This window comes from Xenorhabdus anantnagensis, assembly GCF_028598555.1.
In the GTDB taxonomy this organism is placed as follows: Bacteria; Pseudomonadota; Gammaproteobacteria; order Enterobacterales; family Enterobacteriaceae; genus Xenorhabdus; species Xenorhabdus anantnagensis.
On sequence record NZ_JAQRFN010000003.1, the window covers coordinates 1 to 57,671 of the forward strand.

The 57,671-nt window shown below is 42.3% G+C and carries 53 protein-coding genes, 1 tRNA gene, 1 other RNA gene and 2 pseudogenes (1 of these 57 running past the window's edge); 33 read left to right on the forward strand and 24 right to left on the reverse strand.

Annotated features, from left to right (window positions below; translation table 11 throughout):
• The 5 genes from PSI14_RS03095 to PSI14_RS03115 form a co-directional block, all read left to right on the forward strand.
• A partial coding sequence (locus tag PSI14_RS03095; RefSeq protein WP_503016450.1) for a phiTE_072 family protein occupies positions 1–384 on the forward strand: 384 nt, incomplete at its 5' end.
• The gene (locus tag PSI14_RS03100; protein WP_273574366.1) at positions 338–763 is read left to right on the forward strand and encodes a zinc-finger-containing protein; all 426 of its coding nucleotides are present in this window, start codon (positions 338–340) and stop codon (positions 761–763) included. The genes PSI14_RS03095 and PSI14_RS03100, both read left to right, overlap by 47 nt.
• The gene (locus PSI14_RS03105) at positions 760–1,029 is read left to right on the forward strand and encodes a hypothetical protein (protein WP_273574367.1); all 270 of its coding nucleotides are present in this window, start codon (positions 760–762) and stop codon (positions 1,027–1,029) included. The genes PSI14_RS03100 and PSI14_RS03105 overlap by 4 nt, the downstream gene beginning before the upstream one ends.
• The gene (locus PSI14_RS20120; protein ID WP_273574368.1) at positions 1,026–1,517 is read left to right on the forward strand and encodes a helix-turn-helix domain-containing protein; all 492 of its coding nucleotides are present in this window, start codon (positions 1,026–1,028) and stop codon (positions 1,515–1,517) included. The genes PSI14_RS03105 and PSI14_RS20120 overlap by 4 nt, the downstream gene beginning before the upstream one ends.
• A complete protein-coding gene (locus PSI14_RS03115) occupies positions 1,418–2,557 on the forward strand; it encodes a tyrosine-type recombinase/integrase (protein WP_273574580.1) in 1,140 nt (379 codons plus the stop codon). Before PSI14_RS20120 ends, PSI14_RS03115 begins: the two co-directional genes overlap by 100 nt.
• Positions 2,558–2,572: 15 nt before the next feature.
• Here PSI14_RS03115 and PSI14_RS03120 read toward each other — a convergent pair.
• Positions 2,573–2,649 (reverse strand) — tRNA-Arg (locus PSI14_RS03120).
• Positions 2,650–2,839: 190 nt separating this feature from the next.
• Here PSI14_RS03120 and folD point away from each other — a divergent pair.
• The 3 genes from folD (at position 2,840) to sra (ending at position 4,454) form a co-directional block, all read left to right on the forward strand.
• Positions 2,840–3,715, forward strand: a complete 876-nt coding sequence (gene folD / locus PSI14_RS03125) for a bifunctional methylenetetrahydrofolate dehydrogenase/methenyltetrahydrofolate cyclohydrolase FolD (RefSeq protein WP_273574369.1) — start codon at positions 2,840–2,842, stop codon at positions 3,713–3,715.
• On the forward strand, positions 3,715–3,927 hold the full coding sequence (gene ybcJ / locus PSI14_RS03130; protein WP_273574370.1) for a ribosome-associated protein YbcJ: 213 nt from the start codon (positions 3,715–3,717) through the stop codon (positions 3,925–3,927). The genes folD and ybcJ overlap by 1 nt, the downstream gene beginning before the upstream one ends.
• Before the next feature lie 290 nt (positions 3,928–4,217).
• Positions 4,218–4,454, forward strand: coding sequence for a stationary-phase-induced ribosome-associated protein (gene sra / locus PSI14_RS03135; RefSeq protein WP_273574371.1), 237 nt, complete (start codon positions 4,218–4,220; stop codon positions 4,452–4,454).
• A gap of 148 nt (positions 4,455–4,602) precedes the next feature.
• Here sra and cysS read toward each other — a convergent pair whose 3' ends face one another.
• Entirely contained in the window at positions 4,603–5,985 is a 1,383-nt protein-coding gene (gene cysS, locus PSI14_RS03140; RefSeq protein WP_273574372.1) for a cysteine--tRNA ligase, read from the reverse strand.
• Positions 5,986–6,257: 272 nt separating this feature from the next.
• Here cysS and ppiB point away from each other — a divergent pair, with 272 nt between their 5' ends.
• The 4 genes from ppiB to purK all read left to right on the forward strand — a co-directional run bounded on the left by ppiB (position 6,258) and on the right by purK (position 9,359).
• Positions 6,258–6,752 carry a peptidylprolyl isomerase B gene (ppiB, locus tag PSI14_RS03145; protein WP_273574373.1) on the forward strand — a complete coding sequence of 165 codons (495 nt, stop codon included), beginning with the start codon at positions 6,258–6,260 and terminating at the stop codon, positions 6,750–6,752.
• Between the two features lie 44 nt (positions 6,753–6,796).
• Positions 6,797–7,519 (forward strand): UDP-2,3-diacylglucosamine diphosphatase, encoded by a 723-nt coding sequence (locus tag PSI14_RS03150; protein ID WP_273574374.1) that lies wholly within the window; start codon positions 6,797–6,799, stop codon positions 7,517–7,519.
• 224 nt (positions 7,520–7,743) lie between these two features.
• Positions 7,744–8,268, forward strand: a complete 525-nt coding sequence (gene purE / locus PSI14_RS03155; RefSeq protein ID WP_273553289.1) for a 5-(carboxyamino)imidazole ribonucleotide mutase — start codon at positions 7,744–7,746, stop codon at positions 8,266–8,268.
• Positions 8,265–9,359 carry a 5-(carboxyamino)imidazole ribonucleotide synthase gene (gene purK, locus PSI14_RS03160; protein ID WP_273574375.1) on the forward strand — a complete coding sequence of 365 codons (1,095 nt, stop codon included), beginning with the start codon at positions 8,265–8,267 and terminating at the stop codon, positions 9,357–9,359. Before purE ends, purK begins: the two co-directional genes overlap by 4 nt.
• Positions 9,360–9,424: 65 nt before the next feature.
• Here purK and PSI14_RS03165 read toward each other — a convergent pair whose 3' ends face one another.
• Positions 9,425–10,039 carry a riboflavin synthase subunit alpha gene (locus PSI14_RS03165; RefSeq protein WP_273574376.1) on the reverse strand — a complete coding sequence of 205 codons (615 nt, stop codon included), beginning with the start codon at positions 10,037–10,039 and terminating at the stop codon, positions 9,425–9,427.
• Between the two features lie 506 nt (positions 10,040–10,545).
• On the opposite strand from PSI14_RS03165, the gene PSI14_RS03170 reads away from it, so the two are divergent.
• The 3 genes from PSI14_RS03170 to PSI14_RS03180 are packed head-to-tail and all read left to right on the forward strand — an operon-like array spanning position 10,546 to position 13,788.
• Positions 10,546–11,358: an outer membrane protein OmpK gene (locus PSI14_RS03170; protein WP_273574377.1), complete on the forward strand. Its 813-nt coding sequence runs from the start codon at positions 10,546–10,548 to the stop codon at positions 11,356–11,358.
• 54 nt (positions 11,359–11,412) lie between these two features.
• Positions 11,413–12,690, forward strand: a complete 1,278-nt coding sequence (locus PSI14_RS03175; protein WP_273574378.1) for an MFS transporter — start codon at positions 11,413–11,415, stop codon at positions 12,688–12,690.
• Positions 12,691–12,732: 42 nt separating this feature from the next.
• Positions 12,733–13,788, forward strand: coding sequence for an LLM class flavin-dependent oxidoreductase (locus PSI14_RS03180; RefSeq protein WP_273574379.1), 1,056 nt, complete (start codon positions 12,733–12,735; stop codon positions 13,786–13,788).
• Positions 13,789–13,884: 96 nt separating this feature from the next.
• Here PSI14_RS03180 and ybbP read toward each other — a convergent pair whose 3' ends face one another.
• Together ybbP and ybbA are read right to left on the reverse strand one after the other, a co-directional pair.
• Entirely contained in the window at positions 13,885–16,317 is a 2,433-nt protein-coding gene (ybbP, locus tag PSI14_RS03185) for a putative ABC transporter permease subunit YbbP (RefSeq protein ID WP_273574380.1), read from the reverse strand.
• Positions 16,314–17,000, reverse strand: coding sequence for a putative ABC transporter ATP-binding protein YbbA (gene ybbA / locus PSI14_RS03190; protein WP_273574381.1), 687 nt, complete (start codon positions 16,998–17,000; stop codon positions 16,314–16,316). The genes ybbP and ybbA overlap by 4 nt, the downstream gene beginning before the upstream one ends.
• Between ybbA and tesA the strand changes: the two genes are divergently transcribed.
• The 5 genes from tesA (at position 16,971) to PSI14_RS03215 (ending at position 20,860) form a co-directional block, all read left to right on the forward strand.
• A complete protein-coding gene (gene tesA / locus PSI14_RS03195; protein WP_273574581.1) occupies positions 16,971–17,603 on the forward strand; it encodes a multifunctional acyl-CoA thioesterase I/protease I/lysophospholipase L1 in 633 nt (210 codons plus the stop codon). The genes ybbA and tesA overlap by 30 nt on opposite strands.
• Positions 17,604–17,688: 85 nt before the next feature.
• On the forward strand, positions 17,689–18,465 hold the full coding sequence (locus PSI14_RS03200; protein WP_273574382.1) for an SDR family oxidoreductase: 777 nt from the start codon (positions 17,689–17,691) through the stop codon (positions 18,463–18,465).
• Positions 18,466–18,540: 75 nt separating this feature from the next.
• Positions 18,541–19,419, forward strand: a complete 879-nt coding sequence (locus tag PSI14_RS03205) for a co-chaperone YbbN (RefSeq protein ID WP_273574383.1) — start codon at positions 18,541–18,543, stop codon at positions 19,417–19,419.
• Between the two features lie 47 nt (positions 19,420–19,466).
• Positions 19,467–20,396, forward strand: coding sequence for an SPFH domain-containing protein (locus PSI14_RS03210; protein WP_273574384.1), 930 nt, complete (start codon positions 19,467–19,469; stop codon positions 20,394–20,396).
• Between the two features lie 2 nt (positions 20,397–20,398).
• On the forward strand, positions 20,399–20,860 hold the full coding sequence (locus PSI14_RS03215; RefSeq protein ID WP_273574385.1) for an NfeD family protein: 462 nt from the start codon (positions 20,399–20,401) through the stop codon (positions 20,858–20,860).
• Here the strand turns inward: PSI14_RS03215 and cueR are convergent.
• Complete coding sequence (gene cueR / locus PSI14_RS03220; protein ID WP_273574386.1) at positions 20,851–21,255, reverse strand: Cu(I)-responsive transcriptional regulator; 405 nt, start codon at positions 21,253–21,255, stop codon at positions 20,851–20,853. The two genes, PSI14_RS03215 and cueR, sit on opposite strands and share 10 nt — an antisense overlap.
• A gap of 79 nt (positions 21,256–21,334) precedes the next feature.
• Here cueR and copA point away from each other — a divergent pair, with 79 nt between their 5' ends.
• From copA to ybaK, 3 genes are all read left to right on the forward strand, one after another.
• A complete protein-coding gene (gene copA / locus PSI14_RS03225; RefSeq protein ID WP_273574387.1) occupies positions 21,335–24,094 on the forward strand; it encodes a copper-exporting P-type ATPase CopA in 2,760 nt (919 codons plus the stop codon).
• A gap of 141 nt (positions 24,095–24,235) precedes the next feature.
• Positions 24,236–25,048, forward strand: coding sequence for a TraB/GumN family protein (locus PSI14_RS03230; protein ID WP_273574582.1), 813 nt, complete (start codon positions 24,236–24,238; stop codon positions 25,046–25,048).
• A gap of 70 nt (positions 25,049–25,118) precedes the next feature.
• Entirely contained in the window at positions 25,119–25,595 is a 477-nt protein-coding gene (ybaK, locus tag PSI14_RS03235; RefSeq protein ID WP_273574388.1) for a Cys-tRNA(Pro)/Cys-tRNA(Cys) deacylase YbaK, read from the forward strand.
• A 293-nt stretch (positions 25,596–25,888) separates the two neighbouring features.
• On the opposite strand, the gene ushA is transcribed toward ybaK, so the two are convergent.
• Positions 25,889–27,550 carry a bifunctional UDP-sugar hydrolase/5'-nucleotidase UshA gene (gene ushA / locus PSI14_RS03240; RefSeq protein WP_273574389.1) on the reverse strand — a complete coding sequence of 554 codons (1,662 nt, stop codon included), beginning with the start codon at positions 27,548–27,550 and terminating at the stop codon, positions 25,889–25,891.
• Between the two features lie 274 nt (positions 27,551–27,824).
• On the opposite strand from ushA, the gene PSI14_RS03245 reads away from it, so the two are divergent.
• Both PSI14_RS03245 and ybaL read left to right on the forward strand, forming a co-directional pair.
• Complete coding sequence (locus PSI14_RS03245) at positions 27,825–29,051, forward strand: MFS transporter (protein WP_273574390.1); 1,227 nt, start codon at positions 27,825–27,827, stop codon at positions 29,049–29,051.
• Between the two features lie 231 nt (positions 29,052–29,282).
• Positions 29,283–30,989, forward strand: coding sequence for a YbaL family putative K(+) efflux transporter (gene ybaL, locus PSI14_RS03250; protein ID WP_273574391.1), 1,707 nt, complete (start codon positions 29,283–29,285; stop codon positions 30,987–30,989).
• 99 nt (positions 30,990–31,088) lie between these two features.
• Here ybaL and PSI14_RS03255 read toward each other — a convergent pair whose 3' ends face one another.
• The 9 genes from PSI14_RS03255 to apt all read right to left on the reverse strand — a co-directional run bounded on the left by PSI14_RS03255 (position 31,089) and on the right by apt (position 41,653).
• Complete coding sequence (locus PSI14_RS03255; protein WP_273574392.1) at positions 31,089–32,399, reverse strand: inosine/guanosine kinase; 1,311 nt, start codon at positions 32,397–32,399, stop codon at positions 31,089–31,091.
• A 218-nt stretch (positions 32,400–32,617) separates the two neighbouring features.
• Complete coding sequence (gene wzz(fepE), locus PSI14_RS03260; RefSeq protein WP_273574393.1) at positions 32,618–33,727, reverse strand: LPS O-antigen length regulator Wzz(fepE); 1,110 nt, start codon at positions 33,725–33,727, stop codon at positions 32,618–32,620.
• Positions 33,728–33,907: 180 nt separating this feature from the next.
• Complete coding sequence (gene hemH / locus PSI14_RS03265) at positions 33,908–34,888, reverse strand: ferrochelatase (RefSeq protein ID WP_273574394.1); 981 nt, start codon at positions 34,886–34,888, stop codon at positions 33,908–33,910.
• Between the two features lie 220 nt (positions 34,889–35,108).
• Entirely contained in the window at positions 35,109–35,756 is a 648-nt protein-coding gene (gene adk / locus PSI14_RS03270; protein ID WP_273574395.1) for an adenylate kinase, read from the reverse strand.
• Between the two features lie 171 nt (positions 35,757–35,927).
• Positions 35,928–37,817, reverse strand: a complete 1,890-nt coding sequence (htpG, locus tag PSI14_RS03275) for a molecular chaperone HtpG (RefSeq protein WP_273574583.1) — start codon at positions 37,815–37,817, stop codon at positions 35,928–35,930.
• 202 nt (positions 37,818–38,019) lie between these two features.
• The gene (gene recR, locus PSI14_RS03280; RefSeq protein ID WP_273574396.1) at positions 38,020–38,628 is read right to left on the reverse strand and encodes a recombination mediator RecR; all 609 of its coding nucleotides are present in this window, start codon (positions 38,626–38,628) and stop codon (positions 38,020–38,022) included.
• A complete protein-coding gene (locus PSI14_RS03285) occupies positions 38,628–38,957 on the reverse strand; it encodes a YbaB/EbfC family nucleoid-associated protein (RefSeq protein ID WP_273553244.1) in 330 nt (109 codons plus the stop codon). Before PSI14_RS03285 ends, recR begins: the two co-directional genes overlap by 1 nt.
• A gap of 48 nt (positions 38,958–39,005) precedes the next feature.
• Positions 39,006–41,003 (reverse strand): DNA polymerase III subunit gamma/tau, encoded by a 1,998-nt coding sequence (gene dnaX / locus PSI14_RS03290; protein WP_273574397.1) that lies wholly within the window; start codon positions 41,001–41,003, stop codon positions 39,006–39,008.
• Between the two features lie 98 nt (positions 41,004–41,101).
• Complete coding sequence (gene apt, locus PSI14_RS03295; RefSeq protein WP_273574398.1) at positions 41,102–41,653, reverse strand: adenine phosphoribosyltransferase; 552 nt, start codon at positions 41,651–41,653, stop codon at positions 41,102–41,104.
• A 207-nt stretch (positions 41,654–41,860) separates the two neighbouring features.
• Between apt and priC the strand changes: the two genes are divergently transcribed.
• Complete coding sequence (gene priC, locus PSI14_RS03300) at positions 41,861–42,403, forward strand: primosomal replication protein PriC (RefSeq protein ID WP_273574399.1); 543 nt, start codon at positions 41,861–41,863, stop codon at positions 42,401–42,403.
• A 21-nt stretch (positions 42,404–42,424) separates the two neighbouring features.
• Positions 42,425–42,589 carry a pleiotropic regulatory protein RsmS gene (gene rsmS / locus PSI14_RS03305; protein WP_273574400.1) on the forward strand — a complete coding sequence of 55 codons (165 nt, stop codon included), beginning with the start codon at positions 42,425–42,427 and terminating at the stop codon, positions 42,587–42,589.
• 160 nt (positions 42,590–42,749) lie between these two features.
• On the opposite strand, the pseudogene PSI14_RS03310 reads toward rsmS, so the two are convergent.
• Both PSI14_RS03310 and acrR read right to left on the reverse strand, forming a co-directional pair.
• A pseudogene (locus tag PSI14_RS03310) lies at positions 42,750–43,012 on the reverse strand (DsrE family protein); the annotation flags it as partial.
• A gap of 17 nt (positions 43,013–43,029) precedes the next feature.
• On the reverse strand, positions 43,030–43,680 hold the full coding sequence (gene acrR / locus PSI14_RS03315) for a multidrug efflux transporter transcriptional repressor AcrR (protein ID WP_273574401.1): 651 nt from the start codon (positions 43,678–43,680) through the stop codon (positions 43,030–43,032).
• 141 nt (positions 43,681–43,821) lie between these two features.
• Between acrR and PSI14_RS03320 the strand changes: the two genes are divergently transcribed.
• From PSI14_RS03320 to hha, 4 genes and pseudogenes are all read left to right on the forward strand, one after another.
• Positions 43,822–45,021: an efflux RND transporter periplasmic adaptor subunit gene (locus tag PSI14_RS03320; RefSeq protein WP_273574402.1), complete on the forward strand. Its 1,200-nt coding sequence runs from the start codon at positions 43,822–43,824 to the stop codon at positions 45,019–45,021.
• 14 nt (positions 45,022–45,035) lie between these two features.
• Positions 45,036–48,185: an efflux RND transporter permease subunit gene (locus PSI14_RS03325; RefSeq protein ID WP_273574403.1), complete on the forward strand. Its 3,150-nt coding sequence runs from the start codon at positions 45,036–45,038 to the stop codon at positions 48,183–48,185.
• 562 nt (positions 48,186–48,747) lie between these two features.
• Positions 48,748–49,074, forward strand: a pseudogene (gene tomB / locus PSI14_RS20125) (Hha toxicity modulator TomB).
• Between the two features lie 94 nt (positions 49,075–49,168).
• Positions 49,169–49,372 carry a hemolysin expression-modulating protein Hha gene (gene hha, locus PSI14_RS03335; RefSeq protein WP_010845060.1) on the forward strand — a complete coding sequence of 68 codons (204 nt, stop codon included), beginning with the start codon at positions 49,169–49,171 and terminating at the stop codon, positions 49,370–49,372.
• A gap of 88 nt (positions 49,373–49,460) precedes the next feature.
• On the opposite strand, the gene ffs is transcribed toward hha, so the two are convergent.
• Positions 49,461–49,557: signal recognition particle sRNA small type (ffs, locus tag PSI14_RS03340), an RNA gene on the reverse strand.
• A gap of 646 nt (positions 49,558–50,203) precedes the next feature.
• Here ffs and tesB point away from each other — a divergent pair.
• Positions 50,204–51,058, forward strand: coding sequence for an acyl-CoA thioesterase II (gene tesB, locus PSI14_RS03345; protein ID WP_273574404.1), 855 nt, complete (start codon positions 50,204–50,206; stop codon positions 51,056–51,058).
• Between the two features lie 177 nt (positions 51,059–51,235).
• Here the strand turns inward: tesB and amtB are convergent, their stop codons facing one another.
• From amtB to PSI14_RS03370, 5 genes are all read right to left on the reverse strand, one after another.
• Positions 51,236–52,516: an ammonium transporter AmtB gene (gene amtB / locus PSI14_RS03350; protein ID WP_273574405.1), complete on the reverse strand. Its 1,281-nt coding sequence runs from the start codon at positions 52,514–52,516 to the stop codon at positions 51,236–51,238.
• Between the two features lie 15 nt (positions 52,517–52,531).
• Positions 52,532–52,870 (reverse strand): P-II family nitrogen regulator, encoded by a 339-nt coding sequence (gene glnK, locus PSI14_RS03355; protein ID WP_273574406.1) that lies wholly within the window; start codon positions 52,868–52,870, stop codon positions 52,532–52,534.
• A gap of 167 nt (positions 52,871–53,037) precedes the next feature.
• A complete protein-coding gene (locus PSI14_RS03360; RefSeq protein WP_273574407.1) occupies positions 53,038–54,807 on the reverse strand; it encodes a SmdB family multidrug efflux ABC transporter permease/ATP-binding protein in 1,770 nt (589 codons plus the stop codon).
• The gene (locus PSI14_RS03365) at positions 54,800–56,548 is read right to left on the reverse strand and encodes a SmdA family multidrug ABC transporter permease/ATP-binding protein (RefSeq protein ID WP_273574408.1); all 1,749 of its coding nucleotides are present in this window, start codon (positions 56,546–56,548) and stop codon (positions 54,800–54,802) included. The genes PSI14_RS03360 and PSI14_RS03365 overlap by 8 nt, the downstream gene beginning before the upstream one ends.
• A gap of 57 nt (positions 56,549–56,605) precedes the next feature.
• Positions 56,606–57,076 carry an Lrp/AsnC family transcriptional regulator gene (locus tag PSI14_RS03370; RefSeq protein ID WP_273574409.1) on the reverse strand — a complete coding sequence of 157 codons (471 nt, stop codon included), beginning with the start codon at positions 57,074–57,076 and terminating at the stop codon, positions 56,606–56,608.
• Positions 57,077–57,198: 122 nt separating this feature from the next.
• On the opposite strand from PSI14_RS03370, the gene PSI14_RS03375 reads away from it, so the two are divergent.
• On the forward strand, positions 57,199–57,671 hold the start of the coding sequence (locus PSI14_RS03375) for a PLP-dependent cysteine synthase family protein (RefSeq protein WP_273574410.1). The gene runs 580 nt beyond the window's last position; only the first 473 of its 1,053 coding nucleotides appear in the window; its start codon is at positions 57,199–57,201; its stop codon lies off the right edge, out of view.

Consider the following 57,671-nt stretch of genomic DNA (forward strand, 5'->3'; position numbering starts at 1 on the left):
CCTATCACTACGCTGCTGTGCGGCGGGAGGCATTTTATGCATATCGAAACATCAAATGTTGTGAAACTGCAAATTACGGATGTACCGAGACATGACCCTATTCATGTTTATTTGGAAGACTACGCCGACGGTCAGGGGAGAATAACTATCTCTGAATATGGTGAATCATGGACAGCGTATTGGGGAGCGATGGGCGGTTCGCTATCCGATTTTATTCTCAAAGCTGATAACGGATACATCATCGGATATCTGGATGGCGTACTAAAAATGCGTAGTCAAAAATACAAATTTATGGACTCTCGTCTAAATGCCGTGAAAGAAGCATTAAGGAGATTGCATGTACACACCGTGGAACCCCAATCCAAAAGCAATCCTCAGAGTTAACGACCCCTACCCCATTCCGACACACTGTCGATATTGCGGCAGGCACGTGATGATTGAGCATCACCTGAACGTATTTAAACGCATTCATGATAACCGCTGGCCGTGGTTATACCACTGCTGGACATGTGGTGCGCGTGTCAGCATTCACCCTGAAACGGATATTCCGATGGGGACATTGGCAGATAAACCGACACGCAGCGCCAGAGCATTAGCTCATCGGTATTTCGATGATGTAGTTAGGAGTCGTAATTTGGAGCGCACGGAGGCGTACCGATGGTTAGCAAAACAACTGGAAATCAGTTTCAACGAATGTCATTTCGGCTGGTTTGATACTGAGATGTGTAATAAAGCAGCGAATATATGCAGGGGGTTTAGGTGAGAAATAACATAGAATACGCAATAACAGGCGTTCATGATTTAACAGATCCGACAGATCGATATGAATTAGAAAATCCAGTATGGGATGATTCGTATCCCGATTATTTGGCTGAGGAATGTGCGGAATATTATTATTATAACGAGGATTGGGATAGTAAGAATTGGCCTATTGAGATAACTGTATTTAATAATGGTGAATCATTAGGAGTGTTTAGTATTGAGTTGTATCTGGAGCCTGTATTTTCAGCAACGAGGAAAAAACAATGACTAATTTTACATCACTGGCAGACGGTGGCGAATTATCCCGTGAGGCGTGGGATGATTTTGTTAAACGATTGGAATATCAACACACGGTGCATTCTGTAGCAAGGAGTGCGGGGAGGATTATGAGCGGATTATTCGGAAGGAGATTAAGAATGGAAATCGAAGATGACATATGGGACACAAAAGAAGCCGCAAAAAAGCTGAAAACAACACCAAGGACAGTTGCCTACCTAATATCTACTGGAGCTATCGAAGGAAAACGGGTAGGTAAGGGGTACAAAACAACAAAATCAGCAGTTCTTGCTTATATTAATAGCCCGATGCAAACTCATATAGCGAGCGAGGGTGGTCGTAATGGAGTGAAATCATGTCAATCACCCAAAGAGAAGGAATATGGCACTGTCATTTCTTTACACCGTCAGGAAAGAGAATTAGGAAATCTCTTGGCACGAGGGACAAAAAGCAAGCACAGGAGTTGCATGACACGTTAAAGGCAGAGGCATGGAGAGTTGACCAGCTTAATGATCTGCCTACTCGCACCTTTGAGGAATGTTGTATTCGTTGGCTTAGGGAAAAAGAGCATAAGAGATCATTGAATGATGACAAAACGAAAATTGAATTTTTCCTACAACATTTCTCTGGTCGAGATATCTCAACAATAACAGCGGATGAGGTTTATGATGCTGTTTCAAAAATGAAAAATCGCAAGCACTACCAGATTTGGGAAAGCAAACGTGATGCCGCATTAAGGAAAGGAAGAAAAACTCCTGTGTATGAGGCGATCCCTGTTAGCCAGGCGACGAAAAGCCAGCATTTATCATTCTTTAGATCGCTGTTACGAGCAGCGGCTAATGAATGGAACTGGATAAAATCAGCGCCGGTTATTAAAACAAAAAAACCAATTAGTAAGCGTATCAGATGGCTAACCAAAGATGAAGCAGCAAGGCTAATAGAGTGTATGCCTGAAAGCATGAAGCCAATTGTTATCTTTGCGTTAGCAACCGGACTTAGACGCTCCAACATTATCGACCTAGAATGGCAACAGGTCGATATGCAAAGAAAGGTGGCATGGATAAACCCAGAGAACGCCAAGGCTGGCAAAGCAATAGGTATAGCTCTCAATGATACTGCATGCCGAGTACTAAGGGATCAGATAGGCAAGCATTCCAGATGGGTATTTGTTCATACAAAAGCAAAGCATAGGCCAGATGGAACTCTAACACCTACGGTTAGAAAAATGCGAGTTGATGATAACAATGCTTGGAACTCAGGATTGAAGCGAGCAGGAATAGAAGATTTCCGCTTCCATGATCTGAGGCATACGTGGGCTAGCTGGCTGGTTCAGTCAGACGTTCCATTGTCAATTTTGCAAGAGATGGGCGGATGGGAATCAATCGAAATGGTGAGGCGATATGCTCATTTAGCGCCTAATCACTTAAGCGAGCACGCACGTAAAATTGACTTACTTTTTGGAGATAACGACACAAATACGACACAAGGAGAAAATCAGGTAGGATTAAAACTAGCTTAACTTATTGATTTTAAATGGTACGCCCTACAGGATTCGAACCTGTGACCTACGGCTTAGAAGGCCGTTGCTCTATCCAGCTGAGCTAAGGGCGCATTATGGTATGCAGAATAAGAAACATCACTAATGCGTTAATGCAGCACCGGATTATACGGGCATAATGGAATGAGTCAATGGGCTTTTCGTTCATATGCTCATTTTATGATTACCAATAAAACTGACAGGCGGTTCATGTTCTGACAAAATAGCACTTATTCCTATACTTGATGATGGAATCTTAAATACATGTCAGCAAAAATTATTGATGGGAAAACGATTGCGCAGACAATCAGAAGCGAAGTTGCAGAAAAAGTCAGGCAACGTGTTGCAGCCGGAAAACGAGCACCGGGTCTTGCCGTCGTTTTAGTGGGCGAAAATCCCGCTTCTCAAATTTATGTCGCAAGCAAACGCCGCGCCTGTGAAGAAGTCGGTTTTATGTCACGCTCTTATGATCTGCCTGATACCACCAGCGAAGCCGAATTACTCTCCTTAATAGATAATCTAAACGCCGATACTGAAATCGACGGTATTTTAGTTCAACTCCCTCTGCCTGCCGGCATTGATAATGTCAAAGTATTGGAACGTATTCACCCCGATAAGGATGTGGATGGTTTCCACCCTTATAATATCGGCCGTCTATGCCAACGTGCCCCAAAACTGCGCCCTTGTACTCCCCGTGGGATTGTAACTTTGCTTGAGCGCTGCAATATCAATACTTATGGGTTAAATGCGGTTATTATTGGTGCTTCTAATATCGTTGGACGCCCGATGAGCCTTGAATTGTTGCTGGCAGGCTGTACGACTACGGTAACGCATCGCTTTACCAAAAATTTACGCCAGCATGTTGAACAAGCTGACTTACTGATCGTCGCGGTCGGTAAACCAAATTTTATTCCCGGTGAGTGGATTAAACCTGGCGCGATTGTGATTGATGTCGGCATTAATCGACTGGAAAATGGCAAAGTCATTGGTGATGTAGATTTCGATAACGCGTCCGAACGCGCAAGTTGGATCTCCCCGGTGCCCGGTGGTGTTGGCCCGATGACCGTTGCAACATTAATTCAAAATACCTTGCAGGCTTGCGAGGAATATCATGATGTAGATACAACTGAAGGTTACTAATGGAAATTTTTTGTTTAGATGGTCACCCTTATGTCGAATTATGTGATTTGCTGAAACTTCAAGGGTGGTGTGAAAGTGGGGCTGCGGCAAAAACAGTGATTGCAGAAGGTTTGGTGGAAGTCGATTCTCAAGTTGAAACCCGTAAACGCTGCAAAATTGTTGCCGGTAAAATGGTCACTTTTAATGACGAATCCGTTCGCGTTGAAGAGTAACTTAGTGGGATTGCATCCCCGCTAACGTCCTTCAGAAAAACGGTATGTTATACCCAAATATATCTCAAGTTGCAGCCAACAAAGCTGCAACTTGAAACTCCAAGAATCAATCCAAGAAAAATATTAAACGTCTAATGATATCGATATTTCTGACAGTAAATTTATCCGGTTTTACCCGCAGGATATGTGACATTGACGATGTCTTGATAAACAATTATGTCAGCAATGTTTTGGTTTTCTAATAAGTTGCTATACTGAGAGGCTTACGTACAACTGAAACGGAGTTAATTATGTTAAGTAATAGAGCTGCAAGAAGGTTGTTGGGTTTGCCTTATAAATTAAGTAATTCTAAACGTCGAGTAAAAATTTCTCTTCTCAATTCTGCTTCCGGTGATAATACACATCAAGTACCAGAGCATCTGAGTAATTCCTCTTTTGTTTCCATGAAACGGGACTCAGCTTCTGGAAAAGTCACCTATTACGCTGTAAATGCTTTTTATCCTGAGTATCTAAACGCTCATCGATAAATCTGCCGATTTTTATTCTGCTCATATATACAACACAGCTAGGTATTTATACAACACAGCTAAGTATTGCAGCTAAAAATATCGTTATGAAAGTGTAAATTCGATAAAAAAACTGAACCGCCCATCTAAGGGGCGGTTCTGGAATAAATTACTTACGGCGCCATATTGTTCCTTGTGGCCCATCTTCCAACTCAATTCCCATTTCACTTAACTGGCCGCGTGCCGCATCAGCCAAAGCCCACTCTTTATTTTTACGAGCATCGTTACGTTGTTTGATTAGCGCTTCGATTTGGGCTACGTCATCGTCTGCCTGTGCTCCACCTTGCAGAAAATGTTCTGGATCTTGTTCCAAAAGACCGAGAATACCCGCTAAATTACGCAGTTCAGCAGCCAGACCATTAGCTGCTGCCATGTCTTCTGCCTTCAGGCGGTTCAGTTCACGCGCTATGTCAAACAGGACTGAATACGCTTCCGGTGTGTTGAAATCATCGTTCATTGCTTCAGTAAAACGGGCTTCAAACGCTTCTCCACCAGCAGGTTGAGCAGATTTATCTGTACCACGCAGGGATGTATACAAGCGCTCAAGGGAAGTACGCGCTTGTTTCAGGTTCTCTTCCGTATAATTCAACTGGCTGCGATAGTGGCCGGACAGCAGGAAATAACGCACGGTTTCAGCATCGTAATATTCCAGCACATCACGGATGGTAAAGAAGTTGTTCAATGATTTGGACATCTTCTCTTTATCTATCATAACCATACCGGAATGCATCCAATAATTGACGTAAGGACCATCATGAGCGCAAGTTGATTGTGCAATCTCATTTTCATGGTGCGGGAACATCAAATCAGAACCACCACCATGAATATCAAAATGGTGACCCAGCGCCTTGCCGTTCATTGCGGAACATTCAATATGCCAGCCCGGACGGCCTGCACCCCACGGAGACTCCCAGCTCGGCTCACCCGGCTTGGACATTTTCCACAACACGAAATCCATTGGGTTACGTTTTACATCTGCCACTTCAACACGGGCACCAGCCTGCAATTGTTCCAAATCCTGACGGGAAAGCAGTCCATAATTAGGATTGGTGTCAATGGAGAACATGACATCACCATTCGCGGCAACATAAGCATGACCACGCTTAATCAGCTCTTCCGTAATTTCAATGATTTCTGGGATATGTTGTGTTGCACGAGGCTCTAAATCCGGACGCAAGAGATTCAATGTATCAAAGTCACTGTGCATTTCTGCCAACATGCGTGTGGTCAAATCGTCACAGCTTTCCTTATTTTCGGTTGCACGTTTGATAATTTTGTCATCAACATCAGTAACGTTACGGACATACGTCAGATCATATCCCAGATAACGCAGGTAACGGGCAATAACATCAAATGCAACGAATGTTCTGCCATGACCGATATGACACAAGTCATAAATGGTAATGCCACACACGTACATGCCCACTTTCCCTTCGTGAATCGGCTTAAATTCTTCTTTTTGACGGCTGAGAGTATTGAAAATTTTTAGCATCAGTGGGTTTTCCGTAAAAATTGATGTACGTGTAATAAAATCAAATGAGTTGATTGATTATAGGCTTCTTTATCAGCGTCATAAATAAACGAGGCATAGAGAAGTCAGGTGAGGTATTTCACCTTGATATGCAATGCTTTGCAAGTACCACAAGCCACCTTATTCTGATGCAGCCCAGAGTACTGACTCAAAATCTGAGATGTGATATAACAACGGTTGTTCCGAATCCCCTAAATACGGGGTTAATCAAAACTATTATTAGGATTTTTATTATGGTGACTTTCCACACCAACTTTGGCGATATCGTAATCAAAACATTCGCTGATAAAGCACCTGTAACTGTTGAAAACTTCCTGAGTTACTGTTCTGAAGGTTTTTATGACAACACAATTTTTCACCGTGTTATCAATGGCTTCATGATTCAAGGCGGTGGCTTTGAGCCAGGCATGAAGCAGAAAATGACTAAGGATACGATTAAGAACGAAGCCAACAATGGCCTGAAAAACAACCGTGGCACTCTCGCAATGGCGCGTACCAATGATCCACACTCTGCAACTGCCCAATTCTTCATTAACGTTGTGGATAACGATTTCCTGAACTTCCGTTCAGAGCGTCCAGATGGATGGGGTTATTGTGTATTTGCTGAAGTCGTTGATGGCATGGATGTGGTTGATAAAATCAAAGGTGTTTCCACTGGCCGCAGCGGTATGCACCAAGATGTACCACGTGAAGATGTGATCATTGAACGTGTGACTGTCAGCGAATAATTACTGTCAGAGAATAGTTACTTCAGAGAATAATTAATCGTTACATGAGTACACTGTTTATTGCAGATTTACATCTTAGTGAACAAGAACCGGCAATCACTGCCGGTTTTCTGCGTTTTTTACGTGAAGATGCAATTCATGCTGAAAGTCTTTATATCCTCGGTGATTTTTTTGATTACTGGATTGGTGATGATGATCCCAACCCACTACACACTAAAATCGCCCAAGCACTTAATGAACTGAAACAAAAAGGTATTCCTTGTTATTTCATTCATGGCAATCGTGATTTTTTGCTTAGTTCCCGTTTTGCCGGAGAGAGCGGCTTGATCCTGCTACCACAGGAAAAGGTGCTGGAATTGTACGGTAAACGTATTCTGATTTTGCATGGCGATACCCTATGCACTGATGATATCGGCTATCAGCAGTATCGTAAGCGAGTACATACTCCGTGGATACAGCGGTTATTCCTGTTTCTCCCTTTATTTATCCGCTTGAAAATTGCGGCCAAAATGCGGGCGGGCAGCCAATACGCCAACAGCCAAAAATCCAAATCTATTATGGATGTCAATCAAGAAGCTGTTATCGAGCATTTCAAAAAGCATCAGGCAGATTGGATAATTCACGGGCATACGCATCGCCCTGCAATACACGATATTCAACTTGGCGATAAAGTTGTACATCGTGGTGTATTAGGAGCATGGCATGACCAAGGTTCAATGTTTAAAGTCACAGAAACGTCCATTGAATTGATATCCTTCCCTTTGTGACTACTCCCCGCCCTATCGGGCGAGGCTTCTCACTTCACAGGCCGCTGCTTGTGCCTAAGCTATTTTGCTTATTTTGGAAAAATCCACAAACCAATCGACGCAAACGTTTTCCTTGTGCAATTAGCGTGATATGATCCGTCATCTGAAATTTCATCTTTGTTCTGGTAGACACCCCATACAGGAGCATCTGATTTATGACGTCCAGTCCTGATCCCACAACAGCTATGACTTCTACAACAGAAATAGAGCACCAGCACCACGCCAAAATTGCCATCGTCATGGGTTCGAAAAGCGACTGGGCAACGATGCAACATGCAGCCGATATTTTGACCTCTCTTGCTATTCCTTTCCATGTTGAAATTGTTTCAGCACACAGAACACCGGATAAACTTTTTCATTTCGCAGAACAGGCGAAAGAAAACGGTTTTGATGTGATTATCGCTGGTGCAGGTGGTGCGGCACATTTACCGGGAATGTTGGCAGCCAAAACTTTAGTGCCTGTGTTTGGCGTTCCGGTACAAAGCGCTGCGCTTAGCGGTGTCGATAGCCTGTACTCTATTGTGCAAATGCCAAAAGGCATTCCTGTTGGCACATTGGCCATTGGTAAAGCAGGAGCAGCAAATGCCGCATTGTTGGCAGCCCAAGTGCTGGCTTTGCATGACAGCGCTCTGTTTCAACGTTTGTCAGATTGGCGCAATGAACAGACACAAACTGTCTTGGATAATCCAGATCCACGGGAGGATGCATGAAGCCCGTTTGTGTACTGGGAAATGGTCAGTTAGGCAGAATGTTGCGTCAAGCAGGTGAACCGCTGGGGATCACTGTTTATCCTGTTGGGTTGGATGCCGAGCCGGAAGCTGTGCCTTATCAAAGCAGCGTAATCACCGCAGAAATTGAGCGCTGGCCAGAAACCGCATTAACCCGGGAGCTGGCGCATCATAAGGCTTTTATCAATCGCGATATTTTTCCACGACTGGCTGATCGTTTGCCACAAAAACAGCTCATGGACACATTGGGCCTGGCAACCGCACCGTGGAAACTGCTTTCCACCCCCGACCAATGGTCCCAGCTATTTACGGAGTTAGGGGATTTCATCATTGTGAAACGCCGGACAGGCGGTTATGACGGACGTGGGCAATGGCGTATCCGGCCGGGTGATGAAACAATTCTTCCGCCAGAAGTTTACGGTGAATGTATTGTAGAACAAGGCATTCCGTTTTCGGGAGAAGTATCTCTGGTTGGTGCCCGTAATGCCAAAGGTGAATCAGTCTTCTATACACTGACTCACAATTTGCATCAAGAAGGTATTTTGCGTACCAGTGTTGCTTTGCCTGATTCTGCCGATCAGCAATTTCAACAACAGTTTCAACAAAAATTTCAACAACAAGCAGAGAAGATGCTGTCCGCCATTATGAATCACCTGGGCTATGTGGGTGTTATGGCGATGGAATGCTTCATTGTTGGCGAGAATTTATTGATCAATGAACTGGCTCCACGGGTTCACAATAGTGGTCACTGGACACAAAACGGGGCTTCTATCAGCCAGTTTGAACTTCACCTACGAGCGATCTTGAATTTACCTATGCCGCAACCAGAAATATTTGCGCCATCCGTCATGATCAACCTGATCGGTACAGGAATAAACCCTGCATGGCTTAGTTTGCCGCTGGTTCGTTTACATTGGTATGAAAAAGAAGTTCGCCCTGTGCGTAAAGTCGGTCACTTAAATGTGACTCATGCGGATAAGGGGATATTGCAATCTACGTTACAAGAATTAGCGCTATTATTGCCCGCTGAATATCAAAGTGGTCTTGAATGGGCACAATCTAAATTAAACTGACCCCATCATGATCAGCGCAAGGAAGTGGTAATGATTGACCACTTCCCTCCCTGTTTCATTGATGATCATGCTGTTCTTGACAGGGTTCTGGACAGTGTATCCACAATTGTTCTTGTCGTTTGATCTATTTCATAATTGAGGAAATTCCCCACCTTAATCTTGCTGAGGTTGGTCATTCTTAACGTTTCCGGGATCAGGTTTAAAGCAATCGTCTTATTTTCTTCATCAATATCATTGATTGTTAAACTACAACCATGCAACCCAATAAAACCTTTAAGGAAAAAATATTTAATATTATCTTGAGGGATTTGGATAACTAATCGGTAAGTCTCACCTATGGCGTTAAACTCTATGACTTCAGCTATTCCTTCTACATGCCCATAAAGACTGTGCCCGCCATTTTCTTTATGCATCTGGTGTGATCGCTCGACATTAACTTCATCGTCAATCGAGAGAAATTTTAACGTTGTGGTCTCTGCTGTAAAATCAGAAATATCAAAATAAACGCTATCCTCACTAAATTGGGTAACGGTCAAGCATGTGCCATCTATTGCGACACTCGCTCCGACTGTAACATCATCTAAAAAACGGTGGTTATTACTGATTTCCAGAGTGCTAAATCCATTATTTTTATTAAGTGATAATACACGCTCTTTACCTTGTACTATGCCTGTATACATGATATTTCCCTTGTTCCAAACAGTATGCTACAAAATTAATTTTGTTACATATTACCTTTTACATTTAAATTTTCCATAATAAATCCAAAAGATATACAAAATTCTTTTTACTTCGTAATTTATATAAAATAAACATCACAAGTATAATTAAATAAACTTTTATAAATAAAAATATTGATAGCCTACGTGATTCATAAAATCACCCAATACATAAACTATAATTTTTACAAATCACTTTTCTTTATATAAATCTTAAGGAAAACATACCCAATACTTCGCAGATAAAAAATAACATGCAATTTAAAATGCATTGAATACAAATAAAAACATCAATAAATAATAACGTTCTCTATATTATCTAAAGAATATTACATCACTAACCTTAAGGTAAGCTAAACCGCCTTCAGGAACTGCCTATTTTCTTTTAAGTAATAGACAATTCGTTCAATTTTTTATATACCCTTCATCTTAAAATCAATGTCGATAAGATAACAAGGAGACACCAAGTGCTATTGCGAAGGAAACAGGAAATCAATAACATCTTGAGGTCGATTACAGCCACAACTGTGGGTTTATCTGCTATTTCACTCTATTTTCTTCTCTCAACACCTGTGCAAGCAGAAGGTTTTGTCAATTTTCAATCCATCGATACCAGCCTTTACTTCCAATTCGAAAATAAGATTGATCCTCAAAAAACCATTTCCCCCATTGTAGAAGCCTTTGGTGATTACAAGATTGGTGATATGTATGTCTACAGCATTTGGCAAAATTCTCTGCAACATGACTACAAAGGCGATAAAAGTACCTATTACTATAAATTTGTACCAAGACTCAGTGCCAGTAAAATCACAGGCTATGATCTTTCCTATGGCCCATTAAAAGATGTGCTGTTTGCTCAGTGGATAGCTAAAACCAAAAATGTAAAATACGACTATTTCCCCGGTATCAGTCTTGATTGGCAAGTGGGTGGGTTCAGTTGGTTGCGTACTATTTTTTATTTTGAAAATAATGCCCAAGGAAATTGGAACGATCAGCGTATCCATATTGATTATGGTATTCCTTTCAGTAATCAACTGGGGGATTTCCGCGTTGTAGGAACTTTCGATTATACACTGGGTTTAGGTGATAACCCCGAAATGATCGATTTCAAACCTGAACTGCATTATGACTTAGGGAAAAAATTAGGGTATCAAGCTGGTCACCTGTGGACAGGTGTTGTCGTAAATCCGGTCAAAAATAAGTACAAAATAAAAGATACATCTGACTTTCGTACGAATCAATTTAGCTATGGGGTGTTTATTCGATACAGCTTTTTCTAATAAACACATAAAATAGTGCCGTTTTTAATGGTTTATATCCTTGATGGGGTCACAATGTCCATTCAACACGACAAATTCGGGCGTACTTATCAGTGGTTTTTGCTGATACTTTTAGGCATGGTCTATTTTTTATCCACAGCAACAACCTTTACGTCATTGGGTGTTGTCCTACCCAGTATGATTAATGAACTGGGCTGGAGTTGGACAAATGCGGGTTTAGGCTTCACGCTGCTTGGCCTGACTTGCGGGCTATCCAGTTTTCTGCCAACGGTATTCATTCGTAAAGTTGGCGTTCGTTTCACTCTGTGCGTCGGTCTGCTGATTTTTCTGGCTGGTTTCTACAATCTCTATCACACACACACTATTTCATCATATTTTATTGGTGCATCTTTAATTGGTGTCGGTTTTACCTTTTTGGCGACTGTGCCGGGTACTTATGTGATTTCACGGCTATATGAGAAACAATCCCTTGCTTTTGGTTTCTACTTCACAATAGGGGGATTGGGGGGCGTGGTCGGCCCGTGGATCTACTTTCTGGCAACCCGGGTTTGGGGAACATGGCGAATGCATTGGATGATTTCCGCTATTGCCCTCTCCATTTTCGTTATCCTGACAGTTATTACTCTTCAGGAGGGAAAACGGGAAGTCGCCCATGCCAAGGCCATAAACCAAAAACATAACAATCAGGATAATCCCAGCATTTATCGTACCAAGCAACGCTGGACGGCACATCAAGCACTGCGGACATGGCAGTTCTATGTAATTGCTGCAACTTACACCGCATTTTTATGGTGTGGTATTACAGTCAATAGTTTTGCGGTTGCCCATATTATTGAAAATGGTTTCAGCGAAGCCATCGCTGCTGGGTTACTAAGCACAATGGCCTTTATCAATGCGTTTTCCCGATTGGCAGGTGGTGCAGTCGGAGAGTGGGTAGATCCGAAAAAATTACTGATTGGTAGTCTGGCTATCATCATTCTTGGTTTAATTGCACTGAGCATTGCCTCTTCATGGCCATTCTTGATTGCGTTCACGGTGTTTGTCGGGATGGGATATGGCATGACTTTCCTCGCTTCCAGTGTATTGCTGGCGAACTATTTTGGCCGCAAGCCTTATCTGGAACTGTTTTCCATCATGAACCTGTTTTCCACGCTGGCGTGTCTGGCTCCTTTTTTTGCTGGTACTATCAAGGATTATTCAGGCAGTTTTACTTCAGCATTCTTAATTATTGCTATCCCCGTATTTGTTGTTCTTGTCGTAACATTGATGATGAAACCACCTGCTCAGAAAATGGGAAAACACTCACTCAAAGATACTCAATTTACTGAATAGGATAAAAATGAACTGAAACAACGTACAAACAAGGAAATAGTGATGTCAAAGAAAGAGTTCGGCGTATTTCTGCCCATCGCCAAAGGTGGATGGATCATCTCCAAAAACACGCCACCGCTGGATGCGTCTTATAAACAAAACCGTGAAGCTGCCATTTTGGCCGATCATATTGGTCTTGATTTCATTATGTCCATGGGAAAATGGCGCGGGTTTGGCGGTGAAACAGATCATTGGGGTTGCTCACTCGAATCTGTCACGATGATGGCTGGCATTGCCGAAGTTACTCACCGCGCAAAATTGATCGCCACTGTTCATGCCGGGCTGCATAATCCGGCTGTTACCGCCAAAATGATCGCTACCTTGGATCACATTAGTCAAGGTCGTGCCGGGCTGAATATTGTTTCAGGTTCATTCCGGGATGAATTTGAACAAATGGGGGAATGGGATGATAGCCTGAACCATGACCAGCGTTATGCCATGACCGAAGAATGGACTCAGTTGATTAAGCGTCTTTGGCGTGAAAAGCAAGTAGACCATGATGGCACTTACTTCCATTTGAAGCAGTGCGTTTCTGAACCTAAGCCTCTTTCCCTTCCTCGTCCTTATCTTGTTTGTGCTGGTCAATCCGAGCAAGGGCTGCGTTTCAGTGTACGCCATACCGATGTATGTTTTATCGGTGGCAAAGATGAGACAGAAACCCGAAATATCAGTTTAACCGCCAAACGCATCGCCGCTGAATACAACACAACAACCAAAACATTCTGCATGTGTACCGTGATTTGCGCTGAAACAGATGCCTATGCTGAAACGCTCGCCCAATTCTACCGCCAAGGTTTGGATATAGAAGCCGTCAAAAATATGATGCACAGTTTTGGGGTCGATATGGATGGAAAAAGCAATGCGATGGTAGAACGTTCGCAAAATGCTTTTATGACCCATACCGCCATTGGTACACCGGATACCTGTTACAGACAATTGACAGATTTAATGCGTCATTGTGATTTGGATGGTGTGATGTTAATTTTCCCCGATTACATCAAAGGATTAACAATTTTTGGGGATCAGATCCTACCCAGATTAAGAGCGGAATTTGCCTGATAATATCCAGTTTTTCAAATGATAAACCTCGTTAAAATAACGAGGTTTATTTTTAATGGGTTTATTTTTAACGGGTTTATTTTTATATAGTGAGAATTATTCAGGCAAACGCCGATATTGTCCTTGTTTCCGCAATAGCCTAACGCCCAACCAACCACCGCATATAGAAAGCAATAAGCTACTGATGATGGGAAGCAGAAGCCACATTAGCCATTGTGGTTGCCATGGGAAATCAAAGACTTGAGTCTGCAACAACCAAAGTGCGATTTCTGCACCAAATGCCGCCGCCAAACCTGCCATAAAACCAAGCAGAGCAAATTCACTCCATAATGTACGACGCAAAAGTTTTTTGCTCGCTCCCAATGTACGGTATACCACCAATTCAAGTTGTCGTTGGTTCATCCCGACCTGAATTTGTGCCAATAAAAGCAATCCGCCACAAGCCATTACCAGAACAACCATAATTTCCAAAGCCTTGCTAACTTGCTGCAAAATGCTTTGTACTTGCTTGATTATCGAACCAATATCCAGTATGCCAATGGTCGGGAAATGACGGTTAATTTCTGTTAACAGCCGTCCATTGCCTTCATAATGAAAGCTGGTCAGCCACGTTCTGGGCTGATTTTCCAACGTTTCTTTAGCAAAGATAAAAATAAAGTTTGGATTTATACTTTCCCAATCCACCTTGCGAATACTGCTTACTGTGGTGTGAAACGTTCGGGTATCGCCCGTGAATGTAAGCCTATCTCCCAGCTTGATTTTCAATCGTTCAGCAACGCCTTGCTCTATGGAAACTTCGTTCGGTTTGGGAGGCCATGTTCCCGTGCTCAGAGTATTAAACGGTGGTAATTCTGTTTTCCATGTTAAGTTCAGTTCACGACTCACGGTCGTACTGTTAGGATGTTTTTTAGCCGCCCATTCAATCGCAGATTGTCCATTCACTTGTGTCAACCGCGCCAATATTACAGGATAAAAATCGGTAGGCTTCACCTGATATTTGGACAGCAAATCGTTAATTTGAGCAATTTGTGGTTGAGTCATGTTAATCAGGAAATAGTTCGGGCTATCCGGCGGCAATTGCTGCTGCCATCGACTCAATAAATCGCCCCTTGCCATAATAAGTAAAGCCAGCAACATAAATGACAGGGAAAATGCCGCTAATTGGGTCATAGTCTGAAATGGCCGACACAACAACCGATTGACCGCCAGACGCAGGCTTAACTGGCGGAATGTCACACGGCGCAGCAACCATAATCCTACCCATCCCAATAGCGCCAAAAACAACGCAACAATCGGCACTCCTGCCAATAATGACCATAACAAAGGCTGAGCACCTGCCAATAATACCAATCCCCCTGTTATCATTAACGCCATCACAGGCAAATAATAACGCAATGGCCAGATAGACGCTGTTACATCACTTCTCAATACCCGTGAAGGCTGAGTAGCCATGAGTTGGCGATACGGGCGAATGCCCACCAATATAGCAATACCAAACAGGGTTCCGATCGCCCATACCCACGGCCACATTCCTGCTGCTGGCAACACCTTAGGTAACATCTCAGCCAAAATTCGAATCAATGCCGATTCAAAAACCAAGCCTAAAGTGGAGCCTACCACTATGGCAGCAAGCAATATTACCAACCATTGTCCAAGTATCCATTGGCGCAAAGCCCAACGTCCTGCCCCCAGTGTTTTCAGGATGGCAATCAGGTTATGCCGACTGCGGCAATAATGGGTCATGGAAACAGCCATCGCAGCGACAGCAAGCAGCAATGTCAACAAAGCTGATAACAGTAAAAATTGCTGGGCGCGTTCAATGGATTGCGCCATTACGACATTATCCTGTTTCAATGTCAGCCAGCGTTGATCCGCTTTTAGTTGTGGTTCAACAAACTGCTGGAATGACTGAGTGGCGGCAGGAGAACCCGCAAACATATAACGGTAAGTCAAGCGGCTGCCGGGTTGAATCGCTCCCGTTGCCTGAGCATCATCAATATTGATTAAAATTCGGGGCGAAATCTGGAAGGGACTGAAACCGCTATCAGGCTCTTGCAGCAATTCTCCGCTAATTTTCAACTTGGCATCTCCCACGTCAAGATTATCCCCAACCTTAATCCCCAACAACGTCAGTAATCTCGGAGCCACCAACACAGAACCCTTCTCTGGCTTTAACCCACGCGGATCGGTTTCCAGTTCTCCATATAGAGGATAACGCTCATCTGCGGCTTTTACCTGAGCCAGTTGTGGAATATCTCCCGCATACGTCATGGTCGAAAAAGAAATTTGGCGACTCAGTGTCAATCCCAGCTCTTGTGCCCTGCTCAACCAAGTTTCATCAACCGGATACGCAGCCTTTAAGACAAGATCCCCTGCCAAAAAATCACTGCTTTGATAATGCACACTCTGATCAATGCGATCACTGATACGCCCTAATGCCAGCACGCAGGCCACCGCCAATGTCAGGGATAACCAAACAATCAGAAGAGATGGTGTTCGCCATTCACGCCAAAACCAGCGCCAGATCATGCTTCCTCCCGCAATTTGCCATCCACCAGACGTAAACGACGCTGACAACGGGCAGCAAGTTGATTGTCATGGGTGACCAAAATCAAAGTAGTCGCGTAATCATGATTGAGAGAAAATAATAAATCAGCAATGCGTTCACCTGTCTGGCGATCAAGGTTGCCGGTTGGTTCATCAGCAAACAAAATTTTGGGGAGGGTACAGAACGCCCGAGCCAAAGCCACCCGCTGCTGCTCACCACCCGAAAGTTGAGCTGGCATATGTTTCAGGCGCTTTCCCAATCCCAACTGTTCGAGTAATTCAATAGCCTGTTCACGACTTTGGTGTTCCGGTTCGCCGCGCAACAGCGCCGGAAGTTGAACATTCTCCAGCGCATTCAAGGTTGGAATCAACATAAACGATTGAAAAACAAAACCCACATTTTCTGCCCTTAACTGCGCCCGTTGTTCTTCATTCATGCGGCTGATATTCTGTCCCAACAGGTGGACTTCTCCCCTGCTGCCATCATCCAATCCAGCAATAATCCCCAGAAGTGTTGACTTCCCTGAACCTGATTCGCCAATGAATGCAATTGTCTGTGCTGGCTCGACAACCAACTCAATACCCTGCAATATATTAATTACCTGTTCCCCTTGGCCTACATGTTTAGTGAGATGATGAACTTCAAGAATACTTTCTACAGCCATGTATTTTTCCTTTTATTGTTGGTGCTATGCAGTGCCAGAGCGACTGCTGCGGATACTTTGCTGATATTGGGAGATAGCCTCAGTGCCGGATACCGTTTGCCGGTTGAGCAGTCGTGGCCTGCGTTGATGGCAAAACAATGGCAACAAGCTGGTAAAAAAACTGTCATCGTTAACGGCAGTATTAGTGGCAATACTGTATCGCAGGGTCTCGAACGTTTGCCTGAATTATTGAAGCAGCACAATCCCAAATGGGTTCTGATAGAACTTGGCGCGAATGATGGACTGCGTGGTTTTCCCATTCAAAAGATAGAACAAGATTTGCAACAGAGTATTATTTTGATCAAACAGGCCAGCGCACAACCGTTGTTAATGCAAATCCGAATTTCCCCTAATTACGGAAAACGTTATACCGAATCCTTTGCAAAAATTTATCCTGCGCTTGCTGAACGCAATCAAATTCCTCTACTACCCTTTTTTATGGAGCACGTTGCTATCAAACCAGAATGGATGCAAGACGACGGGCTGCACCCTAATCAATCTGCACAATCTTTTATTGCTGATTGGATGTCCAACAAATTGTCAGCATACATCAACTATCCTTAAGAAAAGCATTAACTATCCTTAAGAAAATCATTCCTAATAGTAAATCATTTATTTCCATAAATTGATGCAGATAACAGGTAAAGTTATGCAAAAAACAATTCTTATTACAGGATGTTCTAGTGGGATCGGCTTAGCCGCAGCCAAAATACTTCATCAACGTGGTTACCGCGTACTCGCAGCCTGCCGTAAACCCGCTGATTTAGCTCATATGCAAGAGTTGGGGTTCGAACCGATTGAATTGGACTTAGATGATAAAGAAAGTGTAGAGCGTGCAGCCAAAACAGTAATCGAATTAACCAACAGTCGTCTATTCGGGCTATTCAACAATAGTGGATTCGCTGTTTATGGCCCATTAGAAACCGTTTCACGTGAGCAGATGGAAAAACAGTTTTCCACTAATTTCTTTGGCACTCATCAACTTACCTGCTTATTACTGCCAGCCATACGTGCTTATGGTGCGGGACGAATTGTCCAAACCAGCTCTGTTATGGGATTACTTTCAACACCTGGCCGGGGTGCATATGCAGCCAGTAAATATGCCCTAGAAGCATGGTCAGATGCTTTGCGAGGGGAACTGGCAAAAACAGGCATTAAAGTCAGCCTGATAGAGCCGGGACCAATCAATACCCGTTTTACGGAGAATGTGAATCAAACGCAGCAGGATCATCCGGTCGAAAACCCAAGCCTTGCTCGCCGTTTCACACTTATGCCTGAAGATGTGGTTTCGAAACTGATTCACGCTTTGGAAAGTCCCAATCCTAAATTACGTTATTCTGTTACATTGGTAACTTACACCGTAAAAATAATGCGTCGTCTACTCCCGGAAAAATGGCTCGATAGAATCGTACGTTGGCAAAGTTAAAGAGCATTGAAAAACGTACGAACGGACCTTATTTATACATATCATCGCCTAGCAACGAACCAGAGAGAAACGTCCATGGAACCCACAGTGAATATAAACAATAATACTGCTCACATCATTAATATTGATGAATCGAATGTTGCTCAAGTTGTACAAGACTCACTCAATCAACTCGTTGTATTCTACTTCTGGTCGCCACAGGACCTACATTGCCATGAATTAGAAACAACTCTTGACAAAATAGCCCATGAATATGACGGGCAATTTACTTTGGCAAAAGTCAATTGTGGCGAACTTCCCTATCTCGCCGCACAATTTGGTGTACGTGGCTTGCCTACTGTACTGTTTGTAAAAGAAGCCCGCCCTGTTCAAGGCTTTGAAGGCATCCAAACTGATGACACTATCAGAAAAATTTTCTCCACTCTTCTGGTACAAGAAGAAAAGTCACCATTAGAACAAGTGAACGAGTTGCTTAAAGAAGGCAAGAATCTGGAAGCGTTATCTTTACTGAAAGAAGTCCACAAAGAAAATCCGCAAGATATTGAGACTACGTTATTATTGGTCGAAATAAATCTTTCACTCAATCATCTTGAAGACGCTCAAAAAATACTGGATACCATCCCATTAGAAGAACAAGATGAACGTTATCATGCGTTATTTGAACATATTAAGTCTCAGAAAGAAGCCGCAGATTCACCTGAAATTCGCCAACTGCAACAAGAGTTGGCAGCTCAACCAGAAAATGCGGAATTAGCCGTACAATTGGCGTCGGAATTACATAAAGTTGGCCGTAATGAAGAAGCCCTCGAATTGTTGTTTAGTTTTTTGAAGAAAGATCTCGCTGCTGCCGATGGCGCAGTGAAAAAAACGATGATGGATATTTTTACTACACTGGGTACTGGAGATGTACTGGCATCTAAATACCGTCGTCATGTATACTCTTTACTCTATTAGGCAAGTAAGAATTATATATTCCATAGTTAACAAATAAGGAAATTGTTATGGATTTACTCTCTTTTGGTGCTGTGCCGATTTTAATCATTATTGCTGTTGTTATTGTCTTTACCTGTGTAAAGACAATTCCACAAGGTTATCAATGGACTGTTGAGCGCTTTGGGCGCTATACCCGTACATTAACGCCTGGCCTACATATCATCATGCCGTTTGTTGATCGTATCGGCCGTAAAATCAATATGATGGAGCAGGTTCTGGATATCCCATCGCAGGAAGTCATTTCTCGCGATAACGCTAATGTCACCATTGACGCTGTCTGCTTTATTCAGGTTGTCGATCCAGTACGTGCAGCCTATGAAGTCAGTAATCTGGAACTGTCCATCATTAATCTGACAATGACTAACTTCCGTACCGTGTTGGGTTCTATGGAACTGGACGAAATGCTGTCCCAACGCGATTCCATCAACAGCCGACTACTGACAATCGTCGATGAAGCCACTAACCCGTGGGGTGTAAAAATCACGCGTATTGAGATCCGCGATGTACGTCCACCTAAGGAATTGATCTCCGCAATGAACGCTCAGATGAAAGCAGAGCGTACTAAACGGGCAGATATTCTTGAGGCAGAAGGTATTCGCCAGGCAGCTATTCTGAAAGCTGAAGGGGAAAAACAGTCACAAATCCTGAAAGCAGAGGGTGAGCGGCAGTCAGCCTTCCTGCAAGCGGAAGCCCGTGAACGAGCCGCAGAAGCAGAAGCTCGTGCAACCAAAATGGTTTCTGACGCTATTGCTGATGGCGATATGCAGGCAATCAATTACTTTATTGCCCAAAAATATACTGATGCCCTCACCAACATTGGTGCCTCAAATAACAGCAAAGTTATTATGATGCCACTGGAAGCCAGCAATTTGATGGGAGCCATTGGCGGTATTGCTGAATTAATTGGCGAAAGCAAGAAAAGCAAACAGGATAAATAGTCATGATTGAACAGATCGCCACTCAGCCAGCTTGGTTCTGGCTCTGTTTTGGTGGACTGCTTCTGATTGCGGAATTGCTGGGAACGGCAGGATATCTATTGTGGACAGGAACTGCAGCCATCGTTATTGCCCTGATCACATGGATTTTTCCTAACATGGGCTGGGAACTGCAAGGTATTCTGTTTGCTGTTCTGACCTTGCTTTCTGCTATTGCATGGCGTAGCTGGCTACGCCATCGCCCCCGCAAGGCTAATGATAAAATTCTCAATCAGAAAAATCACCAGTTGATTGGACTTCGTACCCATTTAATCACGAATACCGAAAATGGTTTTGGGCGAGTCAAACTGGCCGATGGTAGTTGGCGCGTTCACTGTGACCGAGAACTTCCCGCCAATACGGAAGTTGAGGTCATCGCTGTTGACGGAATCACATTGAAGGTGAGGCCTATTTCCCGTCAAACGTGATGTTTACAGCAGCCAGATAAATGCTCAATGATGGGGCAATCAGCTCCATCATCTCCCGGACATTCAGCCACCAATGCCAGTAGTTTTTTCTTGATTTTTTGCAATTCCAAAATCGTTTTTTCTATTTCTGCCACTTTTTGCTGAGTCGCCGTTTTTACATCCGCACTGTGGCGACTAGGATTGCGAAATAATCGCAATAATTCACGACACTCCTCCAACGTAAATCCGACTTCTTTTGCCTGACGCAAAAGTATCAGCTCATCAATATGCTTTTGCCGATAATAACGATAGCCATTACCTCCCCGCTCCGGCGCAGTAATAAGATCTTTTTCTTCATAAAATCGAATCGCTTTGCTGGTTAAACCTGTCTTACTGGCAATTTCACTGATATTCATAATTCCCCCTTGACCTTCCCCTTGCAGGAAGGTTTAGCCTTAATGATAAGTATATCACTCTGTATCAGGAGATATTGTTATGTCCACAACCACCATTCTGGCACTTCAAGGCTTAACTTGTATGCATTGTGTCAACAGGGTCAAAAAAGCTCTGGAAAAAATTCCCGGCATCGAACTGGCAGATGTAAGTCTGAATTATGCCAAAATTATCAGTAATGTTTCATCTGATGAATTGATTGCCACCATTGTTGCCGAAAATTATAAAGCCACTGTTGCCACTCAACCAGATATTGAATTGCAGTTGTCAGGTTTAAGCTGCATGAAATGTGCAGGTAAGACTCAAAAAGCATTAGAAACTGTGGAAGGTGTTATCGCGACTGAAGTTGATACCCAAACAGCAAAAATCTATGGCAAAGCAGAGAGCAGTGCGTTAATTCATGCGGTTGAACAAGCCGGATACCACGCCGAATTAGCAGCAGAGGTAGATTCCCCAAAAAATAAGCCGCTGACAACACAAGTTCCACAGACTCCGGAGTCCCTGGCAGCGGCAACCCATTCGACTCCGATAGAGACAGTCCCTGTTGGTCACAGCAACAAAAATGATGCAAATGATAATGACAGCAATAATGACAGCATTCAGCTTTTGCTGGATGGCATGAGCTGTGCAAGCTGTGTCAGCAAAGTGCAAAAAGCTCTGCAATCTGTTGATGGCGTGGAACATGCCAGAGTCAATCTCGCGGAAAGAAGCGCATTAGTCACAGGTCATGTATCACCAAACGCCTTAATTGAAGCCGTTATCAAGGCTGGTTATGGTGCGGAAGTCATTCAGGATGAAACTGAACGCCGTGAGCGCCAACAACAAGTGGCACAAGCTAATATGCGGCGCTTTCGCTGGCAATCAGCCCTTGCGTTAGTGGTCGGGATACCTGTCATGGTGTGGGGAATGATAGGTGATAATATGATACTTACACCTTCAAACCACACTATTTGGCTAACTATTGGTTTGTTGACACTGGTTGTAATGGTATTTGCCGGCGGACATTTTTATCGCAATGCGTGGCAAAGCCTAAAAAATGGCAGTGCGACAATGGATACCCTTGTCGCTCTGGGTACTGGTGCAGCATGGCTTTATTCAATTAGTGTGAATTTGTGGCCAGAGATTTTTCCTCCCCAAGCCCGTCATCTTTATTATGAAGCCAGTGCCATGATCATTGGTTTGATCAATCTCGGCCATGCATTAGAACAACGTGCCCGTCAACGCTCTTCCAAAGCTCTTGAGCGATTGTTGGACTTAACGCCGCCAACAGCACGGGTGGTTACCGCTGAAGGCGAAAAAACACTGCCGCTGGCAGGTGTTATGCCCGATATGATATTGCGCCTGACAACAGGAGATCGTGTTCCGGTCGATGGTGACATTATTCAGGGTACAGTTTGGCTGGATGAAGCCATGCTGACAGGTGAACCCATTCCTCAACAAAAATCTATCGACGATACCGTCCATGCTGGCACGGTAGTTCAAGATGGCACGGTACTGTTTAAAGCCAATGCGGTTGGTAGCCAAACGACATTAGCGCGCATCATCAAATTAGTTCGTCAGGCACAAAGCAGTAAACCTGAGATTGGTCAATTGGCAGACAAAATATCATCAATATTTGTGCCTATCGTCGTTGCTATCGCCCTGATTGCTGGCGCTCTCTGGTATTTTATCGGCCCTGCCCCACAAATCATGTACGCGCTGGTCATCATGACTACAGTCTTAATTATCGCCTGTCCTTGCGCTCTTGGGCTGGCAACCCCCATGTCCATTATCTCAGGAGTGGGACGAGCCGCCGAATTAGGTGTATTAGTGCGTGATGCTGATGCCCTGCAACATGCCAGCCAACTGGATACCATTGTCTTTGATAAAACCGGCACCTTAACTGAAGGTATGCCACAAGTAACTGAGATCCATATTTTCAATGGTTTCACCGAAGAACAAGTATTGATATGGGCGGGTGCATTGGAAAGCGGCTCGAATCATCCTCTGGCAAAAGCCATTTTGATGAAAGTTGAAGGACAACAATTACCAGAAGTGCAAACATTCCGTACACTCGCAGGACTCGGTGTTAAGGGGGAAATTGGGGATATCACCCTGTTATTGGGTAATCAAAAATTACTTGAGCAACATCAGATTGATATAGCGGAATTAAAGCCATTAGTGGTGGCACAGGCAGAAAAAGGCATAACTCCTGTCATTCTGTCAGCCAATGGGAAAATCGCCGCCCTGTTTTCTATCCGCGATCCCTTGCGTCAAGATACTGTTTCTGCCTTGCAGCGCTTACATCACCAAGGCTATCGTTTGGTCATGCTGACAGGGGATAACCCCACCACAGCAAATGCTATCGCTAAAGAAGCTGGCATTGACCACGTCATAGCTGGTGTTTTACCTGATGGCAAAGCAACAGCCATTCAATCCCTTCAATCAGAAGGCAGGAAAGTGGCGATGATCGGTGATGGCATTAATGATGCACCTGCATTGGCACAAGCGGATGTTGGCATCGCAATGGGAAGTGGCAGTGATATCGCCATAGAAACCGCAACCATTACCCTTATGCGCCATAGCCTGCACGGAGTTGCTGATGCAGTTGAATTATCCCGAGGCACATTGCGCAATATGAAACAGAACCTATTTGGAGCATTTGTCTACAATACCTTGGGCATCCCAATTGCAGCCGGTATTTTGTACCCTCTTACTGGGACTTTATTAAACCCTGTAGTTGCCGGTGCAGCCATGGCATTGTCTTCAATTACTGTCGTGAGTAACGCCAATCGCTTATTGCGCTTCAAGCCTAAATCCTGACATAACATTCGGGCAGTTATATTGCATCCATGAAAAGCTAAATATATTCCGTTTAGCTTTTCATCCCGCACTTTTCCCCCTTTCTTGTTAACCATTAACAGGTTAGCATACCGCTCAATGCCAACTATTAGAGTATGCAGCATGGGAAAATTAATGACATATTTCAGTAAGATATTGGGACTCAACTCCCAAAGGCATTATCCCTATCCTGCCGTCGACATCACGTTAAATAAAAACAAACAATTGCATATTGTTGGCAGTATTCATATGGGTACAAAAAACATGTACCCGCTTTCTGAAGTATTGTTGGAACAACTAGAGCTAGTGGACGCTCTTATTGTCGAGGCAGATATCACTCAAGCGGTTTCCCCTTTCCAGGAAACGTTTTCGGAGCAGATTGAGCTATCACAACGTTTATCTCCCGAACATTTTGTCTGTTTACAGCGTTATTGCCGAGAAATCCAACATCCTGTCACACTGCTGGATCCATTGCCATCATGGCAAGTTGCATTGATATTACAGGCTGCCCAAGCCCAGTATTTGGGATTGCGCCCTCAATATGGTATCGATTGCCAATTACTGAACAGTGCAAAAACCATCAATAAACCCATCATTGAGTTGGAAGGAACCGATGCACAAGTCGGTCTTCTCATCAATCTGCCAAATGGAGGGCTTTCTTTGTTGGAAGATACTATCACCCATTGGCACACCAATGCGCGCGCGTTACAGACTATGATTAGTTGGTGGATGAATTACAGACCTGAGAAACAGAATCAGGTACTACCGATGACATTCTGCGAAGAAATTTACCAAACCTTAATGACTGAAAGAAACCGCCAATGGAGTGAGCAATTACATCGCTTACCAGCAGGGAAATATTTGGTTGCTGTAGGCGCATTGCATCTTCATGGGGAAAACAATTTAGGGCAAATGCTGGCAAGGTCGCAGGAATAACAACCTATTCATCTGCTTCATTTTGAAAAAATCATTACCGATAAATAGTTACAAATAAACAGGTACAAATATGACTCCCGCTATCGTTTTACTGGAAAAACAAAAAATAAATTTCAAACTCCACTCTTATGAACATGATGTGAATGAACATAATTTCGGTGATGAAGTGGTTAACAAACTCGGTTTAGATGCCAGACAGGTTTTTAAGACGCTATTAATTTCATTGAACGGCGATCCTAAAAACCTTGCTGTCGCCGTTACACCTGTTTCTGGGCAACTCGATTTGAAAAAAGTAGCCAAAGTTTTCAAGGCAAAAAAAGCAGATATGGCCGATCCTCAGCAGGCACAAAAGGTAACAGGTTATTTAGTCGGGGGAATTAGCCCGTTGGGACAGAAAAAACGTCTACCTACCGTTATTGATAGCCAAGCTCAACATTTACTGACTTTATTTATTTCTGGTGGCAAACGTGGATTAGATATTGAATTGTCCCCCACAGATTTATGCCAACTGCTTAACTGTTCATTTGCTGACATTGCTAAATTTTGAAACTAAATTGCAACCCTTACTAATTTTTTCGAGCCGACTCTGTTTTCTTTAAAGCAGCGCTTTGTGATAAATAATAATACCGATATACTTTTATCACAGAGATAAAATTATTAATTACCATTTCAATTAACTTATTTAATAATTAAATTATTATTCAGTTTCAACCGACCCGATTTAGATTATGTATAACACGCCTTACAGCTAATAAATAAAAGACCATCTGAAAATAAGATGGTCTTTTTATGTGGGTAACTAGTTATGTGAGTAACTAGCAGCAATCCATTAATTAGTTGTTATTGCTTATATGAAATTTCACCCTTCGGCTCATAATCAGAGGTTTTCAATGGAGAATGTTTCTCAATATACCCTTTCAATACCTCAGCATCAATGAAACCCGTATCAACGTAACCAGGCAAATTATCAATCCGTGGATAACCATCTCCTCCAATCGCATTGAAATTCAACGTTGCCATACGATAAGTTTTATTTGGATCTAATGGGTTACCGCCAATTTTTACATCACGGATATTCTTACCATCCATTACAAAACTAACATTATAAAACTGTCCATAAGCACCAGAATCCTTTTCCATATTTGCAACAGCTTTCAAATATGGTAGAACTTCGCTACCTTTGAAATCCACATAAACCAGCTGGTTAGCAAATGGATGAACTTTCAGGACATCTTTGTAAGTAATATTACCCGGTTCAATTGAATCACGAATTCCGCCACCACTCATCACTGCAAAGTCAGCATTTGTTCGTTCCATCTGAGCAGCCAATACAAGATGTGCCATATTTGTTTGAACGAAACGTACTTTACTGCGATCACCTTCCAATTTGTTATCTACAAAACCCACTTTCACACTAAGTTTCCGGCTGCCCTTATCTTGATAAGGTGTCAACAATTTGAGCATTTCAGGGCTTTGCTGAATTTCATGCGTATAGTAAACACGTTCCGTGCTGCCATCTTCTTTTGTCACTTTTTTCTTTAGGTTAATGGGGATCAACTGGTAATGAACCAGCTTGAATTCACCATTACGGAATTGAAAATCAGCACGACCCACATATTTCCCCCATTCGTGGGCTTGAACAATCCAAGTACCATTTTGGCGATCTGGGGAACAAGGTGTGCCCGGAACATAATCCACTTGTTTATAGTTTTTATTTTCTGCCGACATACATACCGGATCTTGTGAGTGACCACCCACAATCATATCCAGATAACCCGCTGGCAAACTGCGCGCCATTTCAACATCTCCCGGTGCATTAGTGCCATGATAACCATCGTTATAATGCCCCATATGGGTTGCCGCAATAATCACATCCGGTTTTTCATTCTTTTTCAGCTCTTCAATAACTTTTTTGGCTTCTTTTGCAGGAACGCGGAATTCAACATCTGGAAAATTAGCGGGATTGCCTATTTTCACTGTATCATCAGTAGTCAGGCCAAGAACTGCAATTTTCACACCTTGCTTATCAAACATGACATATGGCTTAAATAAACGCTTGCCTGTGCTGGTTTGATAAATATTGGCAGATAAAAATGGGAAATTTACCCATTTTTGTTGCTGTTTCAATATATTCAATGGCTTATCAAATTCGTGATTCCCCAATGCCATTGCGTCATACCCTACAAGATTCATGCCCTTGAAATCTGGCTCAGCATCTTGCATATCTGATTCCGGTACGCCTGTGTTAATGTCACCACCAGACAATAACAATACGCTGCCTCCTTTCTTAGCAACCTCCTGCCTAATGGAATCTACTACCGTTTTTTGGGCCGCCAAACCATATTCACCATGATCGTTATGCCAGAAATGACCGTGATGATCGTTAGTATGCAAAATTGTAATGTCATAAGTTTTATCTTTTTCCCAAGCGTTTGCAATTAATGGTACTAATGACAAAGAAACAGCAAAAGCACATACTGATGCTTTAAACGATAGTTTCATGGGGTATCTCCATGTTATTTAAAATTCTATTGGTTATAGTCCCCAAATAGGGTGTGAAAAATGGCATACATACCACATTTTTCTAATCAGGATTACATAATTGTGTCATTAAATAATGCCTTCTTTCACCTTTTTGAGATAGCAGTCAAATTATACCGATATGAATAAAATTTTTGTTAGCTATCGAAAATTTATTATGGTGTAAAAAATTCATCAGAAATCAAACTGATCGATTAAATTTTCCCCTATAAAAAATATTGAGAAGCGAATAAATATGAGTGAAAAAAGTAAAACAGCGCCTTTACCAACCTCATCAACAAAAACACATCGGACAGTTTTTTCAATTCTCGGTGCCATCAGCTTATCCCATATGCTGAATGATATGATTCAATCGTTGATTCTGGCAATTTATCCACTTCTGCAATCTGAATTTACGCTCAGTTTCATTCAGATTGGTATGATAACTTTGACTTATCAGATAACAGCATCTTTATTGCAACCCCTCATCGGTTGGTACACGGATAAATATCCGCAGCCCTATTCATTGCCTATCGGTATGGGATTTACTTTATCTGGTTTACTCCTACTCGCTTATGCTGAAAGTTTTTCAATTATATTAATGGCTGCCGCCCTAGTCGGTACAGGTTCATCTGTTTTTCATCCAGAATCGTCACGAGTCGCACGCATGGCTTCAGGTGGGCGCCATGGACTGGCGCAATCATTATTTCAAGTCGGAGGAAATTTAGGAAGTTCACTGGGACCACTACTGGCAGCTATTTTCATTGCGCCTTACGGCAAGGGAAATGTCGGTTGGTTTTCTCTGGCAGCACTATTGGCTATCGTAATTCTTTTGCAAATCAGCCAGTGGTATAAGATGCAACATCAAGCCATAACTCCCTTGTCTTCTCGAGCCACTTCCCTACCAAGCCTGCCTAGAAAAACTGTCATAAATTCTTTTGCTATACTTTTATTACTGATTTTCTCCAAATACTTTTACCTAACCAGTATCAGTAGCTACTATACATTTTACTTAATACAGAAATTTGGCGTGTCAGTGCAAAACGCCCAAATCCACCTATTTGTCTTCTTGTTTTCTGTAGCGGCAGGTACTCTAATTGGGGGACCTATTGGGGATAGGATAGGCAGGAAATATGTCATTTGGGGTTCAATTCTTGGCGTTGCGCCTTTCACCCTGATGTTACCTTATGCATCCTTATTTTGGACAAGCATACTAACGGTTATTATCGGCATAATATTGGCATCCGCATTTTCTGCTATTTTAGTTTATGCTCAGGAACTCATTCCCGGTAAAACAGGCATGATTGCAGGTTTATTCTTTGGTCTGGCCTTTGGTATGGGGGGGATTGGGGCTGCTGTGCTTGGCTATGTCGCGGATAAGACCAGTATAGAATGGGTTTACAAAATCTGTGCTTTTTTACCACTTATTGGCTTTTTTACTCTATTACTGCCAAATATAGAAAATAAAAACCAAAAAAAATAATAAAATCAACATATAGTAATCACTATTCTTACATCATATACCTTTTGTAAACAAGCGTAAATAATGATAATATCCACATAAAATTACATTAAAATACCATTTATATAGATCATTCTCATTTTCATCGATCAAGATGTTTTTTAGCAGCCTTATCGCTGATTACTTATAAAACATATTATTACCTCATATAACTATATAATTTATTATATTCGCTACCCAGAAGGAGCCTTGATGGAGCATTCGACACCTCTTATCACGACCATTGTTGGCGGCTTTGTTCTCGCCTATCTGCTTGGCATGCTTGCACAGCGCCTGAAAATCTCACCTCTGGTAGGATACCTTGTAGCAGGTGTACTAGCGGGTCCCTTTACACCAGGTTTCATTGCCGATACGTCTTTGGCTCCAGAACTTTCAGAGATTGGCGTGATTTTATTGATGTTTGGTGTCGGTCTACATTTTTCACTTAAAGATTTGTTAGCCGTTAAATCCATTGCCATTCCTGGTGCAATCGCCCAAATTGCAGTTGCAACTTTATTAGGTGCAGGTTTATCGGCACTACTTGGCTGGGGATTATTAAGCGGCATTGTTTTTGGCCTTTGTCTGTCCACCGCCAGCACAGTAGTATTGCTCCGGTCATTAGAAGAACGGCAACTCATTGATAGCCAAAGAGGACAAATTGCCATTGGTTGGTTAATTGTTGAAGATCTGGCAATGGTGCTGGCGTTGGTGTTACTCCCAGCAGTAGCGGGTATTCTGGATAACCAGAATGCAAACCTTGGTCAATTACTATTAAAGCTATCGATCACAATTGGAAAAGTCATTGCTTTTATTTTATTGATGATTTTCGTCGGACGGCGTGTCATTCCTTGGTTACTGGCGAAAACAGCAGGAACAGGCTCCCGTGAATTATTCACGCTGGCTGTACTTGCCATTGCATTAGGTGTTGCTTATGGTGCTGTGACACTATTTGATGCTTCATTTGCTCTCGGTGCATTCTTCGCGGGGATGGTTCTGAATGAATCAGAATTGAGCCACCGGGCAGCTCAAGATACTTTGCCTTTACGAGACGCTTTCGCGGTTCTTTTCTTTGTTTCCGTTGGAATGCTATTTGATCCTATGGTTCTGCTCCAGCAGCCTCTGGCTATTTTAGGAACTCTTACCATTATTATTATTGGCAAATCGTTGGCTGCCATGATACTGGTCAAAATGTTTGGGCATTCACGCCGTACAGCTCTCACTATCTCTGTCAGCCTTGCCCAAATTGGTGAGTTTGCCTTCATTCTCGCAGGACTCGGTGTCACACTGGGGTTCTTGAATGGAGAAGCCCGTAATCTTGTATTGGCTAGTGCTATCATTTCAATTATGTTGAATCCTCTTCTATTCAGTTTACTGGATCGTTACTTGGAAAAAACAGAAACCATTGAAGAACAATTACTCGAAGAAACACTGGAAGAAGAAACCCAAATCCCTGTCAATATTTGTGGTCATGCTATTGTGGTAGGCTATGGTCGAGTGGGCCGCCAGCTTTGCCAACGTTTACAAGAAAGAAACTTCCCAGTTGTGGTCATTGAAGATACACGTGCCCGATTTGAAGAAATAGGCGAAATGGGTATCAGCGCAATAATAGGTAACGCTGCCAATAAAGAGATCATGGCTCTGGCACGGCTTGATTGTGCTTGTACGTTATTCCTGACAATCCCCAACGGTTACGAAGCGGGTGAAATTGTCGCGAATGCCAGAGAAATCAGGCCAGATATCAATATCATTGTTCGAGCCCATTATGATGACGAAGTCACCTACATTAAAGAGCGTGGCACTAGCCATATCATCATTGGTGAACATGAGATAGCACGAGCAATGGCTGATGTACTGCCTGAATATGAGGAAGGTTGCCCGATAGAACCGCCATCATTACCTTCACCAACAGCTCCAGCATAAATGTAACTTGTAACTAAGGAATATCCCCATAATTTGGGGATATTCCAATAAAACAGTTAAGGCGATATTTCAGATTACCATAATTTCAGGCTACCAAAATCAACGCTCCCAGTAAGACTCTTCCAGGCTATCCTCTTTCTCCGGCAACCCTCGAGTCAGGCGCGGAGAATGCTGACTCAATACCTGATAACTCACTCTGTTGGCGTATTTGCATACCTGAGCCAAAGAAGAATAGGTTAAGTAAGAACGCATATGCTTACTGGAGTTCGGCACATTCATGCGATGATAGCTATTAGCAGTAATATCATGCAGTAATGCAGATAATGCGCCATCTCCAGCACCATTGGTATTCATGATTTTTTCAGGCCCTCCCATATAAGGTTCAATATGGGAATAGACCCGCATTGAATTCTGACAATCCACTTTACGCATTGCACGACTGAACTCATAACGGTTAAACTCCGCAATCGCACCAGGCAACAATGGATGCGTCGTTTGGCGCTTGTATTCCTCCTCAGTGTAACCCGCCATATACAATCCAGCAGGCCCAGCGGTACACAACACCAAATCCACCCAATCTAGCGCCTTGTCAGCCGCTAACAAAGGATCACTGAAACCTGTCAATTCATGAGCTTCATCTTCATTCATTGCAACAACAGAAATATTTTCAGCCAGAAAATCACGCCACCATTGTGGATCATCAGCAATGACGTATTTTGTTCCTAACGTCAATACAACAGGTACGTTATATTTCTTCGCATACTCAATCGCTTTCATCGTCGCTTCCGGCATTGGCTCACCCGGTTTACAGCGCACGAGATAAGCGGTGATGACCAAAGCTGATGCTTCCGCAATAATGTGTTCGGGAATACTTTCTGGATGAAGCTGATTCATTAAACCAGGGCTGATAGCAAACGTTCTTTCACCATTTTCCGTCACTAAGGTAAAACAGCGACCGATTGAACCATCAACACCCTGAAGGTGATTTAAATCCATACGGCTGGATGTATTACAAAGATAGCAATACGCATAACTTCCTATTTGGATGTTATTACACATGGTGCCAAGCAATACGGATTTATCGTCAGCCAGAACAGAATAATTGTGCAAGGTGTTACCGATAGTTCCCCCTGCAAATTCGTGGCTGATTAGATTCTTGTCTGTCAGTTCCTTGTAGAGTGCCTCAGCCACATCATCTTCAATGACTAAAGAATGTCCCTGGCTCAAGTTATAACGTTGGATAAAATCTTCATCAACTTTGGCTTCAATATCAACCAGTGTCTGATCAATGCCAACAATATAGGCTCGATTATTTTCAGTATCCATCATCTCTTTGATAGGTTGAAGCAGAGGATCTCTTAAACTGACAGGAAAATAGTGTTTAGATTTACGTTTACCAGGGAATTTCATAATTAATTGCTGATATAGAGCCAAAATATGCAGCATATTAGCATAATACAGTGTGTCACAATACAATGTGTCACAATACAGTGTGTCGCAATACTGGAGCAAAACAAAAACACGGCGACAAAAATAAAGACAGCCAATGCTATTACAACATTGGCTGTCGAAACATCAGCTATCAGAACATTATCTATGACGAATCATTTCATTGGCTTTAAATAATATTAAGCCTCTTGTTTCTGGCGACTACGTACCATGTAGCGCAGAAGAACATACATAATGGATAAAATAAATCCAATGAAACCTGCTCCAATCAAAATCAACAAACGCTTAGGTGAGTCTTTTGAAGTTGGTTCGTAAGGTTCCTGCATATACTTGAATGGTACGAAATCAACCTTATCAATATTCACTTTTTCCAAACTTTTGATATATAGCTGACGGTTACGCATATCTGCATCAATTTTAGCTGGATCAGTGATTTCTTCAGTAATCTGTAACTTACGTTGCAATGCATCAGAACCCAATGCGATCGAATAATCCGGATCATCCTTGATCATAGCTCCACCATTCGATACAGGTTTTTTGACGCCGGCAGAATTAGCAATAGAAATCGCATACTTCAATCGCTCAATATCCACATTGCGCAAATTGTCGGCACGAAACAAATCGAGAGCATAAAGCTTTTGCGAGTAGACCAACTTCTGATGAACCATATCATTCAGCTCATCTTTCACTTGATCACGAACCACTGAAGAGACAAATTTGATATAGCCATTTAATAGATTGTAAGCATCTTTTGCATTATCAGCACTGGAAGAGAGAATCGCTTCATCAATATCGTTATCTTTATCTTTCTTAGGTAAAGATATGGTAATGTTTTTATTGACTATTTGCTCGATCAATTTTCTTTGCTCTAGGCCGGACCCCTCATGATTCTTAGCTGGCAAGGCCTTAAAGTAATCTGTACTAACCAAATATTCTTCACGCAATACACGTGAGTTATAGTTTTCGATAAATCGTTTATACAACGACTCTTCGCTCAATTTTGGCTCAAGATTCAGAACCTGCAAATCTGTTAACACATTTTTTAATGGCTGAAACTCTTCCAGCCCTGGTTGCACCACGGCAGCTGTACTGGTCCATTTTTGGGGTAAAAATGATGCAATACCGAAACCAATAATTGCAAAAACGAAAGAGATCGCAATGATCAAATATTTTGATTGGAAGAGCACAGAGAATAGTTCAAACAAATCAATTTCATCTTCCTTTGCTGGATGATAATAATTTGAATGCTCTTCGTAAAAATCGGGGTGCTTAATAGGTTTATTACTCATTATCTATATGTCCAATCCAAATAATTTTGATTTTCATTGATACGCAAGCCCTTTCTCCCGCTTACCGTACTCATTGGTTTAAAAACCGTACCCTTAAAAACCACATCCTTAAAAATCATATAACTATCAATGCCTGCCACTCACTATGTGTGATTATGTCCCATAACAAGCAGTTGCAAGTTATTTCATAACATTAGTTACCAATTGTGCAAGCAACGAAATGTGGGCTTCATTATCATTAAGTGCGGAGATATATTCAAACTTTTTCCCACCAGCACCCAAAAAGATAATTTTATTCTGTTGCTCAATCTCTTCCAATGTTTCCAAGCAATCTGATGCAAACCCCGGACACACTACTTGAACATGTTCCACACCCTGGCTTGGCAATGATGCCATTGTTTTATCCGTATAAGGAGATAACCACGGTAAGCGACCAAAACGTGACTGATATGTCATCATAATTTTATCTGTTGGATAATCCAGTGCCTGGCTCAACAGTTCAGTCGTAGCCTGACAATCTTGTGGATAAATATCCCCCATCTTTGCCAAACGTTCAGGAATACCATGATAGGAAATAATTAAACGATCAGGCTGACCATGTTTTTCAAAACTCTGCTCAATGGTTTCCTTTAATGCTGCAATATAGGCAGGATGTGTGGCATAACTACGGACAAAATATAAGGTAGGAATTGTCCGGTATCTCCGCAATATTTTACTGATACTGTCAAAAACCGCTGCCGAAGTAGTACTGGAGTATTGAGGATAAAGTGGCAATATAATGAGATCATCAATGCCTTGTTGCAGTAAAGCATCTACTGCCTGAGGCAAAGAGGGAGAGCCGTAAGTCATTCCCAAAACAACAGGGATATCCACCAATTTTTCGTTCAATAGCTTTTCCCCCAGCAATTTCTGCTGACGGCGGCTATAAATTAATAAAGGGGAACCTTCTTCCATCCAAATTTCTTGATAAAGCTTAGCAACACGAGAAGAACGGAAAGGAAGAATAAAACCATTCAATATAGGTTTCCAAATAAATGGAGGGATATCAACGACTCTTCTGTCACTCAGAAACTTTGCCAGATAACATCTTATTGCTGCTGGTGTTGGTGCATCAGGTGTACCAAGGTTCACCAATAGGACACCATACTTCTTGCTACTCATTCCTCATAGCTCCATTAAAATGACTGACAATCCAGTATAAAACATGAATGATAGTCACATGTAACATTTCATGGAGCGAATTTCTCATACAGATGTACAAACTACAAAAAGCCAGACGGTAGCAGACCACCTGTTTCTAACAATTCGAGATGTATCCCCTTCATATTTCAGGCAAAGACCTGAAACAATTTGGGGGATAATCATTCAAGGATACACTAAATCATTCGCCCAGAATGTTAGCCAGTTCTGCGCTAACTTCCGCTACTTGACGAGTACCATCAAGTTTGAAGTATTCTGTGTTACTAGCCTGTGCTTCTTTCTGGTAGTAAGAAACTAAAGGTGCAGTTTGTGTGTGGTATTCGACCAGACGTTTACGAACCGTATCTTCCTGATCATCTTTACGAGTAGTCAGTTCTTCGCCAGTGGCATCATCTTTGTTTTCCACTTTCGGTGGATTGAATTTGATGTGATAAACACGACCGGATGGTGCATGTACACGACGACCAATAATACGTTCAACGATGATTTCATCAGGAACATCAAATTCCAGGACATAATCGACTTTGATACCCGCTTCTTTCATGGCATCAGCCTGAGGAATGGTACGCGGGAACCCATCCAACAAGAAGCCATTGTGGCAGTCATCTTGTTTGATGCGCTCTTTCACCAAAGCAATGACCAACTCATCAGTCACCAGCTGGCCATTATCCATCAACTCTTTTGCTTGTAAACCCAATTCGCTGCCAGCTTTTACTGCGGCACGCAGCATGTCACCAGTCGAAATTTGGGGGATCCCATATTTCTCCATGATAAATTGTGCCTGAGTCCCCTTACCGGCGCCTGGTGCGCCCAGCAGAATAATACGCATTGCGTAAATCCCCTTGCTATTTGCTTTTCGTATTTTAAAAAAAACGTACCACCATACCATTTGAATAGGGGTGGCTCAAGAAAACAGGTAAACGTTTTCGCATTCACCAAAAAATAAACCACGCTCTATTTTTCGTTAAAGCGTGGTTTTTTTATCTTTATTTCAATAAGCTTAAGCTTTTTCAGCTAATAATAATTGATTCATTCGACGAATAAATTGGTTTGGATCATCCAATGTGCCGCGTTCAGCAAACAATGCTTGATCCAGTAACAATTCTACCCAATCAGCAAATTGAACATCATCATCAATACCAGCTGCTTTCTTAACCAGAACGTGTTCAGGATTCAGCTCAAAGTTATAACTTACTTCTGGTGCAGACTGACCCGCAGCCGCAAACAACTTCGCCATTTGAGTACTCATTGCATTGGCATCGGTTGTTACGATAGCCGGAGTATCTGTCAGACGATGAGTTAGCTTAACTTCTTTCACTCGCTCACCCAGTAGAGTCTTCACGCGCTCAACAAATGGCTCCAGTTTTTTGTCTGCTTCTTCCTGCTCGGCTTTGTTCTCATCCGCCAATTTGTCAAGAGATTCATCAGCTTTGCTGACAGATTGGAGTGATTTGCCATCAAATTCTGTCAAGTAGCTCATCATCCACTCATCAATACGGTCGGACAGCAACAGAACCTCAATGCCTTTCTTGCGGAACAGCTCCAAGTGTGGACTATTCTTCGCCGCAGCATAACTATCCGCAGTAATGAAATAAATCTTTTCCTGCCCTTCTGCCATGCGGCCAACATAATCTTCCAGAGAAACTGTTTGAGCGGAGTCATCATTGTGAGTCGTAGCAAAGCGCAGTAATTTAGCAATGGCTTCTTTATTTGCGTTATCTTCGGCAGGTCCTTCTTTCATCACCAAGCCGAACTGCTGCCAGAAGGTCTGATATTTTTCTGCGTCGTCTTTTGCCAGTTTATCCAACATTTGCAATACACGTTTAGTCAGCGCACTGCGCAGGTTACGTGTGATTGTACTATCTTGCAAAATTTCACGGGAAACGTTCAATGGCAGGTCGTTGGAATCAATCAGACCACGGACGAAGCGCAGGTAATTTGGCATGAACTGCTCAGCTTCATCCATGATGAACACACGCTGTACATATAGTTTCAGGCCGTGCTTATGTTCACGGTTCCACATATCCCATGGTGCTTGGGAAGGGATATACAGCAGGCTAGTGTACTCTTGCTTACCTTCAACACGGTTATGACTCCAAATCAGAGAGTCTGTAAAGTCATGGGAGATATGTTTATAAAACTCTTGATACTCTTCATCACTGATTTCAGCTTTACCACGAGTCCACAAGGCTTGGGCCTTGTTGATTTTTTCCCATGTGACGGTAACCGAGTCGTCTTCTTCGTTTTTAGTCTGGGTTTCAATTTCAACCGGCAAAGCAATATGATCAGAATATTTGCCAATGATAGAACGCAGACGCCAGTCATTGAGGAATTCGCTTTCTTCATCACGCAAATGTAAGGTGATTTCTGTGCCACGCTCTGATTTTTCAATATCAGCAACGGTGTAATCACCTTCTCCTGTTGATTCCCAGAACACACCTTGTTCAGCTGGTGTTCCTGCTGCACGAGTACGCACAGTAACTTTGTCCGCAACGATAAATGCAGAGTAGAAGCCGACACCGAATTGACCAATCAATTGGCTGTCTTTTACCTGATCAGAACCAATGGATTCAAGAAATGCTTTAGTACCAGATTTTGCAATCGTCCCCAGATTATCAATCACCTCATCACGGGACATGCCGATACCATTATCGCTGATAGTGATGGTTTTCTGTTCGCTATCAATAGCCAAACGCACGCGCAATTCACCATCATTTTCATACAGTTCAGGCGCGGACAATGCACGGAAACGCAATTTGTCAGCAGCATCAGATGCGTTTGAAATCAGTTCACGGAGAAAAATTTCTTTGTTGGAATAGAGAGAATGGATCATCAATTGCAACAGTTGTTTGACTTCAGACTGAAATCCACGGGTTTCCTGACCTTTCATGCTCATTTATTACCTCAATCTAAATCCAGTTCAGATATGTAAAATCGGACGATGGTAATCAAATGGGGATAGATACGGAGAGTTTCAAGTTAAGATAACAAGAAGAATGTAAAATTAGTTTGATGGGCGAGTAAATCAACTATGGATGGCGGTATAGTCAGCACCATCCATCGGTGCTACTTATCTTAATTTGGGAGATAAATCACAAATCAGTAATTCTTTGACGACCAGCCAGCGAATGAGACAGCGTTGTTCCATCCACCATTTCAAGCTCCCCCCCCACAGGGACACCATGAGCAATTCGACTGGCTGTCACACCATATTGAAAGCATATTTCTGCAATATAGTTTGCCGTTGCCTCTCCTTCGACAGTTGGGTTGGTTGCTAGGATGATTTCTGACAAGGTTTCAGAAGATAGGCGGTCTTCTAAACGATCCAAACCAATATCCATTGGCCCAATGCCATCCAACGGCGATAAATGCCCCATCAGGACAAAATAACGCCCCGCAAACTGACCAGTTTGTTCGATGGCATGAATATCCGCAGGGCTTTCTACTACACAGATCTGACCATTCTGCTGACGACGGGGATTAGCGCAAATCGTGCATTGTTCCTGTTCCGTGAATGTCCGGCAATCCCGACAGTGACCAATTTCAGACATGGCTCGCGTTAGTGCCTGCGCCAATCGCACTCCACCACTGCGATCTCTCTGCAATAGATGGAATGCCATCCGCTGCGCAGATTTGGGGCCTACGCCGGGCAAACAGCGCAGGGATTCCATCAGAGATTCAAGAAGAGGACTGGTTTGCATTAGAATGGCATCTTAAATCCAGGCGGTAATTGCATTCCGCTGGAAACACTGGCCATTTTTTCTTTCTGGGTTTCTTCAATGCGGCGAGCTGCATCATTGAATGCCGCAGCGATCAGATCTTCCAGCATATCTTTGTCGTCGTCCATCAAACTTGGATCGATTTCAACACGACGGCAGTTATGTGCGCCATTAATAGTGATTTTTACCAGTCCTGCCCCGGATTCACCTGTCACTTCCAGACTTGCAATTTCTTCCTGCATTTTCTGCATCTTGTCTTGCATCTGCTGGGCCTGTTTCATCAAATTACCCAAACCACCTTTACCAAACATAATTCTCTCTCTTTGCTATAACCACAGCATAAAAATACACTATGGTAGTTAAACAGGCCGGATACTTTCTTCATCCAATTCTGCATCGAATAGTTGCTGAAGTGTTTGAATCGTTCTATCCGAAATAATGGATTGACGCGCTTGTGCCAATTTTTCTTCATAAATGGCTTGTCGCCACTCCAGCGGCGTTTTTACCGCAGGATTATCATCTTCAATGATATTGAGTTCAATAGGTTTTCCATACAACTCGCTTAATGCTTCAGTCAATGCTTTCTGAGCCGATGCTGAATTAAGATGGCGTTGCTTTGAACGTAAATGCAGACAAAGACGATTTTCATCAATCTGTTCTTTAAACGCATTCAGTGCTATCTGCTGAATCAATTTTGGAATATGCAGTTTATCAATTTCCGCAGCCCATGAATCCCTTTGTTTCGATTCAATGATCAGCTTTTCTACCAATTCTGTTGTCTTCTCATCCTCCAGCGCCGCTTTGATCGCTTTTGGTGTCGCAGTCGAGCGTGGCTTTTCCTCCCCAACATTCGTTGCCCGCCAGCGATAAGCTTCTTTCTTTACTGGTTTAGGTTCCTGTGTTTTAGGGATATAAGATTGAGGCCGTTGCTCTGCCACCGCCACCAGTCGCTCTAGCGCCGAACTTGCCAGCTTAGCCTTCGCAGACTCTGCCGGCTCAGGCTTTTTTGGTGGGGTATTTCCTTGGCGAGTCAGCGAATTTCTCGCTTGCAATAGTTTCGCTGTTGGGCTGCTTGCTGTGGGCTCATTGTCCATTAGCTGAGGCATTTTTTGCTCAGGACGTACATTTCCTACATTATCTGAGGACAGATGACCTGGGGAAAGCTGAGCCGAAGGTTGTGCTACAACATGTGCTACAACAGGTGCTACTTCAATTGGCGGTACGAGATTTTCCACAGTAGGTGAAGATGGTGGCGTTTCCTCAATGACAGTTTTTGGATGGAAGGCTAAGGCTCGCAATAATGCCATTTCCACTCCCATCCTCCGTTCTGGTGCATAAGGAAGCTCTTTGCGCCCTACCAGCAATGCTTGATAATAAAGCTGCAAATCAGTCGGAGAGATTGATCTTGCCAACAAACGCAGTCGCCCTTCCGTTGAAGAAGGCTCGCTTTCAGGTTGCTGAGGCAATAACTGGAGCATGGCAATTCGATGCAACAGCGATAATGTTTCAACCAGCAGATTTTCCCAGTCCACACCGCGAGAGGCCACTTGTTCCACCAGGGCCATCATTTGTTGACCATCTGCACGCACCAACGATTCAATCATCGCCAATGGTTGATCATCATCCAACGTTCCCAACATCTGGCTAACAATATCCGATGTTAGTTTCCCTCCACCAAGAGCAATAGCTTGATCCGTTAAACTCAAGGCATCACGCATGCTACCGTCCGCAGCACGGGCAAGAAGTTGACGAGCGCGAACATCGCTCTCTATTTGCTCTGCATTAAGGACATGCTCCAATTGACTACTGATTTGATTCACATCAAGTGCTTTCAAATGAAATTGCAAACAGCGTGAAAGAATAGTCACTGGCAGTTTCTGTGGATCTGTCGTTGCCAAAAGGAATTTCACATGCTCTGGAGGCTCTTCCAATGTCTTCAATAATGCATTGAAGCTATGGCGAGAAAGCATGTGAACTTCATCAATAAGGTAAACTTTAAAACGCCCTCGAGCGGGCGCATACTGGACATTGTCCAATAATTCACGAGTATCTTCTACTTTTGTGCGGGAAGCCGCATCGATTTCAATCAGATCAACAAACCGACCCTGTTCAATTTCAAGACAGTTCGCACACTGACCACACGGAGTCTTTGTTATACCTATTTCGCAATTAAGTCCTTTTGCCAACAGACGTGCAATAGTAGTTTTCCCAACACCACGAGTGCCGGAAAAAAGATAAGCGTGATGGAGGCGTTGGTGTGCAAGACCATTAGCCAACGCAGTCAGCACATGTTGCTGACCAATCACATCAGAAAATATTTGTGGGCGCCACTTACGGGCGAGTACCTGATAGCTCATGAATACCGAAGAAATTGAACATGACTGCCTATCATGCTAGCACAGCCTCACCATTAACGGCGAGGCTGATGTATCATTAATGCAAAAAAACAGAATAATCAGTGGCCGGGAAATTCAACGATCGTGTAGCAATCAACGCCTTGTTTTTTCAAGCGCTCAGCACCACCTAAATCCGGTAATCCAATGATAAATGCAGCTTCGGAAACTTGACCACTCAAACGACGAATCAAGCGCACCGTCGCGTCAATGGTGCCACCAGTTGCAAGCAGATCATCAATGACCAGAACCTTATCCCCTTCGTTAATGCTGCTTTTATGAATTTCCAGGGTATCTGTGCCATATTCCAGATCATAAGTTTCGCTTAGTGTCTCACGCGGTAATTTACCTTTTTTACGAACAGGGACAAAACCAACCCCCAGACGCAATGCAACAGGAGCTCCGAATAAGAAACCACGTGCTTCAGTACCAACAATTTTCGTAATACCCTTATCCTGATAATGAGCCACCAATAAATCTATTGTAGCTTGGTAGGCTGCTGGATTATCAAGCAATGTGGTAATGTCACGAAAAAGTATTCCCGCCTTTGGATAATCAGGGATTGTTTCGATACTATCTTTAATTAATTGCAGTATTTGTGCGTTAGCGGTCATAATTGATGCCAGCCAAGTTATAAAAAGAAAACGGTAAAATCTATTCAAACTACCGAAAAAAAGCAACTGCAAGACAAGTTATTGCTTATATTTTATTGAATTAAGTCAAGATTCACACCTACCACACTCGGTGTCATTACAACCGAACATGCTAAGCCAATTAAAATAGGCTTTAACAAACAGATTATTAATGATAACGAGATACTGATGGGCATACAAAATTTATTAACTGCGCTTGAAAAACAAGTCAGTATTCTGGAAAAAGATCTCGCTTTACTGTCTGACATCCCTTTTTCCACCGCTCGTTTTGATCAAGCATTATTCCACCACAACAGCAATAAACTCGGTGGATATATGCAAGAAATCAGACAAAATATGGAACAATTGAAAGTCTGTGTAAGCGATTATCGTATTGAGCCAGTGAAATTCCTTGCCGAGCGTTTAGTGACACAAATCGAGGCACTTAAACGCGAAATATCAACTCAATCGTTGCGGAAACAGGAAGATAAATTTGAGCGCCGCTCACAAGAACGGGATCTTTACCAACGTCTGGCAGAACATCAGGATTATGAGCGTCGATTAATTGCAATGATCGATGACAGAGAATTACAGTTAAGCAAACAGATGACACTTACCAATCAGCATAAACTGCAAAGAGAAATCGCAGCTTTAGCTGGCAGACTCGCCCGTTGTCGTCAGGCATTAATGCGGATCGAGAAATCGATAGAAAAGCAAGAAAATTCAGATTAATCACAAGGGGAATAACCAACTATGACTCTGGAACAAGCGCCGCCTGAAGTGCAACTCGCCGTAGATCTTATTTATCTGCTTGAATGTAACAAAGTTTCTCCTGCTATCGCATTGGCAGCATTAGACATCGTCAAACATGATCTTCGAGAAAAATTGGAAAAACAGCCCCAACAGTCCGAGGAATAAGCAGGAGAAATAATAAACCTACTATCAAAATAAGGCGAAAAAAACATAACACAAAAAATAGCATCGCGGAGAATTTGGTACATACACTCCCTCTATTGAGTAAAGTACCCACATATCGGTTAACTGAAACCATGAACTTATCTACCCATCATTTGCAGAAAATGGAATAGTTCACTAACTCCCGATCGTCAGTACAAGTTTTACACAATTTAACGTCGATATCTTGCACCGTCAAAATTTCTAACATCTGTTTTAAATTATAGTCTTCTTTGGGCGTCTGCCCGGCCAAGCCAGCAACCACAACATCAGACATTAAGAACAATTCAGTTCACTGTGGACTTCTGCTCTTTAAAGGCAATGGATAATCTCAACGCGTTAAATACCATATGCTGCTCCATTAGCAACCATCAGAACAGATTCCATGACTTTTGCTCCTGTATTCAAGACTCACTTTCTTTGTTATTCCGCAAATGGTGGCTATATTTTAGTGTATCGATGAAACTATCCACCAAATGAGCAGACTGTTCTTGAAGATTAAAACTGTCCGGTGAGAATGACCAGTTATCCAGTAATCCTGTCATCAATGCTCTCAACATAATGGCAGAACGTCTAAGGTCAAGGTCATAAGGCAGTTCTCCTGATTGAATGCAATCAGCCAACATTTTTTCAATTTTCTTATAATCGGAAATACATATTTCCCTAATTTCCTCTACTAACGAAGACATTTCTCCAACGAATTCACATTTATGGAAAAAAATTTCCATTAATTGGCGGATTTGAGAATCATCAATCACCATTCGTAACATAGAAATCAATAAAGATCTCAAAGCAATAAGTGGATTATCCGGATATTTTGATTGATACTCTTTCTCTAGCTCGTCTATTTTATGCTCTGGCATTCTGCAAACAACAGAAAGTAGATCCGTTTTATTTTTAAAATGCCAGTAAATTGCTCCGCGCGTTACACCTGCGGCAATTGCGATATCGGATAGTGAAGTCGCTGAAATACCTCTCTTAGAGAAAGTCTTTATCGCAGCGTCTATGATTTTCTGACGAGTTTGATTTGCTTGCTGTTTAGTTTTTCGTGCCATTTTAGTGCCATAAACTTTGTTTTTTACTGAGGCTGATTTACATACATTCATGTATGTTTGTACTATAGCACCCTTAATCAATGAAGTAATGATTTCACTTGTTGGATTAGAGAATCAATATTGAAAAATTGAGGTTTACTTATGCGAAAGAACAGGGGAGTTTTGCCTCTGGCCACATTACTGGTAATTTCAGGCAATTTCATTCTTTCAGGATGTAATGACAATAAAAATACACAGCAAGGGGCCGCTGGTCAGCATGTTCCTGAAGTTGGTATCGTAACGCTGAAGGCAGAACCTCTAACGGTTATCACAGAATTACCGGGCCGTACATCGGCTTCTCGTGTTGCTGAGGTTCGTCCCCAAGTCGGCGGTATTATACTGAAACGTAACTATAAAGAAGGGAGTGATGTTGCTGCTGGGGAGTCATTATACCAAATAGATTCAGCAACTTATCAAACAGAGTATAGTAAAGCCAAAGCAAGTCTGGCCAGATCACAAGCCAATGAGAACGTTTCCCGCTTAACTGTTGAACGTTATCAATCCTTGCTTGGCACACAATATGTGAGTAAGCAGGAATTTGATAAAGCAAATTCAGATTATGCTCAGGCAAAAGCAGATGTTGAGTCTTCTAAGGCAGCGTTGGAGAGTTCCAGAATCAACCTGGCATACACCAAAGTGACATCTCCTATTTCTGGGCGTGCGGGTAAGTCCACCGTCACAGAAGGAGCACTGGTTTCCGCGGGTCAGCCAACAGCCCTAACGATTGTTCAGCAGTTAGACCCTATCTATGTTGACATCACTCAATCCAGTGACGACTACCTGCGATTCAAAAATGAAATTGCAAAAGGAACTGTCCAAAAGGAGAGTAAGAAAAACAAAATCCGCCTAATAACTGACTCAGGGCAAGAGTACAGTCAAGAAGGTTACCTTGAGTTTTCTGACGTGACGGTTGACGAAACAACAGGCTCTATCACTATGCGAGCCGTGTTCCCAAATCCGAATGAAGAATTACTCCCGGGTATGTTTGTCCGCACCAAGTTAGAAGAAGGTGTGCGCAAAAATGCGATTTTAGTTCCTCAGCAAGCTATTACCAGAACACCTCGTGGTCAGGCAATCACCATGATTGTGGATAAAGATAACAAAGTAGAATTGCGCAATATCAATGCTACTCAGGCAATCGGTGACAAATGGCTGGTAGTAGATGGTCTGAAAACTGGGGATAGAGTAATCGTCACAGGATTGCAGAAAATAGCGCCAGGAATAACGGTTGAGCCAACGGAAACAGATCTGAACGCCAAACCTACGGCTAATCAAGATGAGTCTGCAAAAAAGCCTCAATAAGGAGTCGGTGATTCATGCCTAAGTTTTTTATCGAACGGCCAATTTTTGCATGGGTAATCGCGATCATCACCATGCTATCTGGCCTGCTGGCAATCATGAAATTACCCGTGGAGCAATACCCCGCAATTGCCCCACCCGCCATTTCTATTTCAGCAGTTTACCCTGGAGCTGACGCGACAACAGTACAAAATACTGTAACACAGATTATTGAACAGAATATGAACGGCATCGATAATCTAGTGTATATGTCTTCTAGTAGCGATTCTGCGGGACACATGAATATCACGCTGACCTTTGAAGCGAACACAAATCCAGATGTCGCGCAAGTTCAGGTTCAAAATAAACTGCAATTGGCGATGCCACTGTTGCCTCAAGAAGTTCAGCAACAAGGTGTCAGTGTTGATAAAACCACCAGCTCATTTTTGATGGTGGCCGGTTTCATCTCTCAAGACGGTTCCATGACTCAAGATGACATTGCCGATTATGTCGGGGCCAGTGTCAAAGATAACTTGAGCCGTGTCACTGGCGTAGGTGAAACAACACTCTTCGGCACACAGTATGCCATGCGCATTTGGCTCGATCCTGACAAATTGCTTAACTATAAAATATCTACTCAGGATATTATTAGTGCAATCAAGGCACAAAACAATCAGGTTGCAGCCGGGCAATTAGGAGGAACGCCACCTGTTCCAGGGCAGCGTTTAAATGCGTCGATAATCGCACAAACTCGTCTGAATTCAACACAAGAATTCGGCAATATTTTGCTGCGCATGAATCCTGATGGTTCACAAATTCGCTTGCATGATGTTGCTACCATTGAATTGGGCGCAGAAAATTATAGTATCATTGGTCGCTTTAACGGAAACCCCTCAGCGGGAGTTGGTATCAAACTGGCAACTGGTGCCAATGCATTGAATACCTCCAAGGCAGTCAAAGAAGCACTGACTGAAATGGAACCTTTCTTCCCTCGAGGGTTGACAGTTGTTTATCCATATGACACCACGCCATTCGTCAAAATTTCTATTTTTGAAGTGGTAAAAACATTGACGGAAGCCATCCTGTTGGTGTTTATCGTCATGTACCTGTTCCTGCAAAACTTCCGGGCCACCTTGATCCCAACAATTGCGGTTCCGGTTGTACTGCTTGGTACATTTGCCATCCTTGCTGCATTTGGCTACTCCATCAATACATTAACCATGTTTGCCATGGTACTTGCCATAGGTCTGCTCGTGGATGATGCCATTGTTGTGGTGGAAAACGTCGAACGAGTCATGCAGGAAGAGGGGCTATCACCGAAAGAAGCCACCAAAAAATCAATGGGGCAGATACAAAGTGCTCTGGTCGGTATCGCCCTAGTGCTTTCCGCTGTATTTGTACCAATGGCATTCTTCGGAGGTGCAACAGGAGCGATTTACCGCCAGTTCTCAATCACCATCGTTTCAGCAATGATACTGTCTGTTCTGGTGGCCTTAATCCTGACTCCTGCACTGTGCGCTACGATGCTAAAACCAGTTGCCAAAGGCAGCCATGGAACTCATACAGGATTCTTTGGCTGGTTTAACCGCCTGTTTGAAAAGAGCACACTCCATTACACTGATAGTATCGGTCGGATGTTACGTGGCACAGGGCGCTACTTGGTGATCTATGTCATATTGATCGCGGGCATGGGCTGGATATTTAAAAATCTGCCCTCCTCCTTCCTGCCAGAAGAAGATCAGGGTGTTTTATTAGCAATGGTTCAATTACCCTCTGGCTCAACTCAAGAGCAAACACAAAAGGTATTGGATCAAATAAATGACTACTTCTATACCAAAGAAAAAGATGTTGTTAAATCTGTGTTTACAGTTAATGGCTTTGGTTTTGGTGGTCAAGGGCAAAATACTGGCCTGGCATTTATCAGCTTAAAAGATTGGGAGCAACGTAAGGATCAGAAAGACAAGGTGCCAGCCATTGTTGGTCGAGCAAATGCTAATTTTGCTCAAATCAAGGAAGGCATCGTCTTTGCGTTTAATATTCCTTCAATTGTAGAGTTGGGTTCTGCCACCGGTTTTGATTTCCAATTGATTGATAAAGGAAATCTGGGACATGAAGCACTGACAGCAGCACGCAACCAATTGCTTGGTATGATTGCACAACATCCAGACATGCTGACGAGTGTTCGCCCCAATGGGCAAAATGACACACAGCAATATCGCATTAATATCGATAAGGAAAAAGCAGAAGCACTGGGTGTATCTATGACCAATATCAACTCAACTTTGAGTACGATGTTTGGTGGTGCTTACATCAATGACTTTATCGACCGAGGTCGTGTCAAAAAAGTCTATATTCAAGCGGATGCTCCTTTCCGTATGTTGCCAAGCGATATCAGCAAATTGTATGTCCGTAACTACCGTGGTCAAATGGTGCCGTTTTCTGCGTTCATAGATGCATCAAAGGAGCCGTGGGTTTACGGTTCACCGCGCCTGGAACGCTATAATGGTCTCCCTTCTATGGAAATTGTGGGTGAAGCAGCTCATGGACAAAGTACTGGTGATGCAATGGCTCTTATGGAGCAACTAGCATCACAGTTACCTTCTGGGATTGGCTATGACTGGACTGGAATGTCTTATCAAGAACGCCTGTCCGGTAATCAGGCTCCAGCTCTGTATGCACTGTCATTGATTGTTGTATTCCTTTGTCTGGCAGCATTATATGAAAGCTGGTCTGTTCCGTTCTCAGTCATGCTAGTCGTCCCTCTGGGGATTATCGGTGCATTACTGGCAACATCAATACGTGGACTGGATAATGATGTTTACTTTAAGGTTGGTTTATTGACTACCATCGGGTTATCAGCGAAAAATGCCATCCTTATCGTAGAGTTCGCCAAAGATTTGATAGAGAAAGAAGGAAAGGGATTAATAGAAGCAACACTCGATGCTGCCAGAATGCGTTTGCGCCCAATCCTGATGACTTCTTTAGCCTTTATGCTTGGAGTTATGCCTCTGGTACTGAGCAATGGCGCAGGTTCAGGTGCACAAAATGCCGTGGGAACAGGAGTATTGGGCGGTATGATTGCTGCTACATCATTAGCAATTTATTTTGTCCCTGTGTTTTTCGTTGTCATTAAGCGGCGGTTTTCGAAGAAAAATGAGGAGATTGAACCTATCTCAACCCCTCACTAAATTTAACTACAAAAGGCCACTCATGTGGCCTTTTAAAATAGGTAAAAAACTCTCCAAACAACAAATTACAATATCTGCGTTAAAATTCATCCATAGTCTAATTAAAATAAATACTTATGAAAGACAGGTTACGTTTAAAAAAGTAACATCTTTCTGATTTTTATAATAAACAGAAGGTAAGTTAGCAACTTTCCTTGTTTTTATCTTGATCACACCGCTAATGGTAAAAAATTTTCCATCTTGATGGTGACATATGTAATAATGGCACTATATTGATTTTGAAAGTCGTAATATAATCGCCTATAATGACACTTGTGCTATTGCTACAACATCTACTGTCTTAGTATAATTCTATATATTTAGCAAAATATGTAGATATGGTTATCCTACGTAGTGGAGTGCTAGCACTTGGCAGAAACGCAAAACAGAGCTTCAATATTAATAAATAATAATCATGTTTTGATAGGCTCTATTCTAAAAGAATGACTATAATAATTAACATGTATAAGCTCATTTATAAACCTTAGGGCAAATAAGCCATATGTCATTTGTGGAGGTGATTATGGGCGAATATCCACCAAGAAGACATGATGTTGCTGAATTAAAATACTTATGTAAAATTTAATTCATGAGGTGTTTTCTGTCCTGAATCACACTGATAATCATTGGATTCACGAGCTGGCCTCTGAAAAAAGCTTAAAACTAAAACGAGTTGATTGGACACTTTGCAGCTTTTGTCTAGAGCTTTAAAATTAAATACTCAGACAACTACAGCCTAAGTGTCTTAATTGATGACTATCTAGATGAAACATATAATTTGTTTGAAAGTAATAATATAAGTTTTATTGAACTTACAAAGTGGCAAAAAACAAAAGAAATGAACAGTTAACTAAGATTCTGTTACATGATTTGAATGCTACTTTAAGCAAAACCCAATAAATATATTTCTAACTATTTTTTATTCCCAAGAAGATAAAGCGACTATGACTAAAACTGACTATCTGATGCGTTTGAGAAAATGCACTTCTATTGAAACACTGGAACGTGTAATTGAAAAAAATAAATATGAGCTTTCGGATGATGAACTTGAGTTGTTCTACTCCGCGGCCGACCACCGTTTAGCTGAACTTACTATGAATAAACTTTATGATAAAATCCCATCATCTGTTTGGAAGTTTGTCCGCTAAGCTGTAGTGTTCAGATAGAAAGTGACTAAGCCGGTAACTATTATCGGCTAAGAGTATAATTTGATGATGATTTTGAAACTGGTGAGGGCTCTGCCAGCGACATCCCGGCACACACATCCCTTGCTATGGCTGCTTCTTTCCAGACCTGACCAAGTTAACAAGTTAGCGTTGCGGGAGAACCAACAGAGCCCCCATTGACGTTAGCTTCAAATTTCGAAGCGGTGGTCATTATCTTTCAAACATTATGAAATAGCAAGGAAACATCAGCTGAATGCTGATTTATTGCTCGCAACGTTGTAAAAACCATCAACCCAAAAATTTTGACACTAAAAATTTCTGCGTCTACTGCCTAATTTTTAATCATTCCACTATTTAATGATTTTACTTAATGAAATATAGCATTTTTTTAACCTGAAATTCTCTCCAACTTTTTCAAATTAATAACCTATAGTAGACAAGAAGACATAACATACAGACAGCAAACAGATGTAATAATAAATACATTTAATAATATTAATGGATCATTGTTTTATCATATAAAAATTACATAATTTCAGTTCCACAACCTACATCAAATACCAACCTCCTTATCCTCTATTACTTAAAATAAAAAATAACCATATAAATCAACACACAAACAACCAAAACAATACATTCGCATTATTTGATAATCATTGATAAAATTAACAGTAATAGTTCGCATCTAAAATAAAAACACAAGGATAATTTCATTTACAATGCCCCCTATTTACTATCGATCAAATAAAAAACTTATTATCCATAATCTTTCGTTTATACTTTTCAAACGCTTTTAAACACTAAAGGCATGTTATGAGCCAAGCATTACAATACTTAATTAACTTGATACACCTAGAAAAAATAGAAGAAGGAATTTACCGAGGACAAAGTGAAGACTTAGGATTTCCTCAGGTTTTCGGCGGACAAGTAATAGGTCAAGCTCTATATGCAGCAAAACAAACCGTCGCGAATGATAGAATGATTCACTCTTTCCATAGCTATTTTCTACGCCCAGGTGATAGCCATAAACCCATTGTGTATGATGTTGAAATATTACGTGATGGAAAAAGTTTCAGTGCCCGCCGTGTCAGCGCAATACAAAATGGGCATCCTATTTTTTACATGACGGCTTCTTTTCAAGGGCATGAAGAAAGTTTTGAACACCAAAATACCATGCCTCTGATCCCCCCTCCCGAAGAGTTAGAGTCCCAAGAAGAAATTGTGAAAAAAATGGCTAACTCACTCTCTGCTCAATTAAAAAAAACTTTTTCCGTAGCACCATTGGAAATGAAGCTCGTTCCCCTTCAAAAGCTACCTAATCATTCATCCCAAGTCCCTGTGCGTTATGTTTGGTTCCGTAGCAATGGAAAAATGCCAGAAGATCCATTCATTCATCATTGCTTGCTGGGCTATGCATCAGATTTCAATTTCCTACCCACAGCATTACAGCCTCATGGTGTAGAATTTATGGGAAAAAATATGCAAATAGCCACAATTGACCACTCAATGTGGTATCACCGCCCTTTTAGTATGGATGATTGGTTACTTTATTCAATCGAAAGTCCATCTGCATCAGGTGCCCGTGGTTTTGTTCGTGGGCATATCTATAACCGTTCAGGTGTGCTTATCGCTTCTGCTGTTCAGGAGGGAGTAATCCGAAAGTTATAATGAATTGAATCATGAATTGAATCAATGCCGTATGCCGTATGCCGTATGCCGTAATAACAGAAATCAGCACTATTCTTTTACTGTTATCCCATTACTGATTTTTGTTACTAGAATTTTTATTACTGACCTTTCTGTTAATACGGCACGGCGCGCCTATTTTCAAACAAGTAAAAATGCTTAGTTATAAGCACTTTCACCATGTGAAGTAATATCAAGTCCTTCCCTTTCTGCTTCAATACTAATACGTAGCCCAACCAATTTATCTGCGATCTTAAATGAGATATAAGCCGCTATTGATGACCAAACTATACAGACTAATATACTAATAATCTGAATGCCAAACTGTCTTAGCATTGTCATTCCTTCGGGAAATCCTGTTCCACCTAAAGTGGATGAAGTAAAAATACTAGTCAACACACAACCAACGATGCCGCATACTCCATGTATCCCGAAAACATCACAAACATCATCAACACGCAACCATCTCTTCAATATGACCACACCCCATAAGCCTGTAATGCCTGCAATCAGTCCCATTACCAATGCTCCACCAATTCCAACTGTTGCGGCAGCAGGCGTAATGACCACTAAACCAGAAATACATCCAGAACATGCTCCTAAAAGCGAAGGTTTCTGGCGAAACAACCACTCAGAGAAAACCCATGACAATACCGCTCCTGCCGTTGCTACCACCGTATTCACTAGAGCTAATGCTGAGATACCATTCACTGCTCCCGCAGATCCCACATTAAAGCCAAACCAACCAATGTAAAGGATCGCTGTTCCAATAAAAGTCATTGATAAGTCATGAGGTTTAAATGATTCTCGCCCAAAGCCTGAACGCTTACCAAGTAAGTAAGCACCAACTAGCCCTGCTACTGCCGCATTGATGTGAACAACAGTCCCACCAGCAAAATCCAAAGCTCCATCCTTAGCAAGCCAACCACCTCCCCACATCATATGGGCCATGGGAATATAAGATGTTGTCAACCACAACACACTAAAAATCAGCAAAGCTGAAAAACGAACTCTTTCACATAAAGCCCCTACAACCAAAGCAACGGTAATACATGCAAATGCACCTTGGAAAACAACATGAATCAACTGATAAAAACTGCCATTTAGATCAGTTATAGATATATTTTTCAACATGACCTGATCAAAGCCACCCCAAAAAGAATTACCTATTCCAAAAGTCATGCTATACCCGTAAATAACCCAGAGCACACAAACCAATGAAAAACTGACAATAACCTGTGACATCAGTGACAAAACATTTTTACGGCGTAGTAAGCCCCCATAAAACAATGCAATACCGGGTATAGTCATAAAAAGTACAAGTACCGTATTTATCAACATGAATACCGTGTCTGCTTTATCGAGCTTGTTTTCCGCAGCAAAAGCAAATGAAGGAAAACTGGCCGCAATAAACGCCATAGATAAAAATTTTTTATTCATTTTTTATTCCTCCATTTATAGTGCTGAATCATTTATTTCGCCCGTCCTGATCCGGACAACATGCTGTAATTCAAAGATAAATATTTTTCCATCCCCCATCTTCCCTGTGAAAGCAGTCTGTTGAACAATATGGATAATTTCTTCAACCCGCTCATCACTAATAGCAATATCAATCTTAACTTTGGGCAAAAAATTAACGTTGTATTCAGCACCCCGATAAAGTTCAGAATGGCCTTTTTGACGTCCAAAGCCCTTTACTTCTGTTATAGTCATACCTTGTATACCTATATCAGCAAGAGCCTCCCGCACTTCTTCCAGCTTAAATGGTTTTATGATGATAGTGATTAACTTCATATTTCCCCCGCTTGTTTGCCACGTTGGCACAAGGGAATAAATGCAAGGGATATGCCAGAAGTTAAAAATGAAATGTAATCAATTTATTATCGAAAAATATTTCTAAAGAAGGGATAAAAAAGGAGCAGAAAACACATCTGCCCCCTATATACATACTAAAATGCACACTAAATGTGCACTGGTTCATTCAAAGTTTCGCCAACTTGCTGGAGTTGGTACATTTGATAATAGCGCCCACGCTTTTCCAGTAGTTGTTGATGCTGCCCTTGTTCAATAATTGCACCACGATGCAGCACTAATATCGAATCAGCTTCAATAATGGTTGAAAGACGATGGGCAATCACCACCAATGTCGTCTGTTTACGGATCATTCCCAGCGCTTTCTGTACTGATTGTTCTGTCCCTGAATCAATATTCGCGGTTGCCTCATCCAAGATAAGAATCTGTGGCGTTTGCACTAAAACCCTAGCCATTGCCAAAAGCTGTTTTTGACCTGCGGAAAGCGTATTTCCTTGTTCTCCTAAGACGGAATTCAAACCATCGGGTAAAAAACGGACAAAGTCAGCTAATTGAACCAATTCCAGCACTTCCCATATTTTCTCTTCACTGATATCCCGCCCTAGCGTGATATTGTTGAGGAATGAAGCAGCCAGAACAACAGGGTCTTGCTGCACCATTGCCACTCCATTACGCAGCACTGTATGAGAAAGCGAAGACACTGGGCGTCCATCAAGATAAATCTCACCGTCTTGCCACAGATAGTATCCCATAATCAAATTGGCCAGAGTGCTTTTTCCACTCCCTGTATGCCCAACCAAAGCCACAAACCCATGTGGAGGAACATGCAGATTGATATCATTCAAGACGAGTTTGTCACTGCGGTAGGCAAAATTTAAGTTTTCAATGTCAATTCTGCCACTCTCTAGCGCTCGCAAATCATCACCATATTGCTGCTGCGGGCTATCCATAAGTTCAAAAACTCGTTCCCCTGAAACCACTGCTTGCTGCAACACTGATTGCTGTGCGGTCAATTCAATCAGTGGTTCATTCAACCGCCCAAGATAATTAATAAAGGCATACAATACACCAACACCAATAACCCCAGTGCCTTTGATCCCAAATAATAAAAGTAAACCACACAATATTGCGGCGGAGAAAAAGCTCAATAATGGTCTCAACAAGATGCCATCTAACCTTAAAGCCTGCATACGAGCCTGATAATGTGCTCGGTTGGTAGCCAACATTTTCTCACCAAAACGAGCTTGCTGACGAAACTGCTGAATCACAGTCATTCCATTAATGACTTCATTAAAGCCATCATTAATGTCAGCCAGATAGCCACGAACCCGTCTGACTATTGGGATGCTGAGACGCTGATAAATCACCATTACAAACAAGACCGCAGGAAATATCACGATCGCAACACATGCCATACGCCAATTCAAAACAAACATGGCTATCAGCATAGCTCCAATCAGCGCAATACAACGAAACACTGTAGGGATCACATTAACAAACAGATCTTTAATTACCTCAGTATCATTTGTCACACGGGATATCAGTTGCCCAACTGGTTGATTATCAAAAGCACTTAATGGCTGACGTAATGCTGAATTCATAACATCAGTACGAAGCATCTGCACCACCCCTACAGATGCCTGATTAAAAAATAACGTTTGATAATAGTGTAAAGCAGCAGAAATAAGCTGCAAAATCAAGAAGGTTGCGGCAAGCCCAGCGACAACATCAAGCGGTAAGTTCCCCTTTGCTACCATATTGTCGATAAAATAACTCACAAGCAGAGGTCCACTCACTTCTGCCAGTGCCGCAATCCATAACATCAATACAGCAATTAGCATCGGCTTACGGTAATTTTGACTGTAAGAGAGCAGACGCTTTAATGATGGCCATAACTTACGCATATGAATTTTAGTCATTGTCACCATCCAATGCAGCTTCTAGTTGTTGGTAATGATACATGTCGGAATACCAACCAGACTGAGCGATAAGCTGCTTATGCTGGCCCTGCTGTGCAATCGTACCATGCTGCATAACCAAAATATTATCTGCTTCCGTTAATGCCGACAGTCGGTGTGCACTGATAATAATGGTACGCTGTTGCCGCCATTGGCTGAGATTTTTCATAATTTGGTGTTCTGTGTGCCCATCAACGGCTGACAGAGCATCATCAAGTATTAAAATTTCCGTATCTAACAGCAAAGCCCTGGCAATGGATATACGCTGTTTTTGCCCACCAGAAAGCATCACTCCACGCTCTCCCACTTCCGTTTGATATCCCTGAGGCAGTTGCAAAATATCGTCATGTACACTTGCTAGGCGAGCGACCTCTTCTATTTGCTCTTGAGTTGCATCAGGTCGTCCTAACGCAATATTACCTACAACCGTATCCGAAAACAGAAAAGGTGTTTGGTTGACGATAGCTAATCGGGCACGCCATTCTTCCATTCGGAGAGTAGAAATATTTTTTGACTGGAAAAGAATATCTCCATCGGTTACATCAAACTGACGTTGCAACAAAGCCAATAAAGTACTTTTTCCTGTACCTGTAGGCCCACAAAGTCCCAATAACTGCCCTGGTTCCAACTGAAAATGGATAGCTTGCAAAATAGGCTTATCATTTCTGGGATAGTTAAATCTGTTGATATTTGCCTGCAAGCTCCCCCGAGCTGAAGACAAGGACAACGCACCGTCTTCGGTTACCAGTGGTTCCTGCAATAAACTACGGATACGTGTATAAGCGGCACTTCCTCTTTCAACAATGTTGAACATCCATGCCAATGCCAACATTGGCCAGATCATCAATCCCAGATACATTACAAAACTGGTCAGTTCACCCAGAGTCATGGAGCCATTCACCACCATCCAACTGCCTCCTCCGACCGCCAAGAGGTTTGCAACAGCGATAGTAACGAAAATGGTGGGATCAAAACGTGCATCTACACGTGCAACATGCATATTTTTACGCCCAGCATCAATGGCAACTTCTTCAAACTGATTGGATTGCAGCTTCTCCAGTCCAAATGCTTTTATCATACGGATACTAGTCAAACTTTCCTGTGCATGGTTATTCAGGACAGAAAATGCACCTTGCGCAGATTTAAAACGGTGATGAAGCTGATTACCATAATGCTTAATTGCTAAGGCCATAATCGGCATAGGCAACAGTGATAACAATGTTAATTGCCAACTGATCTGCACACTCATTACAATTAGAACAGCACACCCCATGACTAAAGCATCAACTAGAGTAAGTACTCCCTCACCAGCAGCAAAAACAACTCTGTCAACATCATTTGTTGCGCGAGCCATAAGATCGCCTGTTCTATGGCGCAAATAAAACTCAGGATTTTGACTACTCAGACGCAAATAGAAGTCACTACGCAACTTAACAGCCAGCCGATAAGAAGCACCGAACAACCATACACGCCAAACATACCGCAGACCATATATTGCCAAAGCAATAAGCAGCATTACCCCTAGCCACATTAATAGCTGACGGGATGTCATCGTTTTTGAGCTAATGCCATCAACAATAACTCCAACCAAGCGGGGAGGAATGAGTTGCAGCACCGCAATCATGACGAGAAAAATAACAGCTCCCAAATAGCGCCGCCATTCACTAAGAAAATACCAGCTTAATTGTGAAAATAATCTCACACGCCTATTCCCGAGGTAAAAAATGAAAGAGTTAGCGCCTACCGATCAAAAGGATCTTTATATTATTGAATCTGGTATTGGCAGCGCCGTTGTATATTTTATCTTTTCCATTGCAAAGTTAGAGGTGACATCAATCAAACCAGAAACCCCATTAACCATGCGTTTATAGAAACGATCATAACTTTTCATATCAATAACTTCTACATGCAATAGGTAATCATATTCACCAGCCATTCGATAAAATGTTAAGACTTCGGGCATCTCTTTTATAAAGGTGACAAACTGTTCATACCATTCACTGCTGTGTTGCTGAGTTTTAATCATTACTATCACTGTCAGCCCCAAGCCGAGTTTTACCCCATTTAACAATGCAACTTTTCCGACAATATAACCTTCATCCTCAAGTCGTCTGAGACGTTTCCAGCAAGGTGTCGAAGTCAAATTAACCGCTTCAGCCAGTGCATTCAGTGATAGACTACAGTCCTGTTGAAGCAGTTCCAGTAGCTTACGGTCTATTTTGTCTAGCATATCTAAATCCTATAGAAATATTTCCCAAATATAACGGATAAACGCAGAAAAATAACAATCTATTTCTCTTAATGTAAGAGTAATCTATACGCCATTACAGTATTATTATTCAGGGTCAATTTATGTCATCTTTATGGGCTACAAACGCCATAAAAGCTATTCAAGCTGATTATCAACGCAGTGCTGATACACACCTAATTCGCCTTAATCTCCCAATGTTTCCGGGCATTCATCTCTACCTTAAAGATGAGAGCACTCATCCCACAGGCAGCCTCAAACATCGGCTCGCACGTTCCCTATTCCTTTACGCACTCACTAATGGTTGGATTAAGGAAGGAACCCCTATTATTGAAGCTTCATCCGGAAGTACTGCTGTTTCGGAGGCTTATTTTGCTCGCTTACTTGGTTTACCTTTTATTGCAGTAATGCCCTCCTGCACAGCTAAGCGCAAAATTCAAGAAATTAAGTTCTATGGCGGTAAATGCCATTTTGTAGAGCATTCCGCCTTGATTTATCAAGAGTCAGAACGTCTGGCAAAAGAGCTCAATGGCCATTATATGGATCAGTTTACCTATGCCGAACGAGCGACTGACTG

Coding starts and splice junctions, on each gene's coding strand:
- PSI14_RS03100 (WP_273574366.1), top strand. CDS start 338: ATGTACACACCGTGGAACCCCAATCCAAAAGCAATCCTCAGAGTTAAC.
- PSI14_RS20120 (WP_273574368.1), top strand. CDS start 1,026: ATGACTAATTTTACATCACTGGCAGACGGTGGCGAATTATCCCGTGAG.
- folD (WP_273574369.1), top strand. CDS start 2,840: ATGTCAGCAAAAATTATTGATGGGAAAACGATTGCGCAGACAATCAGA.
- ybcJ (WP_273574370.1), top strand. CDS start 3,715: ATGGAAATTTTTTGTTTAGATGGTCACCCTTATGTCGAATTATGTGAT.
- sra (WP_273574371.1), top strand. CDS start 4,218: ATGTTAAGTAATAGAGCTGCAAGAAGGTTGTTGGGTTTGCCTTATAAA.
- cysS (WP_273574372.1), bottom strand. CDS start 5,985: ATGCTAAAAATTTTCAATACTCTCAGCCGTCAAAAAGAAGAATTTAAG.
- ppiB (WP_273574373.1), top strand. CDS start 6,258: ATGGTGACTTTCCACACCAACTTTGGCGATATCGTAATCAAAACATTC.
- PSI14_RS03150 (WP_273574374.1), top strand. CDS start 6,797: ATGAGTACACTGTTTATTGCAGATTTACATCTTAGTGAACAAGAACCG.
- purE (WP_273553289.1), top strand. CDS start 7,744: ATGACTTCTACAACAGAAATAGAGCACCAGCACCACGCCAAAATTGCC.
- purK (WP_273574375.1), top strand. CDS start 8,265: ATGAAGCCCGTTTGTGTACTGGGAAATGGTCAGTTAGGCAGAATGTTG.
- PSI14_RS03165 (WP_273574376.1), bottom strand. CDS start 10,039: ATGTATACAGGCATAGTACAAGGTAAAGAGCGTGTATTATCACTTAAT.
- PSI14_RS03175 (WP_273574378.1), top strand. CDS start 11,413: ATGTCCATTCAACACGACAAATTCGGGCGTACTTATCAGTGGTTTTTG.
- PSI14_RS03180 (WP_273574379.1), top strand. CDS start 12,733: ATGTCAAAGAAAGAGTTCGGCGTATTTCTGCCCATCGCCAAAGGTGGA.
- ybbP (WP_273574380.1), bottom strand. CDS start 16,317: ATGATCTGGCGCTGGTTTTGGCGTGAATGGCGAACACCATCTCTTCTG.
- tesA (WP_273574581.1), top strand. CDS start 16,971: ATGAACTTCAAGAATACTTTCTACAGCCATGTATTTTTCCTTTTATTG.
- ybbA (WP_273574381.1), bottom strand. CDS start 17,000: ATGGCTGTAGAAAGTATTCTTGAAGTTCATCATCTCACTAAACATGTA.
- PSI14_RS03200 (WP_273574382.1), top strand. CDS start 17,689: ATGCAAAAAACAATTCTTATTACAGGATGTTCTAGTGGGATCGGCTTA.
- PSI14_RS03205 (WP_273574383.1), top strand. CDS start 18,541: ATGGAACCCACAGTGAATATAAACAATAATACTGCTCACATCATTAAT.
- PSI14_RS03210 (WP_273574384.1), top strand. CDS start 19,467: ATGGATTTACTCTCTTTTGGTGCTGTGCCGATTTTAATCATTATTGCT.
- PSI14_RS03215 (WP_273574385.1), top strand. CDS start 20,399: ATGATTGAACAGATCGCCACTCAGCCAGCTTGGTTCTGGCTCTGTTTT.
- cueR (WP_273574386.1), bottom strand. CDS start 21,255: ATGAATATCAGTGAAATTGCCAGTAAGACAGGTTTAACCAGCAAAGCG.
- copA (WP_273574387.1), top strand. CDS start 21,335: ATGTCCACAACCACCATTCTGGCACTTCAAGGCTTAACTTGTATGCAT.
- PSI14_RS03230 (WP_273574582.1), top strand. CDS start 24,236: ATGGGAAAATTAATGACATATTTCAGTAAGATATTGGGACTCAACTCC.
- ybaK (WP_273574388.1), top strand. CDS start 25,119: ATGACTCCCGCTATCGTTTTACTGGAAAAACAAAAAATAAATTTCAAA.
- ushA (WP_273574389.1), bottom strand. CDS start 27,550: ATGAAACTATCGTTTAAAGCATCAGTATGTGCTTTTGCTGTTTCTTTG.
- PSI14_RS03245 (WP_273574390.1), top strand. CDS start 27,825: ATGAGTGAAAAAAGTAAAACAGCGCCTTTACCAACCTCATCAACAAAA.
- ybaL (WP_273574391.1), top strand. CDS start 29,283: ATGGAGCATTCGACACCTCTTATCACGACCATTGTTGGCGGCTTTGTT.
- PSI14_RS03255 (WP_273574392.1), bottom strand. CDS start 32,399: ATGAAATTCCCTGGTAAACGTAAATCTAAACACTATTTTCCTGTCAGT.
- hemH (WP_273574394.1), bottom strand. CDS start 34,888: ATGAGTAGCAAGAAGTATGGTGTCCTATTGGTGAACCTTGGTACACCT.
- adk (WP_273574395.1), bottom strand. CDS start 35,756: ATGCGTATTATTCTGCTGGGCGCACCAGGCGCCGGTAAGGGGACTCAG.
- htpG (WP_273574583.1), bottom strand. CDS start 37,817: ATGAAAGGTCAGGAAACCCGTGGATTTCAGTCTGAAGTCAAACAACTG.
- recR (WP_273574396.1), bottom strand. CDS start 38,628: ATGCAAACCAGTCCTCTTCTTGAATCTCTGATGGAATCCCTGCGCTGT.
- PSI14_RS03285 (WP_273553244.1), bottom strand. CDS start 38,957: ATGTTTGGTAAAGGTGGTTTGGGTAATTTGATGAAACAGGCCCAGCAG.
- dnaX (WP_273574397.1), bottom strand. CDS start 41,003: ATGAGCTATCAGGTACTCGCCCGTAAGTGGCGCCCACAAATATTTTCT.
- apt (WP_273574398.1), bottom strand. CDS start 41,653: ATGACCGCTAACGCACAAATACTGCAATTAATTAAAGATAGTATCGAA.
- priC (WP_273574399.1), top strand. CDS start 41,861: ATGGGCATACAAAATTTATTAACTGCGCTTGAAAAACAAGTCAGTATT.
- rsmS (WP_273574400.1), top strand. CDS start 42,425: ATGACTCTGGAACAAGCGCCGCCTGAAGTGCAACTCGCCGTAGATCTT.
- acrR (WP_273574401.1), bottom strand. CDS start 43,680: ATGGCACGAAAAACTAAACAGCAAGCAAATCAAACTCGTCAGAAAATC.
- PSI14_RS03320 (WP_273574402.1), top strand. CDS start 43,822: ATGCGAAAGAACAGGGGAGTTTTGCCTCTGGCCACATTACTGGTAATT.
- PSI14_RS03325 (WP_273574403.1), top strand. CDS start 45,036: ATGCCTAAGTTTTTTATCGAACGGCCAATTTTTGCATGGGTAATCGCG.
- hha (WP_010845060.1), top strand. CDS start 49,169: ATGACTAAAACTGACTATCTGATGCGTTTGAGAAAATGCACTTCTATT.
- tesB (WP_273574404.1), top strand. CDS start 50,204: ATGAGCCAAGCATTACAATACTTAATTAACTTGATACACCTAGAAAAA.
- amtB (WP_273574405.1), bottom strand. CDS start 52,516: ATGAATAAAAAATTTTTATCTATGGCGTTTATTGCGGCCAGTTTTCCT.
- glnK (WP_273574406.1), bottom strand. CDS start 52,870: ATGAAGTTAATCACTATCATCATAAAACCATTTAAGCTGGAAGAAGTG.
- PSI14_RS03360 (WP_273574407.1), bottom strand. CDS start 54,807: ATGACTAAAATTCATATGCGTAAGTTATGGCCATCATTAAAGCGTCTG.
- PSI14_RS03370 (WP_273574409.1), bottom strand. CDS start 57,076: ATGCTAGACAAAATAGACCGTAAGCTACTGGAACTGCTTCAACAGGAC.